This window comes from Thauera sp. SWB20 (assembly GCF_000831325.1).
GTDB lineage: Bacteria > Pseudomonadota > Gammaproteobacteria > Burkholderiales > Rhodocyclaceae > Thauera > Thauera aminoaromatica.
The window spans coordinates 1-57,671 of the sequence record NZ_JTDM01000009.1 but is presented as its reverse complement, the minus strand read 5'-3'; the positions used below and the strand labels follow the sequence as shown (position 1 = coordinate 57,671).

Genomic DNA, 57,671 nt, shown 5'->3' with positions numbered 1-57,671 from the left:
GGCTCGGGCATCAACAACTTCGGCGTGCAGGAGATCCTGCAGTCGCTGATCGACTGGGCGCCGCCGCCGCAGGCGCGCGATGGCGGCAGCCGCATGGTGCAGCCGGCCGAGCCCGCGTTCACCGGCTTCGTGTTCAAGATCCAGGCCAACATGGACCCGAAGCACCGCGACCGCATCGCCTTCTTCCGCATCTGCTCCGGCCGCTACAGCGCCGGCATGAAGGTGCGCCACGTGCGCGCCGGGCGCGAGATGAAGCTGGCCAACGTGCTCACCTTCATGGCCAACGAGCGCGTGATCATGGAGGACGGCGTCGCCGGCGACATCGTCGGCATCCACAACCATGGCCAGCTGCAGATCGGCGACACCCTGACCGAAGGCGAGAACCTCGGCTTCAAGGGCATTCCCTACTTCTCGCCCGAAATGTTCCGCGCCGCCCGCCTGCGCGATCCGCTCAAGTCCAAGCAGCTGCAGAAGGGCCTGCAGGAGCTCGGCGAGGAAGGCGCGATCCAGGTCTTCGAGCTCGAGGGCGGCCAGATGCTGCTCGGCGCGGTCGGCGTGCTGCAGTTCGAGATCGTCGCCCAGCGCCTGAAGGACGAGTACAAGGTCGATGCGATCTTCGAACCGGCCGACATCCACACCGCACGCTGGCTCACCTTCCCCGATGACGTCACCCGGCGCAACTTCGAGCGCGAACAGGCGCTGCGCCTGGGCAAGGACATCGACGGCAACCCGGTGTATCTGGCCACCAGTCGCTACAACCTGGCAGTGACCGCGGAGAAGTGGCCCAAGGTGACCTTCCACGCCACGCGCGAGCATGGGGAAGTGCTGGGCTGAGCGAGGCAACCGAGCATCGCTGCCATTCATCGCGCAGCCCAGGCCGGGCTGCGTCCCCGCTCAGGTGCTCAGATAACGCGAAAACAGGGTCGCCATCGGTTTGGCTGCAGTCGACAGCGGCAAGGCGCGCAGGCGCAGCAGGCCGAAACACATCGGCGGCGGCATGGGCGTCACGTCGATGCGCTGCAGGCCATAGCCGACGAACTTGTCGTCGAACAGACGGCCCGGACCGATGCCGATGCAGTCCGTGCGCTGCATGAGCTCGAGCATGAGCAGGGTCGATGAACAGTGGATCACGTGCCTGGGCGTCGGCAGGCCCTGCTGCTCCATCCAGCTCATCAAGGCACGTCCGAGACTGCCGGGGCTCAGGTTCATCACGAACTTGGCGTCGCGGAGTTCCGCCCAGGTCGTGGCTGCGGCCAGTGGGTGGCCTTCCCGTCCTTCCAGCACGGCATTGGCGGGTCCGAGCGGCTCGAAGATGACTTCGTAGGGCAGCTCGGCGGGATCGGCGACCGCGATCGCAAAGTCGAGGCGCCCCTCGATCAGGTCGGGCAGAACCTGGCTCAGCAAGCCTTCGGTCAGGTGCACCTCGGCGTCCGGACACAATTTTTCGTACTCGCGCAACACGCGCGGCAGGGCTACGGCCCCCGCCATGGGCGTGACGGCGAGGACCACGCGTGCGCCTGCACCGCCCCGCAGCAGGCGGATTTCCCTCGCCGCCTTGTCGAGAATCGACAGCGCCAGCCGTGCATGGCTGAGCAGCATGCTGCCCGCCGGGGTGAACTCGATGCCCTTGTAGCTGCGGGTCATGAGTTCCTCACCCACGTCTTCTTCCAGTTCGCGCAGCGACTTGGTCAGGGCGCTCTGGCTCAGGTGCATCGAACGGGCCGCTGCACGAATCGAACTGCATTCCGCGACCTGCACCAGCGCTCGAAGTTGATGCTCTTTCATCGGTTTCGTTCGGAATGCTTTGGATTCCGTCCAAACAATCGACTGAGTCTTATTGCCGGAATCATAAGCCGATAAACCGTCCGGGGTGATTCCAAACGGTCTTCACGACAGTCAATGAAATGCCTTTTGCCGCTCGAGCGAATGACTAACATGGCCGCGTGAATTCCATCCAGAGCCCTTCATTCAGGAGATCGACATGACAGCCGTCGTGGGTACACCAAGCACTGCCTACCAAGGCAATGACAAGCTGCTGTATGGCATCATCTTAGGCGTCATCACATTCTGGCTTTTTGCACAGACGGTCCTCAACATTGCGCCGGACATGCAAAAGGACCTCGGTCTCGATGCCAGCATGATGAACAATGCGGTGGCCATCACCGCACTCTTTTCCGGCATCTTCATCGTCGTCATCGGCGGGCTTGCAGACCGTATCGGCCGCGTGAAGACCGTTCAGATCGGCTTCCTGCTCAGCATCGTCGGTTCCCTGCTGATCGCCCTCGCCCCCACCGGCAGCCTGGCGACCACCTTCCTGCTGGTAGGTCGTGCCCTGCAGGGGGTTTCGGCAGCCTGCATCATGCCAGCCAGTCTCGCGCTGGTGAAGACGTACTGGGACGGTCCGGCCCGTCAGCGCGCGGTGAGCCTGTGGTCCATCGGCTCCTGGGGGGGTCGGGTGTCTGTTCGCTGTTCGGCGGCCTGGTCGCGGAGAACCTCGGCTGGCGTTACATCTTCTTCGCCTCGATCGTCGTCGCCGTGATCGGCATGCTGATGGTCAAGGGCACACCGGAAAGCAAGGCCGAAACCAAAGGCGCCTACAAGTTCGACCTGCCGGGCGTGCTGACCTTCATGATCAGCATGGTGGCCCTGCAGATCGTCGTCACTCAAGGCAACAAGATGGGCTGGACCAGCCCACTGATCATGGGTCTGATCGCCGTCGTGGTGATCTTCGGCACCCTGTTCTTCCGTATCGAAAACACCAGCGGCCAGCCCTTCGTCGATTTCAAGCTGTTCCAGAACCCGACCTATACCGGCGCCACCCTGTCCAACTTCCTGCTCAACGGTGTGGCCGGCACCCTGCTGGTTTCGCTGCAACTGGTTCAACTGGGCGGCAACATGACGGCGCAGCAAGCCGGTGGCCTGACCCTGGGTTATGCGATCGCAATCATCGCCTTCATCCGTGTCGGTGAAAAGCTGCTGCAACGCTTCGGCGCCCGCAAGCCGATGATCTGGGGTTGCCTGATCGTGGGCGTGTCGATCGTGATGCTGTCCCCGGCCAACCTGCTGCTCGAGGACTACAACACCCTCGCCATCATCGGCTACACCCTGTTCGGGGTCGGTCTGGCCTTCTACGCCACGCCTTCGACCGACGCCGCGCTGTCCGCGCTACCGGCCGCCCAGGCCGGTTCGGGCGCGGGCATCTACAAGATGGCTTCCTCGCTGGGCGCCGCCTTCGGTGTGGCGATCTCCGCTGCGATCTTCACCGCGCTCAGTGCCAACCCCGAGAGCATCGCCTGGCTCGAAGGCGTGATCACCTTCGCCGGACGCCAGGACAACCTGGCCGTGCGCGAGGCAGCGATCATCGCGCTGATGTTCAACGTCTTCATGGTGGTGGTGGCGATCATGTCGATCATGCTCACCGTGCCGAAGTTCGTCGGCAAGAAGAACTGACCCGCTTCCAGGGCAAACCCTCTCCGCGCCGTGCGCAGTGGATTCCAGCATGGCGCGTGCGCACAGTCAGCCCGGGCCGATCGCATCGGTCCGCACGGCCCGGGCGTTTCATCAACAGGTTTCAGATTTCGATCGGGAGTCATCATGAGCACGCTTTTGCAAGAGTTGTCGGCGAATCAGGAAGCGATGAAGACCTGGCGTCACCACATGCACCGCCACCCCGAGGTCGCGTTCGACGAGCACAAGACGGCCAGCTACATCGCCGGCCTGCTGCGGGAGTGGGGATACGAGGTCACCGAAGGCGTCGGCAAGACGGGTGTGGTGGCCAGGATGCGCTGCGGCGACAGCAAGAAGTCGATCGGCCTGCGTGCCGATACCGACGCCCTCGCCGTGCAGGAAGCGAATGACAGCGACCACAAGAGCACCATCGAAGGCAAGTCGCATACATGCGGTCATGACGGTCATAGCGCCATGCTGCTGGGGGCTGCGCAGCACCTGGCGCGCACTCGTGCGTTCAACGGCACGGTCAACCTGATCTTCCAGCCCGCCGAAGAAATCATGGGCGGCGCGGTCGCCATGATCCAGGACAGTCTGTTCGAGCGCTTCCCGATGGATGCGGTCTTCGGCATGCACAACATGCCCGCGCTGGAGCAGGGCAAGATGTACTTCACCTCCGGCCCGCTGTTCGCCGCGGTGGACAACTGGGAAATCGTGCTGACCGGTGTCGGCAGCCACGGCTCGATGCCCGAGAAAAGCATCGACCCGGTGGTGGCGGGAGCTTCCCTGGTCATGGCGCTGCAGACCATCGTCTCGCGCAACGTCGCGGCCAAGGATTCGGCCGTGGTGAGCGTCGGCGCCTTCCTGGCGGGCGATGCCGGCAACGTCATTCCGCAGACCGCGACCCTGCGCCTGAGCACCCGCACCAGCAAACCGGAAACGCGTCAGCTGGTGCTCGCCAAGATCAAGTCCATCACCGCGGCACAGGCCGAGGCCTTCGGGGTCCGCTACGAAATCCGCGAAGGTTCGCCGGGTGCCGTGCTGGTCAATGATCCCGCGCTGACCGAGGAGTGTGCCGACGTCGCCCGCAAGCTGCTCGGCGAGGATCAGGTGGTGATGCCCGGACCGACCTACATGGGCAGCGAGGATTTCGCCTTTTTCGCCCAGCTCAAGCCGAGCACCTACTGCATCATCGGCAACGGCGACACCGCCATGGTTCACCATCCCAAGTACGACTTCGACGACGACAACCTGCCCGTGGGCGCCGCCTACTGGGTGGCGCTGACCCAGCACCACCTGAAGTAAGCGCGGCAACCAGGCGCTGGAAACGTCTGCAGCCTCGACGAGCCGGTCGCCGAGGCCTTGCAGGCCCGTGGCGCGCGGAAGTTTCCGCAAATCGCGGCGATTCGTCCACCGCGGCCTCCGCAAGCAATGGGCTGTCCACCTGGCCGCGGCCGCAGTGCCCCCCGGACCATCCACACCACCGCTCGCCATCGCCGGTCGCGATGGTCTGGATGCGCTGCTGCGAGCATCTCGAGCACACCCTCGCCGCCATCCCGGCGCCGGTGTAGGAAGTCCCGTCAAACGGGTGGGCAACCGCGATCGCCGGCCGCCTCCACCCAGTAGGTCTGCTTGTGTCCGTGCGCCTCGAAGGCGCGCACGGCCGCCTCCGCCTCGTCCCGGCAGGCGAACACCGCCACCAGGAAGCGGTTGCCGTTGTCGTCGAGCCGCCACAGTGCCCAGCCCGCGATCGGCTCCGCGGCGCGCGCGTTTTCCGTCACCAGTCAGGCGAGAAGCTGGTGCGCGAAGGCCTCGACCTGCGTCCAGTCGGTGAAATCCGTGACCGAGCGCGGGTCGGTGGGGCCGCCGGTGATCCACATGATCAGGCGGATCATGTTGCGGTCGAAGAAGCCGTAGCGCGGGTATTCGATCTTGCCGCCGAAGACCTCCACCTGCTGCGGCTTCCAGCGCAGCTGGCCGAGGAACTTGCGCACGTAGGGGTTGGTGTCGGCCTGGCGCTTGTGCGGCTTGCGGCCGACCGCGTTGACCGAGAAGAAGGCGTTCGGGCGCACCTCGAGCGCCGCCTGGTGGCGGTCGATGAAGGCCTTCACCGCGGGACGATGGTGACCGTAGCGGATGCTGGCGCCGATCACGATGCGGTCGCAGGCCTCGAGCTGTTCAGCGCTGGCCGACTCCACCTCGGCCAGCTCGACCTCGTGACCGGTCGCACGCGCGATCGCGGCGATGCGCTCGCAGATCTCGAGCGTATGGCCGTCGATGGTGGAATAGACGATCAGCAGTCGCATGCCCGCTCCGGTCGCGCCGGTCATTTTCGGGTGACGATGCCCTCGACCACCTTCTTGCCTTCGGAGTAGAGCGCTACCTGGCCTTCCTCGAGCTCGAGGTTCATGCAGCCGGTGTTGCCCTTGAGCTTGCCGTCGAGCCATTCGCGGCAATAGCGCGCCTGCTCGTCCACCCACCAGCGCGCCTTGGCGCCGGTGGTGTCGGTGAGCGTACCGTCGGTGCCGAACTGGAGCGTGTAGGCCGATTCGGTGCGCAGATACACACCGATGAAGGTGGCGCCGGTGAGCAGCTTCTCGACCTCGGCCTTGTCCTTCATAAAGTTCTGCGCCAGCGCGCCAGTGGAGACCGTGACCAGTGCGACGGCGGCAATCAGGCTACGGACGGGTTTCGAGTATTTGCGCATCGTTGTCTTCCTTTGTTGCGGGTACGGATCCGGGGAAAGCGATCGGAGACGCCGGGCTGGAGCGGATTCAGCCGCGCGCGCCCAGCCGGCCGACGAGGCCGCGCAAGGTCTCCTGGAGGTCGGCGGGCATCACCACGATCTTGGCGCTGCCGGAGTCGCCCAGCTTCTCGAGCGCGGCGATGTACTTCTCGCCGAGCAGGTACATCATCGGGCCCGCCTGGTCGCCGATTCCGGCGGTGACGCGGCGGATCGACTCGGCCGAGGCCTCGGCGAGCATGACCTGGGCGTTGGCGTCGCGCTTGGCGGATTCGAGCCGCGCCTCGGCCTCGAGGATGGCGGCCTGCTTGGCGCCCTCGGCCTTGGTCACCGCGGCCTTGCGCTCGCGCTCGGCGGCGGCCTGCAGCTCCATCGCCCGCTGCATGGATTCGGAAGGCTTGATGTCCTGGATCTCGACCGACTTCACCGTGAGGCCCCAGTCGACCGCCTCGTCGGCGATGCTCTCGCGCAGGCGCGCCTTGATCTTGTCGCGCGAGGACAGCGCCTCGTCGAGCTCCATCTCGCCGACGATCGAGCGCAGCGTGGTCATGATCAGGTTGCGGATCGCCTCGGAGAAGTCGGTCACGCCATACACCGCCTTGACCGGGTCGGTGACCTTCACGAAGGCGATCGCGTTGGTGAGGATCACCGCATTGTCGCGGGTGATGACCTCCTGCTCCTGCACGTCGAGGATGATGTCCTTGGTCACCAGCTTGTAGGCGACGCGGTCGAGGTAGGGGATGAGGATGTTGAGCCCGGGGCGCAGCGTGGCGTGGTACTTGCCCAGGCGCTCGACCACCCATTCCTCGCCCTGCGCCACCAGACGCACCCCCTTGGCGATCGTGATCACCACGAACACCAGCACCGCGATCGCGATCGCGAGTCCTTCCGACATGATCATTTCCTTGCTTTCCTTGTTGCTCAGGCCTTCGTCACCTTGACGTAGCTGCCCTCCACGCTCACCACCTTCACGCGCTCGCCGGCCGCGATCGCGCTCTCGGCCACACAGGCCCATTCGTCGGCGCCGAGCACCGGGCGCTGGAAGCGCACCTTGCCGCGCTCGAAGGGCGCGACCGCGCTCACCAGCAGGCCCACTTCCCCGATCACCTCGCCGGCGGCGGTGCCGATCAGGGTCCTGACGCGCGCGCGCTTCGCGAAGCTGAACCACAGCACGGTCATCGCCATCGAGGCGATGATCCAGACCGCGATCTGCTGCGACAGCGCCAGGTCCGGCATCGCGAGCAGCACGAATCCGGTGAGCATCGCACCGAGCCCGAACCAGATGATGAAGAAGGAGGGCAGGGCAAGCTCGAGCAGCACCAGCGCGATGCCGGCGATCTCCCAGTGCCACCATTCGAGGAACATCGTGTCGTTCATGGGCAGACTTTAGCGCAGCTCGCCGGGGAACGGGTTCGCGGGTGAGGATCGGTTCCCGTGTGGCGTTTTTCGGGCAGTGGGAAAGCTGTGACCGAAGGGGATCGGAAATTGTGGATAAGTCGTGAAGGCGGCGACGGCGGGTTTTTCATCCACAAACCGTACTCGTTTCCCGCGGCCATCGTGCACCGGGTTTTGCTTGATGCAAGACGCTGATTCAGCCATGAAAAACCGGGTTGTCCACAGAATCGGGCGGTACATGATCTTTATGATCTTTTAAATCTTTAAATTCTGTGTACACCAAGAAGCGGACCCCTGCTTGCGGCTCGAACCCCCCATCGGTGCAGCATTTCCATCTCGACGGCCTGTATCGCGACTTACGTCGCTCCTACAGAATCCACCGCTCTTCTGGAGCCGTACCGTGGGAGCGACGCAAGTCGCGATGCAGCAGCCCGGCCCGTGCGCCCGTGCCAAACCTGCCAGGCGCTGCGAGGCTCAGAACGGCGGATCGTCCGCGGCGACGGTCTGCGCGGACACCGGCCGCGCGGCGGCCATTTCCTTCTGCACACGCGGCAGCTCGGCGCTCACGCCGGTTTCCACCGCGGCGCCTGCAAGCTCGCCGCCGAGCGCGGCCACGACCGCCGGCAGCAGGTGGGCGAGTTCGCCGGTCATGAGCGCGAATTCGGCGTTGAACAGCGCCTCGGCGTCGTCCTTGTCGGCTTCGCCCACCTGATCGCGCACGATGTCGAGGAAATCGAGACGCTTGATCTCGAGCTTCTCGGTCAGCACGAAGCTGATGCGGTCGTCGAAGGTCAGCGCCAGCCGGGTCGGCAGCTTGCCGGCTTCCAGGTGGCCCTTGACGTCGTCGCCTTCGAGCGGGTGACGCGCATAGCGCACCGCGGCCTTGTCCTCGGCCACCGAGCGCAGCTCGCAGTCCTGGTCGATGGTGAAGCCGTCCGGGGCCTCGCCACCGGCCAGCCAGTCGGCCATCGCCGACATCGGCGAGCGCTCGGTGCGCAGCAAGGTCAGCGGGAAGCTGTCGAGGGTGTGGCGCAGCTGCTCGAGCATGTCCTCGGCCTTGCTCTGGCTGGCGGCATCCACCACCAGCCAGCCATTGATCGGGTCGATCCAGGCGAACATGCGGCGGCGGCGGGTGAAGGCGCGCGGCATCAGTTCCTGCGTCACCTGCTCGCGCAGCTCCTTCAACTGCTTGCGACCGAGCTTGTAGCCCTGTTGCTCGGCCAGCTCCTCGGCGCGCTCGTCGGCCTCCTGCTTGACCACCGCGGAGGGCAGCAGGCGGTGCTCGAAGCCGAGGCAGACCAGCCACTGGCCGCCCACGGCGTGCACCAGCACCTCGTTGCCCAGCGGCGACAGCCAGCCGCGACTCTCCATGTCCTGGCTGCCGCAGGGGTGGAAGGGCTTCTTCGCGAGCTGTTCCTCGAGGCGCTCGGCGCTCATGTCCCAGTTGGCGGGAAGGCGATAGACCTGCAGATTCTTGAACCACATGACGAAGGGGTTTCCTGTTGGTGAGAGGGAAGATGAGACGACGCTCGGGAGCGAAAAACGGCTGTGCGAGCCGTCCGGCCCGCACATGCAACGCCACCGCACGGGAAGTTCGCTGGCCAGGCCACTCGCGCACGGCAGCACGCTGCCATGGCAAGCCGGCCGCCGCAGCGCCGTCGGGAGTCCTTGGGGCCCTACTGTTCGAGCCCGCCGGACGCGGCGATCATGCGGATGATGCGCACGGTGTCGAGGTCGGACTGGTGGTAGGCCGAGCGCACGAATTCCGCGTAGCGCGCGTCCTCGCCCTGGTCGGGCAGCGAGGTGTGGTAGGCGAAACGCAGGAAGAGGGCGCCGGGCTCGGGTTCCTCGATGGTGATCGTGAGGCTGCCGCCGGCATGCTGTGCGTTGGCCTCGGTTTCGAAGCGGATCCAGCGCAAGGTGTCGAAGTTCACCCGGTCGCGGATCACGGCGTGGCCGAAGTGCAGATCGCGGACCAGGCTGCCCTCGCCGCGCTCGACGATGCGGCAGGCCTCCAGGCCGGGCAGGAAGGCGCGCGCGTCCTCGGCGCGGCAGAGCAGGCCGAACCACAGCTCTTCGCGGGTGAGCGGGGTCAGCAGCGGGTTGGCGAGATCATTGACCTCGATCAGGTGTTCGAATTTCAAGTGCTTCTCCCGAGCGGGCAGGGCGGCAGTTTACCCGCTCGGCCCGCGCACGGCACGACCTCGGTCGCTCCCCATCCTGCACGGTGAGCCGGGGCGTCGATCTTGCCGCGGCGCTCGCCCTGCTAACATGCGTCCCATGCAACTCGAACGCCTCCTCCACGCCCAGGGCTTCGGCAGCCGCAAGGATTGCCGTGCCCTCATCCGTGCCGGCTACGTCAGCGTCGCCGGCGAAGTCTGCGACGACCCCACCGAGGAATTCGACCCCGGCAGCCGCGATGGTTCGCCCGGGCTCGAATTCACCGTCGATGATCAACCCTGGCGCTTCCGCGCCCAGGCCTACGTGGTCCTGCACAAGCCTGCAGGCTACGAATGCTCGCAGAAGCCGACCTTCCATCCCTCGGTGTTCACCCTGCTGCCACCGCAGCTGCTCGCGCGCGGCGTGCAGTGCGTGGGCCGGCTCGACCAGGACACGACCGGCCTGCTGCTGCTCTCCGACGACGGCCAGTTCATCCACCAGTGGAGCTCGGGAAAGAAGCGTACGCCCAAGGTCTATGAGGTGACGCTCAAGCATGCGGTGGAACAGGACTTCGCCGACCGGCTGGTCGCCGGCGTCGAACTGAACGACGAGCCCGCGCCGATCGCGGCTGCGGCGTGCGAGCTGCTCAGTCCGACCACGCTGCGGCTGACGATCTGCGAGGGCAAGTATCATCAGGTCAAGCGCATGGTCGGCGCCGCCGGCAACCGTGTCGAGGTGCTGCACCGCAGCCGCGTGGGCGGGCTCGACCTGCCGGCCGGGCTGGCGCCCGGGCAGTGGCGCTGGCTCGAGGCCGAGGACCTGGCCCGCCTGGCCGACTACGCCGACGCGACTTCCTGAGCCTGCCTGCCATCGCGCTCCGCCGCATGCGCCGGCCTCCGCACCGGATTCCGTAGGAGCGACGCAAGTCGCGATTGGACGCTCGCCCTCGAGCGGACGGTGCTATCGAGGCCCGATCGCGACTTGCGTCGCTCCTACGGCGCCGATACGCCGCGCTGTCTCCCGTGGGAGCGACGCAAGTCGCGATTGCGGTGGCGAGACGAGTGCCGCACGAACCGGCGCGCCGATCGCGACTTGTGTCGCTCCTACGAGGCCTCGGAAGCTCAGAAGCGCATCTCGAGGTTCACCCCGACCCCCCAGGCGCGCTCGCGCTCGCGGTCCTCGCGCTGCGGCCAGTAGTGGCCGACGATGAACTCGCCGATCAACCAGTCGCGATAGACCGGCTGGGTCCATTTCATCCGCACGCCGTATTCATCCACGTTTTCTTCGGCACCGGTTTCTCCGGTCACCAGCATCTCGCCCGACAGGATCCGATCGTCACCGAAGCGCTTGAACAGCCCCAGGCTGCTACCCCAGGCGAAATCGTCGGTCTTTTCCGAAATCGTCGTCGCATTCTGCCAATTCAGCGAGAGCGAGGGCGTGAAGGCGTGCTCGTAGTCCAGCGCGGTGGTCGAGCCGAACTTGTCCTTGTTGTTCCAGAACACCGTTTCGCGGAATTCGATCCGGTCCAGTTCGGTCAGCGCCCACTGCTTGCGATAACGCGCCTGGGTGTAGAACTTCATTCCGCCGCGCACACCGACACGGAAATCGAGGTTCTTGCGCAAGGCCACCCCCACGCCGGCAAAACCGGTCTGGTCTTCCTTGCGGCGTTCTTCGAGCAGGAGCTGTTCGCGCGTAAAGGCTTCGGATTGGTCGGTCACGAGTTCGCGCTCGTTCTGCCGGCCGATGAAAACGTAGGCCTTGTCGCGCAGGTTGGGGAGATCGAAACGCGCACGGAAACGCACGTTGGTATTCCAGCCTTCGTCCTGACGCCACAGGTTGCGTAGCCCCAGACGCCCATTGGTCACCTTGCCGCCCTCCTCGAAGGGACGATCGCCGAACCAGTCATTCACCGTTTCCCCCAGCCATACCGAGAAACCGCGCACCTGCGTGCGGCTCTGCTCCAGCAGAGCCTGTTCCTGCGCCGCCTCGGGGGAGGGAAGTCCTTGCTGTTGCGCCGATTGGGCGATTGCGAGCGCGGGAAAGGCGAGGATCAGGGCGAGCGGAAGAAGTTTGCGGCCATGCATGGGGAAAGATCCTGATTCATGGGCCTGGCGGCCTCTCGGGTGGTTCGTGGTCGGGGAAGCGACCACCCATGGCCGGCATCATGCCGGCACTCTCGTGCGCTGGGCAAGCTTGGTGGCCCGGCCGTGGCGGCTGCGGGTTTGTTCTTCTGTTTTTCTATTGATTTAAATAACAAAGAAGTTAACAGTGGCGCGTTTCTTGTGGATAAGTACCCGGAGACCTTGCCGGCAAAGCGTTCGTGTTCTTCAAAAGGCGGTTGAGAAGCCCCTTGGTCGGCTGTGCGCGTTTTGTTGAGCCTTTTCCGGCCGATCGCGTGAAGTCGGCTTGTTCACAAGCTGTCCCCATTGTTTATCCAGGATTGTCCCCACCATGCATCGATTCCGGTCGCCCGCCCGTCCCCGCTGGGAGATCTTCTGTCAGGTTGTGGATAATTTTGGGGATATCGGCGTGTGCTGGCGGCTGGCGACCGATCTGGCACGCCGTGGAGGTGGAGCGGTGCGGCTCTGGGTGGATGAATGGGAGGCCTTGCGGCGCATCTGTCCGGCCGCCGCCGCGGTGGATGAGCGGGCGGGCGGAAGCGTGCAAGGGGTGGAGTTGCGGCGCTGGACGAGGGCGTTCGTTCCGCTCGTGCCGGGCGAGATCGTCGTCGAGGCCTTCGCCTGCGAGCTGCCGACCGCCCAGCTCGAGGCCATGGCGGCGCTGCGGCAGGCGCCGTTGTGGATCAACCTCGAGTACCTGTCGGCCGAGGCCTGGGTGGCGGGCTGTCACGGCATGGCCTCGCCGCATCCGCGCCTGCCGCTGGTGAAGCATTTCTTTTTTCCGGGCTTCGATGCGGGCACTGGCGGATTGCCGCGCGAGGCCGACCTGCTCGCGCGCCGCGACGCCTGGCGAGCCCGTCCCGAGGGACGCGCCGCCTGGCTGGCCGCGCGCGGCATCGCGAGCAGCCCGGATGCGCTGCGGGTGTCGCTGTTCGCCTACGAGCAGCCGAAGCTCCCCGCCCTGTTCGACGCCTGGACCGGCAGCGGTCGCGAGATGCTGGTGCTGGTGCCCGAGTCGCGCGTGCTCGGCGACGTGCAACGTGCGCTCGGTCGCGAGCGCCTGCAGGCGGGCGATCGGGTGGTGCGCGGCGCGCTCACCGCCTGCGTGCTGCCCTTCACCGACCAGGCGGGCTACGACGAGCTGCTGTGGGCCTGCGAGCTGAATTTCGTGCGCGGCGAGGACTCCTTCGTGCGCGCGCAGTGGGCGGCGCGGCCCTTCGTGTGGCAGATCTATCCGCAGGCGGATGCCGCCCACCACGACAAGCTCGAGGCTTTCCTGGCGCGCTACCTGCAGGGGCTGCCGGCGGCCGAGGCGGATGCGCTCGCCCGCTTCTGGCGCGCCTGGAACGGCTGCGCGCCGGATCGCGCGACGCCGGCCGAGGCCTGGCCGGCCCTCGCCGCGGCGCTGCCCGCGCTCGATGTCCATGCTCGCCGCTGGTGCGATGTGCAGGCGGCCTTGCCTGACCTCGCGACCGCACTCGATACATTCTGTTCCCACATCGCGCACGCCGCGCGGTAGAATCGCGCGCTAATTTTTTCAAGGACATGCGACCACGAGTCGCGTCGAACCATTCAGGAAACAGCATGAAAACCGCTCAGGAACTCCGCTCGGGCAACGTCATCATGGTCGGCAGCGACCCGTTGGTGGTGCAGAAGGCCGAATACAACAAGTCCGGCCGCAACTCCGCGGTCGTGAAGATGAAGTTCAAGAACCTGCTCACCGGTGCGCCGTCGGAGTCGGTCTACAAGGCCGACGACAAGTTCGAGGTCGTCGTCCTCGACCACAAGGAAGTCACCTACTCCTACTTCGCGGACCCGATGTACGTGTTCATGGATGCCGACTACGAGCAGTACGAAGTCGAAGCGGACAACATGACCGACGCGCTCAAGTACCTCGAGGACGGCCTGCAGTGCGAGGTGGTGTTCTACAACGGCAAGGCGATCTCGGTCGAGTTGCCCAACAGCGTGGTGCGCGAGGTCGTCTACACCGAGCCCGCCGTCAAGGGCGACACCTCGGGCAAGGTCATGAAGCCGGCCAAGATCAGCACCGGCTTCGAGCTGCCCGTGCCGGCCTTCGTCGAGATCGGCGACAAGATCGAGATCGACACCCGCACCGACGAGTACAAGAACCGCGTCAAGTAAGCGGTTCCGGTGTGACGGATACGATGGGGCCCATGTGGGCCCCATCGTTTTTCCGCTTGTTGCGGCGTGCATCTTGCAGTTCTTCTTCGCGACGGGATTGCGTACCCTGCAGGCTGTCGCCGTCGAATCCGCTCTCGTCCTTCATGAACGCGTCCCGCCTGCTCCTCGCCCTCGCCGCCTCCGTGCTCGTCGTCGCCTGCGCACCCGAGCCCGCGCCGGCGCCCAAGGTCGAACAAGCCGCTCCGGCGCCCGAGGCGCCGCGTGGCGAGGCTGCCGAGGCCCGGCGCGAAGCCGCCGAGGCGGCACGCGAGGCGATGCAGAAGGCCGGCGAGGCCGCGCGCAAGATCGGCGAGGCGGGCAGCGCCGCGGTGGAAGCGGCGGTGCGCACGGCGGCGGAGAAGGCCGCGAGCGAATTCGCCAAGGACGCTTCGCGCGCATCATCCGACGCGGGAGCGCTGAATCAGGCGCCCGACGAAGACCGTGGCGGTGATGGCCGCTCGCCCGAGACCGCGCGCGACGCCAAGGAAGCCGCCGAGCAGGCGGCGCACCGCATCGCCGAGGCCACCCGCGACGTCGCGGAGCGCCTGCGCGAGGTCGGCAAGGGGGCGCTCGAGAGCATGCGCGCACGCACCGAGCCGACGACGCAGGAGGCCGCGCCGGTCGAGGAGCGCGCCGCCGTTCCGCCCGGAGGCGGCAAGGAGCCCGCCGGCCGCTGAGCGGCACGGCGCCGGCGAGGGGCGCATCCATGGCGATCGCGGCGGTTCTTCGTACCCTGTTGCTGCTGGCATGCCTGCTGTTCGCCCATGCGAGCCCGGGCGCCGATGCCGGCACCGCCGCGCCGGCGCTCGATCTCCCCGCGCCGGGCCAGCTCCACGTCTATGTGCGCGAAGGCTGCCCGCATTGCGCGGAGGCCAAGCGCTTTCTCGCCGGTCTCGCCGACGCCCGCCCCGGGCTGCAGGTCGTGCTGCGCGAGGTCGATCGCGACCCCGCCGCGCGCGACGCCCTGGTGGCGATCAGCGAGGCAGTCGGGGCGTGGCCGCCGGGCGTGCCCACTTTCGTCTATGGCGGCCGGGTGCTGGTCGGCTTCGACGACGCCGAGCACGTCGGCGCCGAGCTGCTGCGCCTGCTCGACGAGGCCCCGCCGCCGCCGCGCGACCGGGTGGAGTCGGGCCTGTTCGGCACCCTGAGCGCGAGCGAGCTCGGCCTGCCGATGTTCACCCTGGCGCTCGGCCTGCTCGACGGCTTCAACCCCTGCGCGATGTGGGTGCTGCTATTCCTGCTGTCGCTGCTGGTGAGGCTGCAGGACCGCCGTCGCATGGCGATGGTCGCCGGCACCTTCGTGCTCGCCAGCGGCGCGGTGTACTACGCCTTCATGGCGGCCTGGCTCAACGTCTTCCTGCTCGTCGGCATGACGGCCGCGCTGCGCGTCGGCCTCGCCGTGCTGGCCATGCTCATCGGCCTGATCAACGTGAAGGACTTCTTCGCCTTCCGCCGCGGCGTCTCGCTGTCCATCCCGGAGTCCGCCAAGCCGGGCATCTATGCGCGTGCCCGCGCCATCCTGAAGGCCGAATCCCTGCCCGCCTCGCTCGCCGCGGTCGCGGTGCTGGCGGTGGTGGTGAACTTCGTCGAGCTGCTATGCACCGCCGGCCTGCCGGCGATCTACACCGCGGTGCTCACCGGCCAGGACCTCTCGCCGCTCGCCCACTACGGCTACCTCGGCCTCTACATCCTCGCCTACATCGCCGACGACGCGCTGATGGTCGGCACCGCGGTGCTCGCCCTCGGCAGCGGCAAGCTCGGCGAGCGCGGCGGCCGCATGCTCAAGCTGCTTGCGGGCGTGGTGATGCTGGCGCTCGGTGCGGTGATGCTGCTGCGGCCGGAGTGGCTGATGTAGCGGGGCCGCTCAGTCCGCGCCGCGACGCCACACGGCGGCGAGCGCGCGGAGCTTGTTCCAGGTCGACAGGCGCTCGTCCGACACCGCGTCGAGGAAGTCCGACAGGCGCTTGGACTTGACCATCGTGTACAGCGTGAGCGCCGTCGACACGCCGAACACCAGCGCGAAGTAGGCCAGGCGCTCGGCGAGCGGCGATTCCGCCTCGGCGAGCAGGTTCATGCCCAGGAAGCCGGTGGTGATGGTGCCGATGAGGCCGAAGATCGTCACCACGGTCAGGCGCACCACGGTGTTGGCCTGGCGGCGCAGGCTGTCGGCCTCGAGGTAGCCGTTCATGTCCGCGGTGCGCTCCTTGATCTCGGCGTACAGCGCGTCGGTGCCCAGATGCGCGCTGGTCATGCGGAACAGCGCGCGTGTCTGCGCCTGCTCGGCGATATCGTGGAACCAGTAGCGATGCGTGAAACGCAGGAAGCCCTCGAAGCTGGCGCGGATCGCGCGCTTGAAGCGCCGCACGCTTTCCGGGTCGGTGACGTGCAGGCGCTTGAGCGCCTCGACCAGGCGCTCGGAGAACATCAGCAGCGCCGACTTCTGGAAGTGCGCGATCAGGAACAGCAGGAAGTGCTGGTGGCGGAACTGCGCCAGCACGCCGCGCTCGCGGTCGGTGAAATAGGCCGATTTCGCATCGCCCACCACCACCAGCGCGTGGCCGCTGCACAGGTAGCGGGTCCAGGGCGCCGCGCCGCTCGCGGACCAGAAGCGGTCGTAGCAGTGGCGGCGCTCGAAGTCGTCCAGATGCGGTTCGGCGTAGGGCAGGGCGTTGCCGCCGCCCTCGCGTTCGGCTTGTGCCGTGTGCGGTCCCGCGCCGGTCACCAGGCCGAGGCGGACGAAATCCCTGCGCGTCAGCGCCTGCGGGTCGTCGAGGGCGAGATAGGCCGTCAGCGGCATGCGGTGATACTCGATCTGGCGATAGCGCAGCGTGCCGGGCTGGGCCGAGTAGGCGCTCGCCAGCGGCTGCATCAGCCAGGCCCAGTGCGCGGCGATGCGCGGTGCGCGATGGCGGCTGACGTGGGTCAGGAAGGCCTCGCGCTCGTGCGCGTCGGTGCGCGCCAGCACCGACCCGTCGCGCCCGATCAGCTCGGCGACGGCGAGGCTGTGCAGGGCGCGGCCGTGCTCGTCCCAGCCCGACGGGTAGGCGCGGCCGATGCGATACATCAGCTCCTGCACCGCGGACAAGGGCAGGTCGCCGCCGGCGACCTCGACGTTGAGGATCACCACATCGACGTCGAAGAAGAAATACAGATGCACATGGACGACGTCGAGCGTCACCGGCGCGTCGCCGTCGCGTGCGGCCACGCGCAGTTTCGCGATATCGCGGCGACGGAACACGCGCATCGCCGGCCCCGCGTCCGCCGAGTCGCCGCGCTGCGCACGGCCCTCGCCGTAGAGGAACTGCTGCACGTAGGGCAGGAAGGTCACGAACTCGTTGTAGTGCCGCTCCTGGAAGACGCTGCCTTCGACCTCCAGGTCGTGCTCGACCTCGCGCCACGGCGAGGCTTCGCCCAGGTCGCGCAGCACCTGCCACGGCCGCTGCTGCGGCCCCAGCGCGCCCGTCGCGGTCAGCAGCCGCAGCGGCCACAGCAGGGCGAGGCGGAAATGCTTCACCGTCGGCTCGGCAGCGTGCTCGGCCATGACCTGTCTCCCTTCGCTTCGCGGGTTCTCGTGCGGGCAGTGTAGCGACAGGCGAGGGCAGGCGGGCTGCGAGCGTGCCAGGGGGCGGTGGCGGGCAGCGCCGGATGGGTCTCGACTGGGCACATGCTTACGCAGTCCGTGTATTTGCAGCGGATGCAGGCTTCGGTAAGGACGTGGGCCATGGCCGTTCCTCCTTGAAGAGTCAACCTGTATGAATCTATTGTTGCTAGCATGGAGCCGACAACGACTCCTCTGCACGCCCTGCCGATGAACATCACGCAACACACCGATTACGCGCTCCGGGTACTCATGTAGCTCGGGGCCATCCCCGAGCGGCGCATCACCATCAAGGAGGTCGCCGAGCGTTTCGACATCTCGCGCAGCCACCTCATGAAGATCGTCACCGAACTGGTGGCGAAGGGCTTCGTCGACGGCGCACGCGGCAAGGGAGGGGGTTTGAGGCTCGCGCGTGCAAGCAGCGAGATCGGTCTCGGCAACGTGGTCCGCCAGCTCGAACCGAGCCTCGCGCTCGTCGAGTGCTTCGGAACGCAGTCGCACTGCCTGCTGGATCCGGCGTGCCGGCTCAAGGGCGCGCTGGACGGTGCCCTGCAGGCCTTCCTGGCTGCACTCGACCGCGTTTCGCTTGCCGACCTCGTCGGCAGCGACGCACGGCTGCACGAGGCACTCGGCCTGCAAGCGGCGGCGCGCGCCATCGCGCCGATCACGATCGTGCGCCCGCCCGCCGGCCGGGAGCGGCGATAGTCGGGGCGCGCTGCGCCACCGGATGACGGTCTGCCTGTGCTTCGTGGCCGCGCAAAGCTGCGGGCGGGTTCTCCGCGCGCTGGTCGCAACGTATTCGCTGCCGGGGGGCGGGCCATGCTAGTTTATATCATGTTGTGATATAAATTCCTCGAGCCGCCCAAACACGCCAGCAGAGATCGATCATGTCTTCCCTCCATCTGCCGCCCATGCTGTGGTCCTCGGACGCCGCCTGGACCGAACTCTCCCGCCGCCCGCCCTCGCTGGCCACCCTGGTCTTCGGGGTCGCCCTGCCGGCCGCCATGTTGCCCCCCGCGATGTTGTCCCATGCGACCGATGTCGGATCGGCCCACTATCTGCCCGCCCTCTCCGCTTCCGCCTGGCAGTTCGTGGAGTTCGCGCTGTTCGCCGCGCAGCTCGTCGGCTTCCTGATGATCCGCTGGCTGATCGGCGCCGTCGCGGCGACCCATGGGGTGCGGGCGAGCGCACGCGACGCTTGTCTGCTCGCGACGGTATCCCTGCTCCCGCTCTGGCTATCGTCGTTCGCGCTCCTGCAGGACGGGACGCTCGCCGTCCTGGTACTGCCGGTGCTGGCGATCGGCGCTTCGGTCGCGCTGCTGAAGCGGGGTGTCCGCTGCATGCTCGGGGTTCGTGAAGAGATCGTGGCCCTGGAGATCGGCATCGTCGCGATCCACTGCGGTGTGCTGGCCTGGGCCGCAACGATGGCGGTGTTCCTCGTCCCGGGCCTCCCGGCGCTTTGACGCGGAAAGAACGCGGTCCGGCCCCCGGGGCGAATGGCGCGCTCCCGCCCTGCCTTTTCAGGATGAACGCTGCAGCAAGGCCAGGCGGATCCGTTCGATGGCGTGCGAGGGGCTCAGTCCCTTCGGGCAGACCTCGGTGCAGTTCATGATCGTGCGGCAGCGGTAGAGGCGATAGACGTCGTCGAGGAAGTCCAGCCGCTCGGCGGAGGCGGTGTCGCGGCTGTCGGCGATGAAGCGATAGGCCTGCAGCAGGCCCGACGGCCCGATGAACTTGTCCGGATTCCACCAGTAGGACGGGCAGAACGCGCTGCAGCAGGCGCACAGGATGCATTCGTACAGGCCGTCCAGGCGCTCGCGCTCGGGCGGGGTCTGCAGCCGCTCGCGCTCGGGCAGGGGCTCGTCGTTGATCAGCCAGGGCCGGATCGAGTGGTAGTGGGCGAAGAACTGCGTCATGTCTACGACGAGGTCGCGGATTACCGGAAAGCCGGGTAGCGGGCGCAGCACGATCGGCTCCTTCAGCCCGTCGAGCGCGGTCAGGCAGGCGAGGCCGTTGCGGCCGTTGATGTTCATCGCGTCCGAGCCGCACACTCCCTCGCGGCACGAGCGCCGGAACGACAGGCTGTCGTCCTGCACGCGCAGCCTCATCAGCAGGTCGAGCAGCTTCTTGTCGCCCGCCTCCGGCTGCACATCGTAGGCCTGCATCCGCGGCGGATCGCCGCGCTCCGGGTCGTAGCGATAGATGTTCAGTCTCATGTCCGCCCCTGCGCCGCTCAGGCGGCGAGCGCCACCATGGCCAGGCTCAGCAGCACGCGTGCCAGCACGCCGAGCAGCACGACCGTGATCAGGCCCAGCACCGCCAGCCGCAGTCCGCGCGGCTGGAGGTAGTCGAGCACGATGTCGCGCATGCCTACCCAGGCGTGCGCGCACAAGGCGCCGAACAGCAGCGCGATCAGCGGCCCCCCCAGCGCGCCGCCGGCCAAGGCGCGCCACGCGGAGAAATCGAGCGGCGACGCGAAAGGCAGCGCGAGCATGGCGAGCAGGATCAGCACCAGCAACAGCAAGGCGCTGAGGCGTTGCACCACCCATGCCCGTTGCCCTGTGAACAACCTCATGACAGCCCCCACACGAGAAGGAGCAGGGCCAGCGCGGGCGCGGCGACCAGGATGAGGCGTGCGCTGGCGCGCGCACGCTCGAGCTCGCTGCCGATGCCGACGTCCATCAACAGGTGGCGGATCCCGGTCAGCACGTGATGCGCGAGCGCCCACGCCAGCACACCGGCCACCACGAGCGAGAGCGGCGACGAGAGCAGACCGCGCACCGAGGCGAAATCCGCTTCGCTGCGCAGCGAGGCGTGGAGCAGCGCCGCGAGGACGGGCAGGGCGATGAACAGCAAGACCCCCGACACCCGGTGCGCAATCGAGGCGATCGCACCGATCGGAAAGCGGATCTGTGCCAGATTCAGGAATACCGGCAAGCGATGAGGCGGCTTGTCCATGCGGGCTCTTGGGCAGTACGAGCCCGCCGGCGGCGCCGGAGCGGCTCGTACCGGAACCATAGACCAAAGCCCGGCGCAGCGCAGGCGTGATGCGTGCTGAAGCAAGGGGTGCCGGGCCCGGCGGAATCCGACGCCGCGATCGTGCTCGGGCGTTCGTCCGCGTCTCAAGCGGATCGCGGCTTCGTTGCGGCCGCGATGTCGTCGCGCCAGAGCCAGATGGCGGTCATCGCCAGCAGGAGGCCGGCGGTCGCGCTCGCCAGGCCCAGCGCGTCGAGGCCGGCAATGCGCGTATCGCCGACCAGGCGCACGAGCAGCGGACCGGCGATCTGTCCGGCAGCGAAGCCGGTGGTCATGCGGGCCAGCAGCGCCGTCGGGTTCGCGGGCGCGCGTTCGCGCGCCAGCTGAAGGCCTGCCATGGTGGTCACCATGAAGGTGCCGCCGACCAGCACCGCCGAGGCGGCCAGTACCCACAATGCCGGCTGCAGCAACGGCAGCAGGGTGCCTGCCGCCATCACCCCCTGGGCGATCGCCCACACCTTCCTGCGCGGCCAGCCGTGCAGACGGTGCGCGGCGAAGGCCACGGACAGCGCCGCCGCCGCGCCGAAGATCGGCCAGGTGAGCCCGAACACGAGCGGGTCGGACACCAGCTGCCGCGCCATGGTGGGCAGGAAGGTCGCGGGAATGATGTAGCCGAAGCCGAACGCGCTGTAGCACAGCACGATGCCCAGGTTCCCGCTCGCGACCGCCGGCGGTGGGGGCTTCGGCGCGTCGGGCGTGCCGGCAGGGCTCGCTGCGGCGGATTGCCCGCGCAGACGCCAAATGACATGGACGGCGCCGACGACGGCGAGCAGCCCGAGCTCCACCCACAGCACCGCGGCCGCCTGTGCGCCGCCCAGCCAGGTCAGTACACCCGTGGCCGCGATGCCCACGCCCACCCCGGTGTAGATCCATCCGCCCAGCGAGGTCGAACTCCGCCGCGCCAGTTCGGGCAGGCACCAACTGCTGGCGCACACGAGCACCCAGGCGCTGAAGACGCCCGCGCTCGCCCGCAGGGCCAAGCCGAGCCACGGCAAGGCGGCGTTACCCCAAGCCATCGCCAGGGTGGTCGCGGCGACGCCGAGCAACCCGACCTGCAAGCCCAGCCGGGGACTGCGCGCGAACCACGAGGCGCTGATCGCACCGAGCAGGTAGCCGACGTAGTTCGCCGTCGCCCATTCCGTCCCGGTGACGGTATTCAGGCTGCCATCGCGCACCATGAGCGGCATCAGCGGCGTAAATGCGAAGCGACCGATGCCCATCGCGATGGCCAGCGCAAGGAGGCCGATGAAGACGATGGCGCCCGGCGACAGAGACGACGGAGGATTTTTTTCCATGGCGGGATTAGACGCTCGTCGGATAGAATCGAATAGTGAATTTTTAAGAAATAACGTTCTCGATATGAGAAGGATCAGCCTGGAAGACCTGCACATCTTCCGATGTGTGGCGGTGGAAGGCGGTGTGCTGCGTGCGGCGGACCGGCTCAATCGGGTGCCTTCCAACGTCACGACCCGCATCAAGCAGTTCGAGTCCCGACTGGGTACGCAACTCTTTCGGCGGCAAGGACGGAACGTGGTGCTCACCGATGCGGGTCATCGCCTGCTCGGGCACGCCGAGCGCCTGTTGCGGCTGGCCGACGAAGCCGAGGAGGACCTCTGCAGCGGGGTAGTCGCGGGCTCGCTGCGCCTGGGCTCGCTGGAGAGTGCGGCCAGCGTGCGCCTGCCGCCCATCCTCTCGCGGTACCACGCCGCGCATCCCCGAACGCACGTGGAGTTGCAGACCGGAACGACCGCGGCGCTGCTGCGGCGACTCGACAATCACCGGATCGACGCCGCCTTCGTCTCCGAACCCTTCGACAAGGGAAGCCTCTCGGCCGTGGCCGTCTTCGCGGAAGAGCTGGTCCTCATCACCGCGCGAGGCGGCCCCCGCATCGGCGGTGCGCAGGATCTCGCCGACCAGACGGTCGTCGCCTTTCCGCATGGCTGCTCATACCGGCGCCTGCTGGTCGACTGGTTCGCCGCGGCCGGCGTCACCCCGCGCCGGTTCCTCGACCTCGGCTCCTACCATGCTATCGTGGCCTGCGTCGCGGCCGGAACCGGCGTCGCCATCATGCCGGCGAGCGTCCTCGACAATGCCGTCATGGGCGATTCGATCCAACGCCACGAACTGCCGGAGGCGATGCGGACGAACCGGACGAACCTGGTCTGGGCGGGCGAGCCCGGCGGGCCACTGAGCGCGCTGCTGGAGCTGCTGCGGGTCGGCGCCCAGGCTGGTGCCTGCGGGCGCCATGGTCGAACAAGCAAGTCGATGCCTTGAGGCCCGCCCGGCATCCCCGCCGACGTCGACCTCCGCGAGAGGCCGCGCCAGGGCCTCGGCCGCAACGAGCTCGCCATCGGCGACCGGGTTGGCTTCGTCGGCCGCGACCATCAGGAGCGCAGCGGCTGCGTCATCCGCCTTAACGACAAGACCGTCACCCTCGATTGCGCGGGGCAGCAATGGCGCGTGGCGTACAGCCTGCCCTACCGCGTGGTCGATGCCGACCCGGTGATGATGGACGGGGTCGAGATCCTCGGGCCGGCAAGGTAGCGGCGGGGGTGTCGACGAGGGAAGTGATCGCGCCGCCGGTGCCCTCGACGGCGAATGCGGGCGGATAGGAACACGGATACGGGAGGATGAATCGACGATGAAGCTGATCGAAACATTGCAGGACGAACACGTGCTGATCGATCAGGTGCTCGGATCGTTTCGCGCGTTCGTAGACGGATTCATCGATGGCACCGCGGACCCGGACGACGGCGGACGCTTCGCCGCGTTTTTCACCGAGTTCGCCGGCCATTTCCATCACGATCGCGAGGAGCGGGTGTTCCTCAATGCGCTCGTCACCGACGCGGAACTCCCGGGCGACCGCGGACCGGTGTACGCCGTGCTGCACGAGCACGCCGAGATGGCGGCGTGGCTGTGCGAGATGCTGCCGATTCTCGAACAGCGGCCGCCGTCCGAGGACGACCGTGTTCGGCTGCGCGCGCTGGCAACTCGCTACTCGCACGCGCTCTGGCGTCATATCGACGCGGAGAATTCCGTCCTCTACCCGGAGGGCGTCAAGCGGCTTCGTCGCAGCGGCGTTGCCGAATTGCCGGATCGGCCGATGAGCGAGGCAGAGGCGGCCGCGCGTGAGGGCGCCGCGGCCCTGCTCGTCCGTTACCCGCCGGTCGAGGACTTCGCGCTCACGCGCGGTGACGGTTGCTTCATGTGCCGGGCCCATGGCGAGACCTGCGACGGACTGGAGGCCGAGTGGTGGACCGAGATCGAGTGGGAGGAGTTTTACCTCGGCTGACGCCAGTACTGAAACGCCTCGTCCGCAATGACCCGAGCTGCTGCGCGGGCAAGCCCTCGAGTACTTCGACACCCGGGCCAACACCGCGCGCAGCGGCCAGCTTCTGGAGCTGAGGCGCAAACAGGCCCTGGTGCTCGACACCGCCACCGGCCAGCGCTGGCTGATCCCCTACGCTGCGATCAATCCCGACGGCGCCGACGTCGACATCCGCGAGAAGCCGCGCCAGGGCCTGGGGCGCAATGAAGTCGCCATCGGCGATCGCGTCGGCTTCGTTGGCCGCGACCAGCAGGTGCGCAGCGGCTGCGTCATCCGCCTCGACGACAAGACCGTCACGCTCGACGTTGAGGACGATGGGATCACTGTTGCGTGCGTCCTGCACCACGCCCGGGATGTTCCCGCGATCTGGAACTGGCCAAGGCACTGAAGACACGCGCTAAGTGCCATGCGTTGCAAAGCGCAGATGTAAAGCAGGCGCTCACCACCGAAGCGCGGGGATCATCACCCCCACACTTGTAGAGAATATCGTCATTTTTCGACACGACCCGATATCATGTCGATTCCGTCGACACGTCCCATCGACGTGCCGATGAATCATCCAGATATCGACACATGCTCTTCGACCCGCGCAAGCCATACAACGACCTCCCTGCCCTTCCCCCTCAGGCGGAAGTCGAGTCGCGGGCCATCCTGAAGGCTTGCAGCTCGACATCCCGATGCTCTACCTGTCCAAAGCCATCATCGAAGCCAGGCAGGACTACTACCGCCTCCTGCTGAATGTCAGCCGGGATGCCGCCTGGGAGCCGTGGATACTGTTCATGCTCGACGCGGTCCGCAGTACCGCGCAATGGACGACGTCCCGGATCAAGGCCATCAGAGCGCTCATCGACGACACAGCCGAACGGATGAAGCGCGACGCGCCCGGCATCTACTCGCGCGAGCTGACCGAGCTGATCTTCGTACAACCCTATTGCCGCATCGCCAACGTCGTCGACGCCGACATTGCCCAACGCCAGACGGCATCGGTCTATCTGAAGCAACTCGTCGACATCGGCCTCCTGCGCGAGATGAAGGCAGGACGCGAGAAACTCTTCATCAACCCGCACCTGATTCAAGCACTTTCCGTAGCCTGACATGGCCGCCTGGACAGATCAGTGACCGGGAGCGCATTGCAGGCGACACCGACAACCCCGCACGCTGGCAGGACACGGACCCATGGACAAACTCAAGCTTACCTATTTCGACGTTTCCGGCGGACGGGCAGAGCCCGCACGCCTGGCCCTGCACATCGGCGGCATTCCATTTGAGGACCACCGTTTTGCGTTCGGTGATTTTGCCGAGGTTCGCAAGACCACACCGCTGGACCAGGTGCCGACGCTTCACGTCAATGACGTGCAGGTCACCCAGAGCGACGCAATCACGCGCTATGCCGGAAAGCTGGCCGGGCTCTACCCCGAAGACGACCTTCAGGCCTTGTTCTGCGACGAAGTGATGGGCGCGCTGGAAGACATCAACACGAAGATCGTGGCGACTTTCGGAATGACCGGCGATGCGCTCAAGCACGCCCGCGGGGCGCTGGCGGCGGACGTATTGCCGCGGTATCTGCGCTGGCTGCAGAACCAACTCGAAGCCCACGGCGGCGAATTCCTTGCGGACCATCGCCTCACCATCGCCGACCTCAAGACCTTCGTCATCCTGCGGTGGCTTGGCTCCGGCAAGCTGGACCACATTCCCGCCGACCTGGTCGAGACCGTGGCGCCAAAGCTCGCGGCCTTCGTCGACCGGATCGCGGGGATTCCTGCCATCGCCGCGTATTACAAGTTGCGCGGCGGGTCGTGATCCCGGGTCGTTGTCGATCCCGCCGCCGATGCGTGGGCGGGCATTGGGGGCGGATCGTGAGAACCCAATAGCCCGGTGATCGCCCAATTGAGCCGGCGCGTCACGGTTGGCGCTCGGGCACCGGGGAGGCCTTTCGATTGGAATGCGTTCGGCAGGGGGCTGTTCGTTTCGGTCGCTTCCTGCCTTTTCAGCCATTGAGGGCGACCGCCACCTGATCGCCACCGGCCGCTACGGGGCACTCAGCCCGAACTCACACATTCGGCCACGACCCGCCGTTCAGCTCGCAGGCAGAACGGCCGTTCGGGTGGCCGCTCTGCCCAGAAACCGGCCATCCGATCGACGCGATCAACTCAGAATCCACGCACGGAAGCACTTGGGTGAACCGTAGTCAAATCAGTAAGGGTGGCGGCATCGAGTTCAGACCGCGCGCGGCCCGGGCAGTGCGCTCGGCGTCGGCGGGCCTCAAGGGTCGATGGCGGCAAACAGGATCGAGTCATGCAGGTCCGAACGGTTCTCCTTCACGCACAGCACGTAATGCGCGCCGCGCTCACGGGTCGTGCGCGCAATCACAATTGAGTGCAATGACCCTCTCCCGATCCGCGCCAAAGCACCCGCAACGCTTCCATCGGCGCCGTGCCCAGCGGGTGCTGCGGGCGAACGATGGCGAGTTCTAACGCGACCGGCCACCTGCAAGGCATGGATCGGCCCCTTGGTGACCTGCTGGCGAACCTCACTTGGGGCGATAGGCGCCTGGCGTGCTGCCGGTCCATTTCCGGAACGCGCGATGAAAGGCGTTGGGGTCCTCGAAGCCCATTTCCTCGCCAATGACGGCGATCGGGATCTTGGTTTTCGTCAACAACTGAATCGTCGCGTCCCTGCGGAGTTCATCCTTGATCGCCTGGAAGGTGGTGCCTTCCGCAGCCAGCCGGCGGGTCAGCGTGCGCACGGACAGGTGCAGCGCGCTCGCGGTCTGCCCGGCGGTGGTCGGGAGGCTGAGGCGCGGACGCAAATGCTCGCGGACCTTCTGCCTGGTCGGGTGCTGCTCGAAGGCGACGAACAGCCAGTCGCCGGGGGCTCGGGCGAGGAAACGGGCGAGCGAGCGCCGATCCTGGCGGATCGGCGTGGCCAACTGGGCGGCCTCGAAGTAGAGGGCTGAAACCGCTTGCTCGAAAAACACCGGGCCGGGATAGAGAAAACCATATTCCGACGCGTGGCTCGGGCGCCGATAACTGCAATCGACGCGCGCCAGGGTCATGCGGTGCCCGGTGAGCCAGGAGGCCACGCCGTGGATCAGCTTGAGCAAGATCTCCTGTCCGAAGGTATTCGCCGCGGCCTGCGGCATCCGCGGAATCAGGGCCATCCGGACGAGACTGCCTTCGCGGGAAAGTTCGATGCGGAAGTCATCCAGTAGCAGATGAAAGAAGCGACTGAGTCGGAACAGGGCGGTCTGCAGCGTCGCCGAGTCCAGCAGGCTGAGGCAGAGAAACTTCAACGAGCCCGAATGCACGGGCCGCGAAAACATTCCCGGCAGTTCGTCATCCAGTTGGTTGGCCAGTTGCCGGTAGAGCGTGGCGAACTGTTCGGTGGTCACCCTGGCCGTTTCCGCGTCAAGGAGGACCGGAGCGATACCCGCCTTCGCCAGCGCTTCCGCTTGCCCCGCCGGATCGAGCGGCGTGCCGTTCAACAGATTCAGCACGAAGGACATCGGGATCGTGCCGGCAGTGATTTCGGTCGGGGCCATGGTGCGGCGCTTTGCATCGCAATAATGGCCGATTATGCAAGTGTTTCGGCGCAAGTCGCAATCGGCATCGGAAGCGCTCGTTCTTAGAATCGCTCCTGAAATCCACGCATAAGTGGATTGGATTGCCAGATCGTCCGGCAGCCCCTGCAGTCTTGTGTCGATGGGGGAAGCCGGGTTCAGGCGCAAGGCGCATGGCGGAAGGTGTTGGTTGGCCCAAGCCGGCGCGCAAGAAGAGAGAAAATTTTCCGGAGACTTCGCTCGTGCCCACCGAATCCATCCAAGCCGCAGCTTCGGCTTACGCCTACCCGCTGCTGATCAAGCAACTTCTGCACACACCGCTGGCGACCGCCGCCGATCAGGAGATCGTCTACCGCGACAGTCACCGCCAGACCTACCGCGACCTGGCCGCCCGGATCCGTCGCCTGGCCAATGCACTGCGCGATGCCGGGATCGGCCCGGGCGATACCGTCGCGGTGATGGATTGGGACAGCCACCGCTATCTCGAATGCTTCTTCGCCGTGCCGATGATGGGTGCGGTGCTGCAGACGGTGAATGTCCGCCTGTCGCCAGAGCAGATCCTGTACACGCTGAATCACGCCGGTGCCGACATCGTCCTGGTCAACGCCGATTTCATCCCGGTGCTGGCGGGCATCAAGGGCCAGCTGGAGACGGTGAAGCGCTTCGTGCTGATCTCCGATACCGGCAACGACATGGCCATGTGGCAGATTCCCTTTGTCGGCGAGTACGAGGCCTTGCTGGCGAAGGCGTCGAGCGAGTACGACTTCCCCGACTTCGACGAGAACACGCGGGCGACGACCTTCTACACGACCGGTACGACCGGGCTGCCGAAGGGCGTCTATTTCAGCCACCGCCAACTGGTGCTGCACACGCTGGCGGTCGCTACGCATCTGGGCACCGCAGAGGGCCACGGCCGTCTGCACCGCGGCGACGTGTACATGCCGATCACCCCGATGTTCCACGTCCACGCGTGGGGCGTACCCTACATCGCGACGCTGCTCGGCCTCAAACAGGTCTATCCCGGCCGCTATGCGCCCGAGACCCTGGCCCGCTACGTACGCGACGAGAAGGTCACCTTCTCGCACTGCGTGCCGACCATCCTGCAGATGCTGCTGACCAACGCCGAGGCGAAGGCGGTCGATCTCAAGGGCTGGAAGGTGATCATCGGTGGTTCGGCGCTGCCCAAAGGGCTCGCCACCGCGGCGCTGGAGCGCGGTATCGACGTCTTCACCGGTTACGGTATGTCGGAAACCTGCCCGATCCTGACCATCGCCCGGGCGCCCGGCGACGTCCCGGCCGAGGATCTCGACGGCCAGGCCGAACAGCGCATCCGCACCGGCTATCCGGTGCCGCTGGTCGATCTCCACACCGTCGACGGCGACCTCCTCGACACGCCCCGTGACGGCAAGAGCTCCGGCGAGATCGTCGTCCGCGCGCCGTGGCTGACCATGGGCTACCTGCACAACCCGTCCGCATCGGACGAGCTGTGGGCGGGTGGCTACCTCCATACCGGCGACATCGGGGTCATCGACCCGGCCGGCTGCCTGCAGGTGACCGACCGCCTGAAGGACGTGATCAAGACCGGCGGCGAGTGGGTGTCCTCGCTCGAACTCGAGAACATCATCTCCCAGCACCCGGCGGTCAGCGAGGTCGCCGTGGTCGGGGTGAAGGACGACAAGTGGGGCGAGCGTCCGCTGGCGATGGTTGTCCTCAAGCCGGGGCAGACGGCCACGGCCGACGAGATCAAGGCCACCGTCGCGAAATCCGCCGAAGCCGGCCACATCTCGCGCTACGCGGTGCCCGACGAGATCCGTTTCGTGGAGGAGCTGGCGCGCACCAGCGTCGGCAAGATCAACAAGAAAGCCATTCGCGAACATCTGGCCTGACGGCCATCGCAAACCAGGAGTCAATCGCGTGAAAAGACTGCAAATCAAGAAAGCCGCCGTACTCGGCGCCGGGGTCATGGGCGCGCAGATCGCGGCGCATCTCGCCAATGCCGGCGTGCCGGTCGTCCTCTTCGACCTGCCCGCGAAGGAAGGCGACAAGAACGGCATCGTCAAGAAGGCCATCGACGGCCTGAAGAAGCTCGAACCGGCGCCGCTGGCGAACAAGGCGGCGCTGAAGCTGATCTCGGCCGCCAACTACGACGAACATCTGGCCCAGTTGGCCGGCTGCGAGCTGATCATCGAGGCGATCGCCGAGCGCATGGACTGGAAGAACGACCTGTACGGCAAGATCGTGCCGCACATTGCGGCCAATGCCATCATCGCTTCCAACACCTCCGGACTGTCGATCGACGCGCTGTCGCAGGCGCTCCCGGCCGATGTGCGTCCGCGCTTCTGCGGCATCCACTTCTTCAACCCGCCGCGCTACATGCGCCTGGTCGAGATCATCGCCACCCGCACGACCGATGCGGGCACGCTCGATGGGCTTGAGACCTGGCTGACCTCGCGCCTCGGCAAGGGTGTGATCCGCGCCCTCGACACGCCCAACTTCGTCGCCAACCGTATCGGCGTTCTCTCGATCCTGGCGGTGATGCATCACACCCGGCGCTTCGAGCTTGGCTTCGATGTGGTCGACGCCCTGACCGGGCCGAAGATCGGCCGCCCGAAGAGCGCCACCTACCGCACGGCGGACGTCGTCGGCCTGGATACGCTGGCCCACGTCGTGCGCAACATGCACGGCACGCTGCCCGACGATCCATGGCATGCGCATTTCAATGTGCCGGCCTGGCTGGAACAGTTGATCGCGCAGGGGGCCCTGGGCCAGAAGACCAAGGGCGGCATCTTCCGCAGGGTCGGCAAGGAAGTCCACGTGCTGGACCTCGGCCTGCAGGATTTCCGCCCCTCGACCGGCGAACTCAGCGCCGAGGTGGCGGGCATCCTCAAGGACAGGAACCCGGCCAGCCGCTTCGCCGCACTGCGTGCCTCGAAGGACCCGCAGGCGAAGTTCCTGTGGGCGATCTTCCGCGACGTCTTCCACTATGCCGCCGTGCAGCTCGAATCCATCGCCGACAATGCTCGCGATGTGGATCTCGCGATGCGCTGGGGTTTTGGCTGGGCGCAGGGGCCGTTCGAGATCTGGCAGTCCGCCGGCTGGGCGGACATCGCCCGGGCGATCGCCGCCGACATCGCCGCCGGCGAGACGATGAGCGATACGCCGCTGCCGGCCTGGGTGCTGGAAGATCGCAAGGGTGTGCACACGCCGCAGGGCTCGTGGTCGCCGCGCCGCAAGGCCTATGTGCCGCGCTCCGCGCTGCCGGTGTACCAGCGCCAGCTTTTCCAGGAAGCCGTCCTCGGCGACGGTTCGCTGTCGCCCGAGCAGTCCGGCGAGACGCTGTTTGAGAACGACGGTGTCCGTCTGTGGCGTCTGCCGGCGGTCGACGCCGGCATCGGCATCCTCTCCTTCAAGTCCAAGATGCACGCCATCGGCAGCGAAGTGGTGGAGGGTGTGGTGGCAGCGGTGCGCCAGGCCGAGCAGAGCCTGTCCGGCCTGGTCATCTGGCACCAGCCGCCGTTCGCCGTCGGCGCCAACCTGGCCCAGGTGGCCGAGGGGTGTGCGGCCGGCGATTTTGCCAAGCTCGACAGCTATGTCGCCGCCTTCCAGCAGGCCGGTCAGGCGCTGAAGTATGCGGCGGTGCCGGTGGTGGCGGCGGTACAGGGCATGGCGCTGGGCGGCGGCTGCGAGTTCGCCATGCAGGCAACGCGCCGCGTGCTGGCGCTGGAGAGCTACATGGGCCTGGTCGAAGCGGGCGTCGGCCTGATCCCGGCCGGCGGCGGCTGCAAGGAGTTTGCGCTGCAGGCGGCGGAATGGGCGGGGCGGACCTCGACCCCGGCCGAGCTGATGGCCTTCCTGCAACCGGTGTTCATGAACATCGCCACGGCCAAGGTCTCGAAGAGCGCCGCGGAGGCGGTGGGCTACGGCTTCGCCCGAGCGACCGATACCGTGCTGTTCCATCCCGACGAGCTGCTCTACGTGGCGATCCGCGAAGCCCGTGCGCTGGCCGAATCCGGCTATGCGCCCCCCGCCACGGCGCGTGCCGTGCCGGTGGCCGGGCGCGGCGGCATCGCGACCCTGGAGATGACGCTGGTCAACATGCGTGACGGCGGCATGATCTCCGCGTACGACTACCAGGTCGCCCGTGCCGCGGCGGTTGCGCTGTGCGGTGGTGAAGTCGACAGCGGCAGTCTGGTCGATGAGGCCTGGCTGCTCACGGTCGAGCGCCGCCTGTTCGTCGAACTGCTGAAGAACCCCCAAACCCAGGCCCGGATCCAGCACATGCTCGAGACCGGCAAGCCGCTCCGCAACTGATCCGGCCCAGGAGAACACCATAATGAGCAAACAGATTCAGGAAGCCTACATCGTCGCCGCGACCCGCCTGCCGGTGGGCAAGCGCAACGGCATGTTCAGGAATGCGCGGCCGGACGACATGCTGGCCCACGCCATCCGCGCCGTGGTCGCGCAGGCACCGGGCGTCGACCCGGCCCGCATCGGCGACGTCATCGTCGGCTGCGCCATCCCCGAAGCCGAGCAGGGCATGAACGTGGCCCGCATCGGCGCGCTGCTGGCCGGTCTGCCCAATACCGTCCCGGGCATCACCATCAACCGCTTCTGCTCCTCCGGCCTGCAGGCCGTGGCCGACGCCGCCAATCAGATCCGTCTGGGCCTGGCCGACGTGATGATCGCCGCCGGTACGGAGTCGATGACCGCGATGTCCAACATCATGGGCAACAAGGTGGCGGCCAACCCCGCCTGGTTCTCCGATGAAAACATCGGCATTGCCTACGGCATGGGCCTGACCGCCGAGAAGGTGGCGCAGCAGTGGGGCATCGGTCGCGAGGCGCAGGATGTCTTTGCCGAAGCATCCCACCGCAAGGCCTGCGCCGCGATCGCTGCCGGCCATTTCAGGGCCGAGACCTCGCCCTTCACCGTGCGCGACTACAAGCCCGATCTGGCAAGCGGCGAAATCCGCCAGCGCGAGCGCACGCCGACCGACGACGAGGGCGCACGCCCGGACATCTCCGTCGAGAAGCTCGCCAGGCTGCGCCCGGTCTTCCATGCCAAGGGCTCGGTCACCGCGGGCAACGCCTCGCAGATGTCCGATGGCGCCGGCGCTGTGATGCTGGTCTCGGAGAAGGTCCTGAAGGAACACAACCTGACCCCGCTCGCCCGCTTTGCCGGCTTTGCCGTCGGCGGGGTGGCGCCGGAGATCATGGGCGTCGGTCCGATCGTCGCGATCCCCAAGGTGCTGCAGCAAGCCGGCATCCGCAAGGAAGACCTGGACTGGATCGAGCTGAACGAAGCCTTCGCAGCGCAGGCGCTGGCCGTGATCAAGGAGCTCGACCTCGACCCGTCGAAGATCAACCCGCTGGGCGGCGCTATCGCGCTCGGCCACCCGCTCGGTGCCACCGGCGCCATCCGCACGGCGACGCTGCTGCACGGCATGCGCCGCACCGGCGGCAAGTACGGGATGGTCAGCATGTGCATTGGCACGGGCATGGGTGCCGCCGGCATCTTCGAAAGCATCTGAACGAACAGATCGAAAGAGAGAACACCATGAGTGATTACATCGCCCCCGTGAAGGACATGCGCTTCGTGATGGACGAGATCGTCGGTCTCGACGCCATCGCCGCGCTTCCCGGCTACGAAGAAGCCACGCCCGACATGGCGGACGCCATCCTCGAGGAGGCGGCCAAGTTCGCCAGCGGCGTGCTGGCCCCGCTCAACTGGATCGGCGACACGCAGGGCTGCAAGCTCGGGCCTGACGGCGTCGTCACCGCCGACGGCTGGAAGGAGGCCTACAAGGCCTTCTGCGACGCCGGCTGGAACGGCCTCGCCTCGCCGACGGCGCACGGCGGGCAGGGCCTGCCGGAAACCATCGGCATCGCGGTCAAGGAGATGGCCTCGGCCGCCAACCTGTCCTTCTCGCTCGGGCCGCTGCTGACCGCCGGCGCCGTGGCTGCGCTGCTGACCTGCGCCAGCGACGAACTCAAGGCCATCTACCTGGAGAAGATGATCTCCGGCGAATGGACCGGCACGATGAACCTGACGGAGCCGAATGCGGGTTCCGACCTGGCCCTGATCCGCAGCCGCGCCGAGCCGCAGGCAGACGGCAGCTACCGCGTCTTCGGCCAGAAGATCTTCATCACCTATGGCGACCACGACATGACGGACAACATCGTCCATCTCGTCCTCGCCCGCCTGCCGGACGCCCCGGCGGGCGTGAGGGGCATCTCGCTCTTCCTGGTGCCGAAGTTCCTGGTCAATGCCGATGGTTCGCTCGGCGAGCGCAACGACGCCTACTGCGTGTCGATCGAGCACAAGCTCGGCATCCACGCCAGCCCGACCTGCGTCATGGCCTTCGGTGACAAAGGCGGCGCCGTCGGCTATCTGCTGGGTGAGGCGAATCGCGGCCTCGAGTACATGTTCATCATGATGAACGAGGCGCGCATGGGCGTCGGTCTGCAGGGGGTCGCCCTCGGCGAGCGCGCCTACCAGCAGGCGCTCGGCTATGCCCGCGAACGCAAGCAGGGGCGGGACGCCGTGACCGGCGAAGCGCTGGTCACGATCGACAAGCATCCGGACGTGCGCCGCATGCTGATGCTGATGAAGTCGCGCGTCGAAGCCTGCCGCGCGGTCACCTACTTCACCGCCGGGCTGCTCGACCGTGCGCACGCCGGCACCGATCCCGAGCAGAAGAAGCGCGACCTGTTCCTGGCCGAACTGCTGATTCCCGTGGTCAAGGGTGGCGGCACGGAGATGGCGGTCGAGGTGACTTCGCTCGGCATCCAGGTGCACGGCGGCATGGGCTTCATCGAGGAGACCGGCGCCGCGCAGCACTGGCGCGATTCGCGCATCACGACGATCTACGAAGGCACCACCGGCATCCAGGCCAACGACCTGATCTTCCGCAAGCTGATGCGCGACCAGGGCGCCACCGCCCAGGCCGTCCTCTCCGAGGTGCAGGGCACGGCCGACGCGCTGCTGGCTTCCGACCGGCCCGAACTGCGTGCCATCGGCGCGCAACTGCTGGGCGCGAAACAGGCCTGGTCCGACGCCACGGAGTGGGTACTGGGCACTGTCAGGTCGGACGTTGCGGCCGTGCTGACCGCGGCCCTGCCGTACCTCAACCTAGCCGTCCTCGTCTGCGGCGGCTGGATGATGGGCAGGGCGGCCTTGGCCGCCGCCGGCTACCTGGACAGCGAAGCCGGCGACCAGCGGTTCTATCGCAGCAAGATCGCCACCGCCGGCTTCTACGCTGACCAACTGCTGGCGCAGGCCGAGGCCTGGAGCAAGGTGGCGATGGCCGGCGACGCGGCGATCCGGGGCTTTGGCGACGTGCTGTTCGAATGAGACAGAGCCCGTCCGCGAGGTAACAGGCCGGTTTCGACCAGCGGAGCTCCCTCTCTCCCTCTGTTGGCGATTTGCCCATCCGGCACATGTGCCGGATGGGGTCTTTTCCTGCGCGGCTGATCCCGGAAAACCCATCCCCATCCCTATTCCCATTCCCATGCCCCTGCACGGGGGCGCTCGAGCGGTCGAATCGACGCTCGCATTGCAAGAAAACCTCAAAACAACACCGCCCATTCAGGCGATATCGACCAAAGGAGCAAGACGTGAAGGAAACGTTCATCGACAAGGCCCCCGATCGAGCCAGGTGCCATGGCTGTACCCCTGCTGATCGAGACCCTGCAGCGCAGGCAATCCGTGCCGTTGCGCAAGGGGCGGCGCGGGCGAGCACGACGACTGCAAGCGGCGTTCGCGGCCAGTGGCGCGCGTCGTCGATTCGCATCCTGGGGACTGCCGTGCTTGCACATACGTGCCTCATGGGCGCGGTACAGGCGGCTGAGCTGACCGCCGGAGGGCCCGGCGTCGCGAAGCCGAAGGAATTCCAGTTCGGCGAGGTGACGGTCCGCACCAAGGGGACGATGACCTACGGCACCATCATCCGCGCGGATGACCGTAATCCCGAGCTGGTTCCGTACGGCAACGGCGTAGCAGTGGGCGTCAACGGTACGGCGAGGGGCGGCACCAACAATGACGACGGCGAACTGAATTACGGGCGTGGCGACCATACCTCGACCGTGCTCAAGGCCGTGCTCGATGCCGACCTGAAGTACCGGAACCTGGGGATGTTCGTGCGCGTCAAGGCCTGGCACGACTTCGACCTTGAAGATGACAGCGTCCCGCACGGCAATGCGGCCAACGGCTACGCGCCCGACAAGAACCTTAGCGACAAGGGCTTTAGTCGCCTCGGACGTTTCTCGGGGGCCGACCTGAGGGCCAACGTCTACGGCAACTTCGACCTGGACGGCAAATCCCTGCTCACCCGCATCGGCTATCAGACCATCGACTGGGGCTCCCCAGGTACGATTCTGGGCGGTCTGGAGCAGATCAACCCGATCGACAATCCCGCGCGCCTGCGCGCCGGCGCGGTTCCCGAGGAGACCCGGATTCCGATTCCGGCGGTCTTCGCCAGGCTGGGCCTGAACAAGAACACCAATGTCGAGGCGTTCTACCAGTTCGGCTTCCGCCCCAGCGAACTGGCGGGCTGCGGCACCTTCGGTGCATTCGTCGACTACGCGACTGCGGGCTGCAACCAGGTCTTCGTCGCGCCTGTGACGGTCAGCGATGCACAAGCCGAGGAGCTTGGGCTGGTCGTCAAGCGCGGGGCGGACGGGGATCCTTCGGACGGCGGCCAATATGGCGTCGGCGTGACTTATCTTGCCGAGAACCTGGGGCAGTTCGGCGCCTATTTCGCCAACTATCACAGCCGCCGGCTCGCGGTCAGCGTGCTCAAGTCGTCAGGGACCGCCCCGCTCATTCCGGGCGACCCCAACGGCGAGAATGTGCAGTACTTCGTTGAATATCCGGAAGACGTGAAGGTCTGGGGGCTGAACTTCAAGACGCGCCTGCCTGACCAGACCCGGGTCTTCGCTGAATATACCTACCGCCCCAACCAGACCATCCAGTTGGCGACCGCAGATTTGCTCTCGGCATTCGTGTCGAACACCGCCCCGAGCCTGCTCCGGGCCGATGCGACGGCGACGCCGGCGGGCGGTGTCTACCACGGCTACGACCGCCTCAAGATGAGCCAATTCAGCGCCGGTGCGTCCAGGCCGTTCGGCAAGGTGCTGGGCGGCGACTTCACCCTGGCGGGCGAAGTCGGCGTGAAGTACATCCACGACCTGCCGGACGTGAGCGAGCGGCGCTACGTTCGCTCCGATCTCTACGGGCAAGGTCCGGTCAACGGCGTGTGCTTGCCTGGAGCGTCGGCTGCGCAGTGCAGCAACGACGGCTACGCCTCGGCGCTGTCCTGGGGCTACCGCCTGAGGGCGTCTTCCGTATATGGCAATGTCTTCGATGGCGTGGATCTCAAGCCGTCCATCACCTTTGGCCATGACGTGAAGGGCTGGTCCTACGACTCGCTCTTCATCGAGGGACGGCGTCTGGCGATCGTTGCGTTGCAGGCGGACGTGAAGAAACGGTTCTTCGTCGAGGCCTCCTGGACGCCGATCTGGGGCGGTCGATACAACTTCGCGAAGGACCGGGATTTCTTCGCCCTCGCCGTCGGCGCGACCTTCTGAAGACAGGGACAGCCGGCAGCTCGCTCAACCCCTTCCGATTGCAAGCCGCACAGCTTGGGAAGGGGGCGGCTGCCGGGTCCGATACAGCCGGTGCCGGCAGATCTGGAAATGACAAACGCGGGCCCCGGATCGAGCAACTCGACTCAGTGGGCATCGCATGCATGGCGAAACAACACGCCATAGACGCGCCAGTCGGCGCCAATAACAAGGAGGATGACTCATGAAGATTCTCGTACCCGTCAAACGCGTTGTCGATTACAACGTGAAGGTTCGCGTCAAGGCCGATGGCAGCGGCGTGGATCTGGCCAACGTCAAGATGAGCATGAACCCCTTCGACGAGATCGCGGTGGAAGAAGCGGTGCGTCTGAAGGAAGCCGGGGTGGTGACCGAAGTCGTGGCGGTGAGCTGCGGCGTGGGTGCCTGCCAGGAGACGCTGCGTGCGGCGCTGGCGATCGGTGCCGACCGCGCCGTCCTGGTCGAGACCGACGTCGAGCTGCAGCCGCTGGCCGTGGCCAAGCTGCTCAAGGCCGTGTGCGACAAGGAACAGCCGAATCTGGTGATCTGCGGCAAGCAGGCCATCGACGACGATGCCAACCAGACCGGCCAGATGCTGGCTGCGCTGGCGGGCTGGGCGCAGGCGACCTTTGCTTCGAAGATCACCCTTGCCGATGGCAAGGCCGCGGTGGCGCGTGAAATCGACGGTGGCGTCGAGACCGTGTCGATCAAGCTGCCGGCGGTGGTCACCACCGACCTGCGCCTGAACGAGCCGCGCTACGCCACGCTGCCCAACATCATGAAGGCCAAGAAGAAGCCGCTCGACACCGTCAAGCCGGCCGACCTCGGCGTCGATGTCACGCCCCGCCTGACCACGCTGAAAGTGTCCGAGCCGCCCAAGCGCAGCGCCGGTGAGCGCGTGGCCGACGTGGCCCAACTGGTCGACAAACTCAAGAACGTTGCGAAGGTGATCTGAACATGGCCATTCTCGTTATTGCTGAACACGACAACCAATCGCTCAAGGCCTCGACGCTCAACACCGTGGCCGCCGCTGGCAAGCTCGGTGGCGACGTCCACGTGCTGGTGGCCGGTGCCGGCTGCGCTGGCGTGGCCGAAGCGGCCGCCAAGGTGGCCGGTGTGGCCAAGGTGCTGGTGTGCGATGCTGCCCACTACGAAGCCCAGACCGCCGAGAACGTTGCCGAACTGGTGAAGGGCCTGGCCGCCGGTTACAGCCATGTGCTCGCCCCGGCGACCCCGGCCGGCAAGAACATGCTGCCGCGCGTGGCCGCGCTGCTCGACGTGGCGCAGATCAGCGAGATCGTCGCGATCGAAAACCCCGACACCTTCGTGCGCCCGATCTACGCCGGCAACGCGCTGGCCACGGTCAAGAGCGCCGATGCGATCAAGGTCATCACCGTGCGCACCACGGCGTTCGACGCCGCTGCTGCCGAGGGCAACGCCGCCCCGGTGGAAGCCGTCGCTGCGGGCGCCGATCTCGGTGTCACCGCGCTGACCGGCCGCGAGATCGTCAAGAGCGCGCGCCCCGAGCTCGGTGCCGCCAAGGTCATCGTCGCCGGCGGTCGCGGCCTGGGCAGCGGCGACGCCTACCACCAGTTGCTCGAGCCGCTCGCCGACAAGCTCGGCGCTGCGCTCGGTGCCAGCCGCGCCGCGGTCGATGCGGGCTACTGCCCCAACGACTACCAGGTCGGCCAGACCGGCAAGATCGTCGCCCCGCAGCTCTACATCGCGGTCGGCATCTCGGGCGCGATCCAGCATCTGGCGGGTATGAAGGATTCCAAGGTGATCGTGGCGATCAACAAGGATCCGGAAGCCCCGATCTTCCAGGTCGCCGACTACGGCCTCGTGGGCGATCTGTTCCAGGCGGTGCCGGAACTGACTTCCATCCTTGCCTGATCGGAGCTCGCGTTCTCGTTTCCATCGGGTTCGTTAGATCTCATCTCCCTCCCCTCTGAGACTCTCGAACCGTTCCGGCTCGGCAAAGCAGTGCTTTCCGAGCCGTTTTTTTGACTTCGCATCAGGGGTCATGATCGCCCAGGTCAGGATCCCGCCAAAGGAGTATCGAACCATGCGCGAATCAATGGAGTTCGACGTGCTGATCGTCGGCGGCGGCCCGGCCGGGCTGTCGGCTGCGATCAAGCTCAAGCAACTGGCGGCGGCAAAGGGTCAGGAGATCTCGGTGTGCCTGATCGAGAAGGCCGCCGAGATCGGCGCCCACATCCTCTCGGGCGCGGTGATGGACCCGGAGGCGCTCACCGAGCTCTTCCCCGACTGGAAGGAACAGGGCGCCCCGCTCAACACCGCGGTCACCGAGGACAAGGTGCTGTTCCTCTCCGAGACCGGCGCCCGCCAGGCCCCCAACCGCCTGCTGCCCGACTGCTTTGTGAACCACGGCAATTACATCGTGCGCCTGGGCAATCTGGTGAAGTGGCTCGGCGAACAGGCCGAGGCGCTCGGTGTGGAGGTTTACCCGGGCTTTGCCGGCGCCGAGATCCTGTTCGACGAGGCGGGCGCGGTGAAGGGCGTCGCCACCGGCGACATGGGGCTCAATCGTGATGGCACGCCGGGTCCGCACCACCAGCCCGGCATGGAGCTGCACGCCAAGTACACCCTGTTCGCCGAAGGCTGTCGCGGCCACCTCGGCAAGCAGCTCGAGGCGAAGTTCAAGCTGCGCGACGGCGCCGACCCCCAGACCTACGGCATCGGCATCAAGGAGCTGTGGGAAGTGAAAACCGAGCACCATCGCCCGGGCTTGGTGGTGCACACCGCCGGCTGGCCGATGGACAACGCCACCTACGGCGGCGGCTTCCTCTATCACCTCGAGGACAACCTGGTCGCGCTCGGCTTCGTGGTCGGGCTCAACTACGAGAACCCGCACCTGTCGCCGTTCGAGGAGATGCAGCGCTGGAAGACCCACCCCGAGATCCGCAAGTACCTCGAGGGCGGCAAGCGCCTGCAGTACGGTGCGCGCGCGATCGCCGCGGGCGGCCTGCAGAGCCTGCCCAAGCTGGTGTTCCCGGGCGGCGGGCTGATCGGCGACGACGCGGGCTTTCTCAACGCCGCGCGCATCAAGGGCAGCCACGCCGCGATCAAGTCCGGCATGCTCGCCGCCGAGGCGGCGTTCGAGGCGCTGGCTGCGGCGCGTGAGCGCGATGCGCTCGAGGCCTATCCGGCCGCCTTCCAGGCTTCCTGGCTGCATGCCGAGCTGCACAAGACGCGCAACTTCAAGCCCTACATGAAGAAGGGGCTGTATCTGGGTTCGCTGCTGTTCGGCATCGACCAGGTGCTGTTCAAGGGCAAGGTGCCGTGGACGCTGCACAACACGTCCGACCACGACCAGCTCAAGCCCGCGGCCGAGTGCGCCAAGATTGCCTATCCCAAGCCCGATGGCGTGCTCACCTTCGATCGCCTGTCCTCGGTGTTCCTGTCCAACACCAACCACGAGGAAGAGCAGCCCTGCCATCTGCAGCTCAAAGACGCTTCGGTGCCGATCGCGATCAACCTGGCGAAATACGACGCCCCCGAGCAGCGCTACTGCCCGGCCGGGGTGTACGAGATCGTGCAAGAGGCGGCCGGACCGCGCCTGCAGATCAACGCCCAGAACTGCGTGCACTGCAAGACCTGCGACATCAAGGATCCGACCCAGAACATCAACTGGGTGGTGCCGCAGGGCGGCGAGGGGCCGATCTATCAGGGCATGTGAGCGCCGGGGCACCGCACAGCCAGCGCCCCCTCACTGCGCCTGCTCCCGACCACAGGATGATGAACCGATGAATCAGAGCAAGACCAGCGCCCCTCACCGCATCGTCATCGTCGGCGGTGGCGCCGGCGGTCTCGAGCTTGCCACCCGCCTGGGCGATACGCTCGGGCGCCAGGGCAAGGCCGAGATCACGCTGATCGAGCGCAAGCAAAGCTACGTCTGGAAGCCCAAGCTGCACGAGATCGCAGCCGGCAGCATGGATATCGGCGACCACGAGGTCGGCTATCTCGCCCATGCTCATCGGCACGGTTTCCGCTTCCGCATCGGCGAGATGACCGGCATCGACCGCATCCGGCGCGAGGTCCAGGTAGCGCCGTTCGCCGACCGCAAGGGGCGCGAAGTCACCCCGGCACGCTCGTTCCCATACGACACCCTGGTCATCGCGGTGGGCAGCCAGAGCAACGACTTCGGCACCCCCGGGGTGCGCGAATATGCGCTCAAGCTCGAGACCGCGGCCGACGCGCGCCGCTTCCACACGCGCATGGTGCATGCCTGTGCGCGCGCACAGGCGCAGCAGGCGCCGCTGCGCCCGGAACAGCTCAAGGTCGCGATCATCGGCGCCGGCGCGACCGGCGTCGAGCTGTCGGCCGAGCTGCACCACACCATGCGCCAGGTCATGGCCTACGGACTCGACCGGGTCGACGCGAAGCGTGACATCAAGGTGGTGCTGATCGAAGCCGGGCCGCGCGTGCTGCCCGCCCTGCCCGAGCGCCTGTCGCGCGCCACCGGGCGCCTGCTGCGCAAGCTCGGCGTCGACGTGCATACCGGCGCCAAGGTCGCGGAGGTGCTCGCCGACGGCGTGCGCCTGGCCGACGGCTCGATGCTGCCGGCAGAGCTGACCGTGTGGGCAGCCGGCGTCAAGGCCGCCGAATTCCTCACCCGCCTCGACGGCCTGGAAACCAATCGCCTCAACCAGTTGCTGGTACGCCAGACCCTGCAGACCACGCTCGATGCCGACATCTTCGCCATGGGCGACTGCGCCGCCTGCCCGTGGCCGGAGAAGAACGGCTTCGTCCCGCCGCGCGCCCAGGCCGCGCACCAGCAGGCCTCGCACCTGTTCAAGCAGATCCGCAGCCGCCTCGACGGCAAGCCGCTGCAGGACTACCACTACCGCGACCTCGGCTCGCTCGTCTCGCTCGGCAAGTTCAGCACCGTCGGCAACATGATGGGCGGCCTGGTGCGCGGCGACCTGTTCATCGAGGGCTGGTACGCCAAGCTGATGTACACCTCGCTCTACAAGATGCACGAGTTGGCGCTACACGGCTGGGCCAAGGTCATCCTGGACACCCTGGCGCGCACGCTGACGCGGCGCACCGAGCCGCAGGTGAAGCTGCACTGAGGGGCATCCGAACCAGGCGATCCATCCACCTGGCGCTAGGTGCCGGAACTCCCTTTTGCCCGCGCTCGTTTCCGAGTGTTGCCGAATTGCCGTATTGAATCCGACTCCCGTATAAACCGGCCACGGATCGCGAAAGGCTCCCCGCCTGCCCGAACCCGACCCGACATGACCTTTCTTCTGGCCACCTCTATCTTCTCGAAAAGGATCGCCCGCGCGCTGGCGAGAGTGTTGGTTGGGCTGCTGATGCTCTCGCATGCCCTGTTCGCGTTCTCGAGCGCAACATCCCTGTCGCACGCACCCTTGCGTGCGACTACACACGCGCATACTGGGGCGGCCACGGATCAAAACGATCATGGTCATAGCCATGATGACTTCGAGGACGAGGGCAGCCCACACCAACACGGTCACAACCCGGCTGATCACAGCCACGACAAGCCGAACGTGCCACCCACGCACGCGATGGGCGTTCCGCCGCTGTCCAATCAGCCTAAATCCGGCAGTTACCCCACCCCGTTTGCATGATCAGGCAGCAAACGAAGTGGGGTAACTGCCGGATTTAGGTTCACAGCTCCGCAACGCTGCCTTTCGGGGTGACAGCTTGACTCGGAAAACTGTCTTCGGGCCATTCAGGTGCTGGACGTCTCTTCTGGGTCGGTTCGAGACCCCCACGAACAGTTCGCGGACCCGCGCACGGAGGTCTCAGTCCGGCCCGTTGCGGACCGCCGCCATTCCTGCTGAACAGCCACTCGGAGGGCCGGAGCACTCAGAGCGCTGTCGGGTTGAGCAATTCATGCTCGTTGAACCAGGAGTGGGTGCCATCATTCAACGCGAATCCCCCGAGGATAGGCGGATGCATTCTGCAACTTGACCAGACTTCCCCCCAAGTCAGCACTGGCTCCTGCCGAGAGCGTGTGCATCGAAAGCAGCAAGTGCGATCATCGCCAGTCGTCCCCCGGCATGATCCGCTTCATGAACTCATTGAACATCGGCACCGTGAAGGCCGTGTCGCCGTGATTGGGGCTCCAGATCATGCCCTTGGTGATCAGGGAGCTGCGTGTCGGAGCCAGTGAAGACACGGGCGCGCTGAAGCAGTTGGCGATGTCGCCCGATCTGTGGGGGCCCTCGCCCAACTCGGCCATTGCGCGGAGATACCGCTTCTCTTTTGGGGTGAGGCGGTCGAAGCGCACGCGGAAGAAGCTCTCGTCGAGCGCCGCCACGGCGGTGACGGACGCTGCATTGACGGCGTCGATATCGATCGGCGATGCGTGCGCTGCCTGCCAGGTGTGACTACCCCACTGCTGCAGGAAGTAAGCGTAGCCCTGAGTGACCTGCAGGATCTGGCTCACGGCTCGTTCGGTGATCGCCACGCCCTCGTTCTCGATGGGCTTCTCGATTGCAAGGCGGGCCGCGGCGGGTGGCAGCGGTCCGATCATGGGGAAATCGAACAGGCGTTCGGCATACGACTTGGCGTTCCCCATCTGCCCGCGCAGTTGTGGCAGACCAGCACCGACCAGCACGACGGGCAACTGCCGCTGCTCGGTCCGATGCATCGCCGTGATGAGGGCTGCCAGTTGCGCCTCCTCCACGTACTGCAGCTCGTCGACGAAGATCGCCAAGGCCGTGCTGGCCGATCTGGCCGCCAGGCCAACTTGCTCGAACAGTGCTTGCAGGTCGTGCTCAAGGTCGCCGTTGTCGGCCAGGCCCGGCTCGGGCTCGTAGTCGATCCCTACCTCGATGTCGCCGAAAGTGACCTTGAGCTTGCCGACGAAGCCCGCCAGCGCGCGCAGACCGCGGACGGCGTAGTCCTTCGCGGCCGCGATCTGGCTCAGGCGCAGCAGGGCCTGACGCAACTGCGGTGCAAGCAGGGCAGGCAGCGAACGCCCCTCGGGCGCCTCGATGCGGACCGTGTGGATTCCGGCCGCCTCGGCATCCATCCTGATGCGGTCCAGCAAGACCGTCTTGCCGACACCGCGCAGGCCAACCAGCATGGCGCTCTTCGCCGGGCGACCGATCCTCGCGCGCTCGAGCGCGATGCGCAAGGACTCGCGCAGGTCGTCGCGGCCGGCAAGTTCGGGGGGCGGAGTGCCCGCACCGGGGGAGAAGGGATTGCGGATAGGGTCCATGCGGTGCAGTTTATATAAAGATTTGAAAAGTTACAACGCACGTATAACTTAACAAAGTTTCCTATAGATGGTCGCTGAATTTGGTCGCATGTGCGCTTTGGAGTGTCTGCTGGCCCGATGGTGCACTGTGCGTGAAGAGGTCCGTAGGGATGGCCGCCGTGACGGACCATATCCTCATTTCCGTCGTTGCAGCGCAGCACCTTGAGCGGGCTGCTGCGGACTGGCTGGCGTCCCGGCGCGCACTTGGCCGAGCACGACGCTGCCGCCTGACTGGTTCGTCCTGGCACCCCGCGCGGGAACCTTTCCCCCCGCGTCATGAGTCCGAGACGCACCCCCGCCCACTAAAATGGCGGCTCACGTCTCCGCCTCCCGCCCCATGTCCGTTTCCGCCACCCGCTACACCCCGATCGACGCCCCCGCCTCGATCGCCGACGCCATCCGCATCCGCGGTGCGCGCCAGAACAACCTGCGCAACCTGTCGCTCGACCTGCCGCTGAACCGCCTGACGGTGGTGACCGGGGTGTCGGGCTCGGGCAAGTCCTCGCTGGTGTTCGACACGCTGTATGCCGAGGGCCAGCGGCGCTATGTCGAGACCTTCTCGCCCTACGCGCGCCAGTTCCTCGACCGCATGGACAAGCCGCAGGTGGATCGCATCGAAGGCGTGCCGCCGGCGATCGCGATCGACCAGACCAACCCGGTGCGCACCTCGCGCTCGACGGTGGGCACGATGACCGAGCTCGCCGACCACTTCAAGCTGCTCTACGCGCGCGCCGCGCATCTGCACTGTCGTTGCTGCGGCAAGCCGGTGCGGCGGGATTCGGCGGTGAGTATCGCCGCCGACCTGCGCGCGCGCGCCGCGGCGGCGGGCGATCCGCGCCTGGTGGTGTGCTTTCCGGTGACCGTGCCGTCGAGCTTCAGCGAGGAGGAAGTGACCGGACTGCTCGCCGCGCAGGGCTACACGCGCATCCAGGAACGCCTCGCGGGCGTTGGCGCGGAGGGGCAGGACGTGCTGCAGGTGGTGCAGGACCGCTTCCGCGCGTCGAATGCCGAGGATTCACGCCTGGCGGAGGCGCTGGAGGCGGCGCTGCAGCGCGGACACGGGCGGCTTGCCGTCTACGCCTCGGGCGAGGGGGTGAGGGCGGAGAAGTCGGCGGGGACGCCGGGCGAGGCGGTGTGGCGCTATTCGTCCGGCCTGCATTGCGCCGACTGCGACATCCACTATTCGGAGGCCACGCCCGGCCTGTTCTCGTTCAACTCGCCGATCGGCGCCTGCGAGACCTGTCGCGGCTTCGGACGGGTGATCGGGGTGGATTTCGGCCTGGTGGTGCCGGACGAATCGAAGACGCTGGCCGAGGGCGCGATCAAGCCCTGGCAGACCGAGAGCTATCGCGAGTGCCAGCAGGACCTCGAGAAGATGGCGAAGAAGTACGGCGTGGCGATGGACATCCCGGTGCGGGATCTGCCGCCGGAGCATCGCCAGTGGCTGTTCGAGGGCGACCCGAAATGGAAGAACTGGGACAGCTCGTGGCCGCGTTACTGGTACGGCGTGCGGCATTTCTTCGACTGGCTGGAGACCAAGGCTTACAAGATGCACATCCGCGTGCTGCTGTCGCGCTACCGCAGCTACACGGAATGCCCGGCGTGCCATGGGGCGCGGTTGAAACCCGACGCCTTGTTGTGGCGCTTGCCGACCCGCGCTCAGGCTTCATGTAGGAGCGGCGCAAGCCGCGATCACCACGTTTCATCGAGCGTTGGCGCCGCCGAACCCCCGATCGCGGCTTGCGCCGCTCCTACGGGGAGTGCGCCGACCGCCGGCGAGTCACCGACCGCCGGGGGGGTGGTCACCGTCGGCGGGGCGAACGCGGCAGCCGGCGTATCGACCGTCGGGACTGCGCCCGCTGTCGGCGAGGCAGCCGCGGCGGCGGGGATTGCGATCGCGGGGGTGCAGGGCCTCGCCATCCACGAGCTGATGGCGCTGCCGGTCGACCGCATCCGCGACGCCATCGCCGCGCTCGCGCTGCCCGGCGTGGCGGACGAGGCCACCGAGCTGGTGCTCGGCGAGATCCGCAGCCGACTCACCTACCTGGCCGACGTCGGCCTCGGCTACCTGACGCTGGACCGCCAGTCGCGCACGCTGTCGGGCGGCGAGGTGCAGCGCATCAACCTGACCACCGCGCTCGGCACCTCGCTGGTGAATACCCTGTTCGTGCTCGACGAGCCCTCGATCGGCCTGCATCCGCGCGACATCGGCCGCATCCTCGGGGTGATGACGCGGCTGCGCGACGCCGGCAACACGCTGGTGGTGGTCGAGCACGACCCGCAGGTGATGGTCGCCGCCGACGAGCTGCTCGAGATCGGCCCCGGCCCGGGCGAGCGCGGCGGCGACATCGTCGCGCGCGGCACGCCGGCCGAGATCGCGGCGAATCCCGATTCTGTGACCGGCCCCTGGCTGGCGGGCACGAAGCGCATCGACGTCGACCGTCCGCCGCGCCCGGTGGACGCCGCCACACCGCGGCTGAAGCTGGTCGGCGCGCGCCAGCACAACCTGCGCGATCTCACGGTCGGTTTCCCGCTGCGGCGCCTGACCTGCCTGACCGGCGTGTCCGGCTCGGGAAAATCGACGCTGATCCAGGACGTGCTGTTCCCGGCGCTGGCCAAGCATTTCGGGGAAGCGGCGGAATCGCCGGGGGTCTTCGATCGTCTCGAGAATGTGGATAACTTGCGCGGCGTGGTCATGGTGGACCAGTCGCCGATCGGCAAGAGCTCGCGCTCCAACCCGGTGAGCTACGTCGGCGCCTGGGACCCGATCCGTGCCCTCTTCGCCGCCCTGCCGGAGGCGAAGCAGCGCGGCTATACCCCCGGCACCTTCAGCTTCAACGCCGGCCACGGCCGCTGCCCGACCTGCACCGGCTCGGGCTTCGAGCACGTCGAGATGCAATTCCTGTCCGACGTGTGGCTGCGCTGCCCGGACTGCGACGGCAAGCGTTATCGGCCAGAAGTGCTTGAATTGCAATGGAACGGGCTGTCGGTGGCCGACGTGCTGGAGCTCACCGTGCATGAGGCGCTGGATGTGTTCCGCGAGCATCCCAAGGTGCTCGCCGCGCTCGCGCCGCTCGCCGACGTCGGCCTGGATTACCTGCGCCTCGGCCAGCCCGTGCCGACGCTGTCGGGTGGCGAGGCGCAGCGCCTCAAGCTCGCCGGCCACCTCGCCGAGGCCGCGCAGAAGAAGCCTGTACGCAAAGCCAGTGTTGTGGATAAGTTTGGGGACAAGGCTGGGGACAAGACCGAACCCGGCCTGCTCTTCCTCTTCGACGAGCCCACCACCGGCCTGCACTTCGAGGACGTCGCCAAGCTGCTCGGCGCCTTCGACAAGCTGCTGCAGGCGGGCCATTCGCTGATCGTGATCGAGCACAACCTCGACGTGATCGCTGCTTCCGACTGGATCATCGACCTCGGCCCCGAGGGCGGCGAAGGCGGCGGCGCGATAGTGGTCGAAGGCCCGCCGGAGGCGGTGCGCGCGCACGCGAGCTCGCACACCGGTGCCGCGCTGCGCGACTACGCTGAGGCGCTTGCTCGCACCCGTGCAGGAAATCGGGGTCTGTCCCCTGTTTCTGCGGATGCGGAGGCCCCGGGTTCCCGTAGGAGCGGCGCAAGCCGCGATCACGGCGGTTCCGGCCGCGCCGTCGCCACGGAAAGCGCAATCGCGGCTTGCGCCGCTCCTCCGGGAGATCGGTCGCTCGTCGCCGCCGAGCCGCGGGTGGAATACCGCCCCGTCGCCGCCCCCGCCATCGAAATCCGCCACGCCCGCGAGCACAATCTCAAGAACGTCAGCCTGCAGATTCCGCGCGACCAGTTCACCGTGATCACCGGCCTGTCCGGCTCGGGCAAGTCCACGCTGGCCTTCGACATCGTCTTCGGCGAGGGCCAGCGCCGCTATCTGGAATCGCTCAACGCCTACGCCCGCCAGTTCGTGCAGCCGGCCAGCCGGCCCGACGTCGACGGCCTCTTCGGCATTCCGCCCACGGTGGCGATCGAGCAGCGCACCAGCCGCGGCGGGCGCAAGAGCACGGTGGCGACGCTGACCGAGATCCACCCCTTCCTGCGCCTGATGTACGTGAAGCTGGGCACGCAGTTCTGCCCCGACTGCAACGTGCCGGTGACGCCGCAGAGCTTCGAGGCCATCGTCGCGCAGCTCCAGCGCGAGCTGCGCGGCGCCTCGGTCGAAGTGCTGGCGCCGCTGGTGGTCAACCGCAAGGGCCTGTACACCGATCTCGCCAAGTGGGCGCGCGGCAAGGGCCATGCGCAGCTGCGCGTCGATGGCGAATACCTGCCCACCGCCAAGTGGCCGCGATTGGACCGCTACAAGGAGCACAACATCGAGCTGCCCACCGGCATGGTGGTGGTGCAGCCCGAGAGCGAAGCCACGCTGCGCGAGTTCGTGCGCCAGGCGCTGGAGATCGGCAAGGGCGTGATCAAGGTGCTGGAGATCGGCAAGCTCGGTGCGGTGCCGATCACCTTCTCCACGCTGCGCGCCTGCCCGAGCTGCGGCACCGGCTTCCCCGAGCCGGATCCGCGCCTGTTCTCGTACAACGCCAAGCACGGCTGGTGCCCCAAGTGCTACGGCACCGGGCTGAAGACCGCGGCGCGCATCGAGGACCCGGACGCGCTCGACCTCGGCGACGCGGAAGAAGTCATCGTCAGCGACGAACCCTGCCCGGCCTGCGACGGCGCGCGCCTCAACCCGGTGGCGCGCGCGGTGCGCTTCCGCGACCTCGGCCTGCACCAGCTCGCGGCACAGCCGGTGGACCGGGCGGCCGGCTTCTTCGCCGACCTGGCATTGAACGAGCGCGAGACCGACATCGCCCGCGACCTGGTGAGCGAGATCCGCGGTCGCCTCGCCTTCCTGCAGCACGTGGGCCTCGGCTACCTGGCGCTGGACCGCGCCGCGCCCACGCTGTCGGGCGGCGAGGCGCAGCGCATCCGCCTGGCGGCGCAGCTCGGCTCCAACCTGCGCGGCGTGTGCTACATCCTCGACGAACCCACGATCGGCCTGCACCCGCGCGACAACCGCCTGCTGCTCGACACCCTCGAGGCCCTGCGCGACCGCGGCAACACCTTGCTGGTGGTGGAGCACGACGAGGACACCATCCGCCGCGCCGACCACGTCATCGACCTCGGCCCCGGCGCCGGCGTGCGCGGCGGCCGGGTGGTGGCCGAGGGCACGATCGCCGACCTGCTGGCGGCGCCCGAATCGGCCACCGGCGAATGCTTCCGCCACCCGTTGCAGCACCCGCTGCGCCCGCGCCGCGCGGTGGCGCTGGAGAACCCGGCGATCCGCATCGAGGGCGCCAACCTGCACAACCTGCGTGACATCGACGTGCGCATCCCGCTCGCCCGCCTCACGGTGGTGACCGGCGTGTCCGGCTCGGGCAAGTCCAGCCTGGCGCGCGACGTCATCCACGCCAACCTGCGCGCCCGCCTCGGCGACCCTGAGGCGACCCGCGCCCGCCGCCGCGGCCAGGCGCAGCCGGAGGCGGTCGACCAGCCCCTGGTCGGCTGCGCGGCGATGCCCGGCTGGCACCAGGTCGGCCGCGTGCTGGAGGTCGACCAGACGCCGATCGGCAAGACGCCGCGCTCCTGCCCGGCGACCTACGTCGGCTTCTGGGACGCGATCCGCAAGCTCTTCGCCGACACCTTCGACGCCCGCACGCGCGGCTGGAACGCCTCGCGCTTCTCCTTCAACACCGGCGCCGGGCGCTGCCCGGTGTGCGACGGCGCGGGCCAGACCACCGTCGAGATGAGCTTCCTGCCCGACGTCAAGACGCCGTGTGAGGCCTGCGGCGGCGCGCGCTTCAACCCCGAGACGCTGTCGGTGCGCTGGAAGGACAGGACGGTGGCCGAGGTGCTGGCGATGCCGGTGGACGAGGCGGTGGATTTCTTCTCCGCGCATCCCGCGATCGCCCACCCGCTGCAGCTGCTGCAGGACGTCGGCCTCGGCTACCTGACCCTGGGCCAGCCCAGCCCGACGCTGTCGGGCGGCGAGGCGCAGCGCATCAAGCTGGTGACCGAGCTCGCCAAGGTGCGCCGCCGCCCGGGCGATGCGGAAGACACCGGCGGCGTGCCGCTGCCCGCCGACAAGCACAGCCTGTACGTGCTCGACGAGCCCACCGTGGGCCTGCACATGGCCGACGTGGACAAGCTGATCCGGGTGCTGCACCGCCTGACGGATGCCGGCCACACCGTGCTGGTGATCGAGCACGACCTCGACGTGATGGCCGAGGCCGACTGGCTGATCGACCTCGGCCCGGAGGGCGGCGAGGGCGGTGGCCGGGTGGTGGCAGAAGGCCCGCCCGAGGTCGCGATGGCGACGCCGGAATCGCACACCGGCCGCCATCTGCGCGAGTTCCTGGCGCAGCGCAAGACGGAATGATGCAGTGCAGCGGAACCTGTGCCGGATGGCGCAGTCAGTCAGGCTGAATCTCAGGGAAGGAATACAGCATGCGCAAGGTCAGAGTCTGGGATCTGCCCACTCGTCTTTTTCACTGGCTGCTCGCCATCCTGGCGGTGGCCGCCTACGTCACCGCCCAGATCGGCGGCAGCCTCATCGAATGGCACGGCCGCGTCGGCATCGCCATCACCGGGCTGCTCGCCTTCCGCCTGGTGTGGGGGGTGATCGGCTCGACCTACGCCCGCTTCGCCGACTTCGTCCCCGGCCCGGCCCACCTGTGGGCGCACCTGCGCGGGCACTGGAGCGGGCTGGGGCACAACCCGCTCGGCGCCTTGTCGGTGCTTGCCCTGCTCGGGGTCATGCTCTATCAGGCCGTCACCGGGCTGTTTTCCAATGACGAGATCGCCTTCTCCGGTCCGCTGCGCGCGCTGGTGAGCAGCGAGACCAGCGACTGGCTGTCCGGGCTGCACCGGCAGAACTACTGGGCGATCATCGTGCTGGTGGGCCTGCACGTGTCGGCCGTGCTGTTCTACGCGCTGTTCAAGAAGGACAACCTGCTGCGGCCGATGGTCACCGGCATGAAGGAAGTCGACGAAGCCGACGCCCAGCCCGCGCAGGGCGGCGGCGCGCTGGCCTTCGCGATCGCGCTGGCGATCACCGCTGCGGTGCTCTACTTCGCCACCGGCAGCTTCATCGAGCCGCCTCCGCCTCCGCCGCCCGCCGCCTGGTGAGGGGCGACAGCGCGCACCGATGGACGGTGGTCGGTGCGCGCCAGACATGCCTCACAGCAACTTTCGCAAGGCGTCGGCCAGGGTGTTCAGGCGACCGACCAGCTCCCTCGCGCGGGCGAAATGAGCGCCTTTTCGCTGCGCTGGCAGGCGTTCCAGGAAGGTCTTGAGCGCGTCCAGCGTACCGACGACCGACTCCCGTTCGCGGCGTGAGCTGTAGGCGAGCAAGGCCTGGTACTCCTCCTGTGCCTTGCTGAAGCTCGCATCATTCGCCTGGCGATCCGCATTTTCTTCGCAGGCGGTGTCGAACAAGGCTTCGCTCAGGGCGAGGTCGAGGGGTGCGACACGATCCCAGAAGTCGCGCGCCTGGAATGCCGGGTCCTCGATCTCCTTGCGCACGGCGGCGATGCGTTGCCGTGCCGCCTTGCCCTCGTCCGGGGTGAGGGTGCCGAGCAGCTGGCGCAGCAGGTCCGCATGGAGGACGCTGAGCGCCGGGTAGTAGAGCCGCCCGCCCGCCTCGAGGGCACAGTTTTCGGCGTTGCGGTAGGCCTGTGCCATGCTCTTCAGCGCTGCATCCAGCTGGTTGTCGGCGGTGAGTTTCAGCTTGCGCTTCCAGATGCTGCCGAGCAGGCAGTGACGTTCGGCATTCGGAGCGACGGCGAGCACTCCGGTGATGAGCTGCTCGGCCTCGCCGAGCAGGGCCTTGCCCTTTGCCATGGCCTCGGGCCCGCCCGCCGCGAGCAGGCCGCTGCCCCGTCGCGCGAGCATGTTTATGAGTTGCTCGGTGGCCTTCATCGAGGCGCTGCCGTCCCCGGCCCCCTGGGCTGCCCGGTAGCAGGCGATGGCGCGATCATGGTCGCCGAATTCCGCCCACAGCTGCCCGAAGGCCTCCTGGATGTCGCCATGCCCCGACCATCCGCGCCGCTCGCACAGCCTCGCGAGCGCGTCGATGCGCTCCTCGCGACGCTTGCGGTCGTCGGCGGATTCCATGGCCTGGTAGCGACTCTGCTGGGTCAGGCGCTCCAGTTCGGCGATCACCTCCCGCGGTGCGACGAAGTCGTAGCGTGCGGCATGGCGGCGGCGCTCGTGGCTGCTTGGCGGCCGCCGCAGCAGCAGGCTGGGGTCGCCGTAGCATTGGTAGGCGCCCCAGGTGTTGGTGGTGGGGAAGCGGTCGAAAGTGGCCCGGCGGGCGGCGAGCACCGCCTCGCCGAAGGTCTCGCCGGCAAGGAAGGCTTCGTAGAAGGTGCTGGCGAACAGCTTCGCCGCGTCGTCCAGTACCCGCCATCCGGCGGCGATGACGCCACGGACGCCCATCTCGATCAACTGGGTCGCGAGGTTGGCGGCGAGCATCGGATTGCCGGGCCGGTTCTCGCCGAGCATCGCGCGCTCGGCCTCGATGCGACCGAGGGAGCAGCAGTTGATGAACACGAAATCGGGTACCACCCGCATCTGCTCGATGTGCGCGGTGGTGAGCACGCTGTTCTCGCCGATCAGCATGCCGGTCGCAGTGACGGCCTCGTCGGCCGGCTTGGCGCTGTGGTCGGCATCGATCGTCGGCAGGGTTTCACGATAGATGCCATGGCCCGACAGGTGAAGGATGCGCCAGTCGCGCTGGTAGAGCGCGATCTGGATCTGCTCGGCACTGCCACCGAGCAGCGCGGGCGGCGTGTCGAAGCCGCCGTCCTTGAGCAGCTGGGCCACCTCGGCGGCTTCTTCGCGCGCACCGGCCAGCTGCGGAAAGTAGTCGCCCAGACGCCCGAGGTCCGGATCGCCCACGACCAGCGCGTGAAAGCCGTCCGCGCGCTGGATGCGCTGGCGGAAGCGGCCCGTCGAGAGTTGGCGTACGAGGCCGCTGCGCACCGACAGCGGGGCGCCGCCGCGATCGCTGCGGTCGTCTTCCATGCGATCGCGCAGCAACTCCCAGGGAATGCCGGCGACGGCCGAATCGATGATGAGCTGGGCGCGGCGGCGGTCCGGTGCCTGGTCCTTCAGCCAGTTGGGCAGAAGCAGTTCGAACAGGGTGCGGCCGACTTCCTCGTTGTCGCTTTCCGTGTCGATCAGCTGGCGGGTGAAGCGCTCGATGCTGCCGAGCGCAATGCCGTTGTAGAGCTGCTCGGTCCGCGCAAGGTCGCCATGGACATTGAACAGCAGCTGGGTGCCGCTGCCGTCGGCGATCCTGACGGCGCTGATCGCGATCCGGGTCCATGCATCTTCGCCGAGCTCGGCGTAGGCACGCTGGCGCCCGCCCTCGTTCTTCGCCAGCGTGTCCTCGATGCAGAAATGCCTGCGCAGCTCGCCGTCGAGCGTCACCGCGTCGCGTGCCGCGTTGAGCGCCTGGATCGCACGGTCCTCCAGCAGCTCGACGAAATCCAGCTGCGTCAACTCGATGCGGTCGTCGAGCTTCGCGTCGGCGAGGCGTTCGCGCGCCTTGCGATGGCCGCGCAGGATGGCGGTGACCGAATCGCGCAGGCTCAGCTCGCCGATCGCCGCACCGATCAACAGCGCACACACCGGCAACTGCAGCGGTTTGCCGGCGGTGGCGGCCTGCCGGTCGTGTGTGCGCTTGCGCTCCTCGTGCCGCGTGATCGCATAGGCGACCAGCGCGCGCGCCACGCCGTCGCACAGGCTTCCCGGCGAGAGCTCGCCGACGCGGCCGATGCCGATGACGATGGCGCCGGCGGCGAAGCGCTCCTCGGGCTGGGGTGGGAAGAGGGCATAGCTGCCCAGCGGGCCCGCATAGATGCCGGCATCCAGGCGGTTCTGCATGCGACCGTTGAGGGCGCGGTCGAGGATGTATTCCGCCTGCTCGAGATTGTTGGTGCCCTGTATGTGGCCGACCAGAACCGGTGCGTCGACGAAGATCAGGTCGCCGTGAATGACCCGGACCCGCGTCCGCATCTCCTCCTCGCGCTCGGTGCGGGGGGCGCGGAGCGTGGCGCCGGTCGCCGCGGCCAGCAGGTCGGAGCGCGTCGGGTAGTGTGAAAGCATGGCCGGGCTGACGGGGGCATATTCCCCGGGGGCTTCGACGGCGCCGCGGGCCTGGATGGGGACGGGCTTGCGCGTCAGCGCGGAGCGCCCGGTCTCGCCCTTCTCCAGCAGCTCCTGCAATGCCGGGAAGGCCGGCGTGTGCGCCGGCATGTCGCCATGCACCGCGTTCATGTAGTAGAGCCGTCCGCCTTCCCGGCACTTCGCGGGGATTCCGCTTGCCCAGGTGACGCGGCCATCGCCGTCGGCCGTCTTGAGCAGGCGGAACCGTCCGTCCTCGGCGATCTCGGCGAGGCGGGGCGTTTCCTTCGCCGTGCCGGCGACATAGATCAGGCGCTCGTCGTCGATCAGGGGATCGCCTGCGAGCAGCGTCCGCCACAGTTCTCCGGACTGGGTGAGCGCAGCCTCCGGCGGAACGGGCCAGCGTTGGCCGTCGGCGGTGCAGTAGCGCTGCCAGGTCGCGGGCAGGCGGATCTCCTCGCCGTTTTCATCGGCGGCGTTCGGCAGCAGCTCGAGCACACCGGGGAAGTGCTGGGCGATCTCGAGAAGCTCGCGCTCGGAGTTGTGCAGGTCGAGCATCGCCAGCTTGGCGAAGAACTCGTCGCGCTTGGTCAGCAGCAGCGTCACCGCGTGCGAGCCCTGGTTGGGCGTGCCGAGCATGATGACGCGCGCCTCGGGGCGCGGCTGTTCCTTCCAGCGCTTCCAGAGCCCGCGGTCCTGGGCGAAGGCGGCGCGGATCAGCACGCCGCCCATCGAATGGACGATCGCGTGCACCGGCAGCTTGCCCGCCGTGGCATCGCCCAGCGCGGTGGACAGGGTGTCGCCGAGCCCCTTGATCGAGTCGACGACGGACTTGCGCCAGTCGTAGCCATGCATGCGTACGACATAGCCGCTGCTGCGCAGCGCATTGGCCAGCGCGAGGTAGCTGCCGGCCAGCGGATCGCCCGGCTCGACCGCCGGATTGTCGATGCGCAGCGTCTTGCGGAAGCCGCCGCAGGCCAGGGCCGGCACGCTCGCCCACACTTCGCGGCCGGCGACCTGGAGTTCGGAGCCGCACAGGCCGGGTACGAGCACCACGATGCCTCGCGCGCCCTGGAGCGGGGGGTCGGCGAGCGCACGCGGTGCGAAGAGGCCGCGCGCGGTCTCGGCGGGCAGGGGCCATTCCCCTGCGTAGTCGTGGAACAGCGTGGCGGTGTCGACGGCGTCGGTCAGCGCGGCGGCGACCGCGGCTGCGCTGTCCTCGTTACCGAAGTAGCTGAAGTGATTGACGGTCGGGCCGGCGCGGAAGAACACCTTGCGTACCGGGCGGTCGGGGCCGTCCAGCATGGCGCGCGTGTCGACCACGAGGTCGTGGTCCTGCTCGAAGTAGCGGTCGATCAGGCAGAAGCGCAGCTCGGCCAGCCAGTCCTGTTCCCGGGGGGCGGCGTCGCCCGCGACGACGAACAGTTCTCCGCGTCCCGGGTTTCCGTTGAGGATGCGGACCAGCGCGGAGCCGGGCATCTGCGCCTCGAGGCCGGGCAACTGGTCGGCCCGCTTGCGGCTGCCGATGATGGCCGCCGCGGTTTCCGCCAGCATGTCCAGCCCATGGCTGGCGAGGGAGGCGAGCCCGCTCGTGATCATGCCGCGGCTGTTGCTGCGGCGCATCTCGTCGGCGATCGCGGCCAGCACCAGCAGCGAGAACCACTGGTCGAGCTTCTCCCCGGCGAGGGAGGTGCCGATGACCGGGCAGGCCACGCGCACGAAACGCTCGATCTGCAGCGCCGGGCGCGCCTCGAGTTCGCGCAGCAGCGCGAAGAGCTGTGCCTCCTGCTGCATCAGCGCCTCCGCCGCAGGCGGATTCTCCCGCTGCGCTGCAGCCAGCACCGCGGTGATGCCGGCGCGATCGACGCGAGCCGGATCCAGCGCGAGCAGTTCGCCGACCAGGCCACCACGGGAATGCGACAGGAGGCGCAGCGAACCGCTGCGTGGCAGCAGGCGCGCGAGCTTGAGCGCGTTCTCGATCGGGCTGCGGGTCAGGGTGCAGTGCTCGAGCGCGAAGATGCGCTCGCCGTAGCATGCGCGCAGGCGCGCCCACTGTTTGGGCTGGCGCAGCCACAGCTTGGAGAAGCTGCCGCGCGTGTTCGATGCCGTGCCGTGAAGCAGGATGAGGGTGCGCTCGCCATCGGGAATCGGCGTTTTCAGGGGTTCGCCCCGGATGCCGTCGTCGCCCACGAGAAACACCCCTTCGCGCGGCACCGAGCGTGTCTCGGCCAGGTCGACGATCTTGTCCAGACCCGCCTTCACCGGATCGAAGCCCATCCAGCGCAGGGCCCGGATGGTCAGTTTCCCGGCGAGCCCGCGCGTACCCGTGACCGGCGCGGCGATGCTGGACGGCAGATCCCAGGCGCCATCGTCCGCACCGCTTCCACCCCGTGCGCTGGCGCCGCCCGCCTCCTGCAGGCGCTTGCGCAGATCCGCGCCCACGGTCCAGAAACATGCGCCGCCTTCGAACTCGATCTCGACCAGGGCGTCCTCGGGAATCGCCTCGGCGACCGTGTCTTCGGCCGTGCCGCGACTGCCGGTCGCGCCGAGGCGAAAGGAACGCGCCGGCGCCACACCGGCGAACAAGGGCGAATCACCCCCGATCCAGCTCGCAAGCCGAAGCGGTTCGTCGGGCCGCACCCGACCCGGTATGCGGACGATGGTGACTTTGGGCTGATTGCTCATGGAATGGGCTCCCGCTCCGATCTTCAAGCGTTGAACAGATGCTCGTCGTCGGCCGCTGCCACGGCAGCCCGCGCGCGCAGGCCGCGGGTCGAGGCAGATTCCCGGGTGCGGCGTGTGCAGTCCCTGAAGAGAAGCACCCGCCTCGACCCATGGCGACGAATCCTGATTCACATATAGACGATGCGGGTAGCGTTGTCCGCTGTGAATCCGCGGCGTATTTGCAGCCGGCATTCGAGGATGTTCGATGGCGGGGAGCGTGGCGATGCCGCCGGCCTGCCGGCGGCGGCTCGATGCCTGCCTAGGAGTCTGCGCGGCAGAAGCCAAGCGTCGGTGAGTTAAGTCCTCGCGGGCGTTTCGGGGCCGGTAGACTGTCGAGATGACGAGCTATCTGCCCTATTGCCCGCAGCAGCAGATGC

At 67.4% G+C, this 57,671-nt stretch carries 44 protein-coding genes and 1 pseudogene (1 of these 45 running past the window's edge); 27 read left to right on the top strand and 18 right to left on the bottom strand.

What is annotated here, in order from left to right:
* Positions 1 to 834 carry the 3' portion of a peptide chain release factor 3 gene (locus tag PO78_RS01345; RefSeq protein WP_004311843.1) on the top strand. The gene continues 774 nt to the left of window position 1, outside the view, so 834 of the gene's 1,608 nt are visible here — the last part of the coding sequence; its start codon lies off the left edge, out of view; its stop codon occupies positions 832 to 834.
* 60 nt (positions 835 to 894) lie between these two features.
* Here the strand turns inward: PO78_RS01345 and PO78_RS01340 are convergent, their stop codons facing one another.
* Positions 895 to 1,785: a LysR substrate-binding domain-containing protein gene (locus tag PO78_RS01340; protein ID WP_012584269.1), complete on the bottom strand. Its 891-nt coding sequence runs from the start codon at positions 1,783 to 1,785 to the stop codon at positions 895 to 897.
* Positions 1,786 to 1,981: 196 nt separating this feature from the next.
* Between PO78_RS01340 and PO78_RS01335 the strand changes: the two are divergent.
* Together PO78_RS01335 and PO78_RS01330 are read left to right on the top strand one after the other, a co-directional pair.
* Positions 1,982 to 3,450, top strand: a pseudogene (locus PO78_RS01335) (MFS transporter).
* 144 nt (positions 3,451 to 3,594) lie between these two features.
* Complete coding sequence (locus PO78_RS01330; RefSeq protein WP_043741608.1) at positions 3,595 to 4,752, top strand: M20 aminoacylase family protein; 1,158 nt, start codon at positions 3,595 to 3,597, stop codon at positions 4,750 to 4,752.
* 275 nt (positions 4,753 to 5,027) lie between these two features.
* Here PO78_RS01330 and PO78_RS01325 read toward each other — a convergent pair whose 3' ends face one another.
* From PO78_RS01325 to PO78_RS01295, 7 genes are all read right to left on the bottom strand, one after another.
* The gene (locus PO78_RS01325; protein ID WP_043741604.1) at positions 5,028 to 5,228 is read right to left on the bottom strand and encodes a hypothetical protein; all 201 of its coding nucleotides are present in this window, start codon (positions 5,226 to 5,228) and stop codon (positions 5,028 to 5,030) included.
* A gap of 3 nt (positions 5,229 to 5,231) precedes the next feature.
* A complete protein-coding gene (gene hemG, locus PO78_RS01320) occupies positions 5,232 to 5,753 on the bottom strand; it encodes a menaquinone-dependent protoporphyrinogen IX dehydrogenase (RefSeq protein ID WP_004311851.1) in 522 nt (173 codons plus the stop codon).
* Between the two features lie 20 nt (positions 5,754 to 5,773).
* Complete coding sequence (locus PO78_RS01315) at positions 5,774 to 6,154, bottom strand: hypothetical protein (RefSeq protein WP_043741601.1); 381 nt, start codon at positions 6,152 to 6,154, stop codon at positions 5,774 to 5,776.
* Between the two features lie 67 nt (positions 6,155 to 6,221).
* Positions 6,222 to 7,091, bottom strand: a complete 870-nt coding sequence (locus PO78_RS01310) for an SPFH domain-containing protein (RefSeq protein ID WP_004311854.1) — start codon at positions 7,089 to 7,091, stop codon at positions 6,222 to 6,224.
* Positions 7,092 to 7,111: 20 nt separating this feature from the next.
* Entirely contained in the window at positions 7,112 to 7,567 is a 456-nt protein-coding gene (locus PO78_RS01305) for an NfeD family protein (RefSeq protein WP_004311856.1), read from the bottom strand.
* A gap of 492 nt (positions 7,568 to 8,059) precedes the next feature.
* Entirely contained in the window at positions 8,060 to 9,070 is a 1,011-nt protein-coding gene (locus PO78_RS01300; RefSeq protein ID WP_043741597.1) for a recombination-associated protein RdgC, read from the bottom strand.
* 191 nt (positions 9,071 to 9,261) lie between these two features.
* A complete protein-coding gene (locus PO78_RS01295; protein WP_043741594.1) occupies positions 9,262 to 9,729 on the bottom strand; it encodes an SRPBCC family protein in 468 nt (155 codons plus the stop codon).
* A gap of 127 nt (positions 9,730 to 9,856) precedes the next feature.
* On the opposite strand from PO78_RS01295, the gene PO78_RS01290 reads away from it, so the two are divergent.
* Positions 9,857 to 10,603 carry a 16S rRNA pseudouridine(516) synthase gene (locus tag PO78_RS01290; protein ID WP_043741591.1) on the top strand — a complete coding sequence of 249 codons (747 nt, stop codon included), beginning with the start codon at positions 9,857 to 9,859 and terminating at the stop codon, positions 10,601 to 10,603.
* A 263-nt stretch (positions 10,604 to 10,866) separates the two neighbouring features.
* Here PO78_RS01290 and PO78_RS01285 read toward each other — a convergent pair whose 3' ends face one another.
* Positions 10,867 to 11,829: a hypothetical protein gene (locus PO78_RS01285; protein WP_004311863.1), complete on the bottom strand. Its 963-nt coding sequence runs from the start codon at positions 11,827 to 11,829 to the stop codon at positions 10,867 to 10,869.
* 367 nt (positions 11,830 to 12,196) lie between these two features.
* Here PO78_RS01285 and earP point away from each other — a divergent pair, with 367 nt between their 5' ends.
* Positions 12,197 to 13,384 carry an elongation factor P maturation arginine rhamnosyltransferase EarP gene (gene earP / locus PO78_RS01280; RefSeq protein WP_043741588.1) on the top strand — a complete coding sequence of 396 codons (1,188 nt, stop codon included), beginning with the start codon at positions 12,197 to 12,199 and terminating at the stop codon, positions 13,382 to 13,384.
* A 65-nt stretch (positions 13,385 to 13,449) separates the two neighbouring features.
* The gene (gene efp, locus PO78_RS01275) at positions 13,450 to 14,007 is read left to right on the top strand and encodes an elongation factor P (protein ID WP_004311867.1); all 558 of its coding nucleotides are present in this window, start codon (positions 13,450 to 13,452) and stop codon (positions 14,005 to 14,007) included.
* Here efp and PO78_RS22715 read toward each other — a convergent pair.
* Entirely contained in the window at positions 14,000 to 14,152 is a 153-nt protein-coding gene (locus PO78_RS22715) for a hypothetical protein (protein ID WP_156147754.1), read from the bottom strand. The two genes, efp and PO78_RS22715, sit on opposite strands and share 8 nt — an antisense overlap.
* Here PO78_RS22715 and PO78_RS01270 point away from each other — a divergent pair.
* A complete protein-coding gene (locus tag PO78_RS01270) occupies positions 14,151 to 14,723 on the top strand; it encodes a hypothetical protein (protein WP_012584261.1) in 573 nt (190 codons plus the stop codon). The genes PO78_RS22715 and PO78_RS01270 overlap by 2 nt on opposite strands.
* Before the next feature lie 29 nt (positions 14,724 to 14,752).
* A complete protein-coding gene (locus PO78_RS01265) occupies positions 14,753 to 15,901 on the top strand; it encodes a glutaredoxin family protein (protein WP_043741583.1) in 1,149 nt (382 codons plus the stop codon).
* 9 nt (positions 15,902 to 15,910) lie between these two features.
* Here the strand turns inward: PO78_RS01265 and PO78_RS01260 are convergent, their stop codons facing one another.
* A complete protein-coding gene (locus tag PO78_RS01260; RefSeq protein ID WP_004304702.1) occupies positions 15,911 to 17,587 on the bottom strand; it encodes a hypothetical protein in 1,677 nt (558 codons plus the stop codon).
* A 324-nt stretch (positions 17,588 to 17,911) separates the two neighbouring features.
* On the opposite strand from PO78_RS01260, the gene PO78_RS01255 reads away from it, so the two are divergent.
* The gene (locus PO78_RS01255) at positions 17,912 to 18,349 is read left to right on the top strand and encodes an Rrf2 family transcriptional regulator (RefSeq protein ID WP_231570591.1); all 438 of its coding nucleotides are present in this window, start codon (positions 17,912 to 17,914) and stop codon (positions 18,347 to 18,349) included.
* A 182-nt stretch (positions 18,350 to 18,531) separates the two neighbouring features.
* Positions 18,532 to 19,107 (top strand): DUF1282 family protein, encoded by a 576-nt coding sequence (locus PO78_RS01250; protein ID WP_004304698.1) that lies wholly within the window; start codon positions 18,532 to 18,534, stop codon positions 19,105 to 19,107.
* Between the two features lie 57 nt (positions 19,108 to 19,164).
* Here the strand turns inward: PO78_RS01250 and PO78_RS01245 are convergent, their stop codons facing one another.
* From PO78_RS01245 to PO78_RS01230, 4 genes are all read right to left on the bottom strand, one after another.
* A complete protein-coding gene (locus PO78_RS01245; protein ID WP_012584259.1) occupies positions 19,165 to 19,860 on the bottom strand; it encodes a succinate dehydrogenase iron-sulfur subunit in 696 nt (231 codons plus the stop codon).
* Positions 19,861 to 19,877: 17 nt separating this feature from the next.
* On the bottom strand, positions 19,878 to 20,219 hold the full coding sequence (gene sdhD, locus PO78_RS01240; RefSeq protein ID WP_012584258.1) for a succinate dehydrogenase, hydrophobic membrane anchor protein: 342 nt from the start codon (positions 20,217 to 20,219) through the stop codon (positions 19,878 to 19,880).
* Positions 20,216 to 20,602, bottom strand: coding sequence for a succinate dehydrogenase, cytochrome b556 subunit (sdhC, locus tag PO78_RS01235; RefSeq protein WP_043741579.1), 387 nt, complete (start codon positions 20,600 to 20,602; stop codon positions 20,216 to 20,218). Before sdhC ends, sdhD begins: the two co-directional genes overlap by 4 nt.
* Before the next feature lie 164 nt (positions 20,603 to 20,766).
* Positions 20,767 to 21,975, bottom strand: coding sequence for a YbfB/YjiJ family MFS transporter (locus PO78_RS01230; protein ID WP_043741576.1), 1,209 nt, complete (start codon positions 21,973 to 21,975; stop codon positions 20,767 to 20,769).
* A 64-nt stretch (positions 21,976 to 22,039) separates the two neighbouring features.
* On the opposite strand from PO78_RS01230, the gene PO78_RS01225 reads away from it, so the two are divergent.
* The 5 genes from PO78_RS01225 to PO78_RS01205 all read left to right on the top strand — a co-directional run bounded on the left by PO78_RS01225 (position 22,040) and on the right by PO78_RS01205 (position 25,808).
* Positions 22,040 to 22,954 (top strand): LysR family transcriptional regulator, encoded by a 915-nt coding sequence (locus PO78_RS01225; RefSeq protein WP_004304688.1) that lies wholly within the window; start codon positions 22,040 to 22,042, stop codon positions 22,952 to 22,954.
* Positions 22,955 to 23,321: 367 nt separating this feature from the next.
* Positions 23,322 to 23,972, top strand: a complete 651-nt coding sequence (locus PO78_RS01220) for a hemerythrin domain-containing protein (RefSeq protein WP_012584255.1) — start codon at positions 23,322 to 23,324, stop codon at positions 23,970 to 23,972.
* A gap of 130 nt (positions 23,973 to 24,102) precedes the next feature.
* A complete protein-coding gene (locus PO78_RS01215) occupies positions 24,103 to 24,396 on the top strand; it encodes a hypothetical protein (protein WP_231570585.1) in 294 nt (97 codons plus the stop codon).
* A 289-nt stretch (positions 24,397 to 24,685) separates the two neighbouring features.
* The gene (locus tag PO78_RS01210) at positions 24,686 to 25,102 is read left to right on the top strand and encodes a Fic family protein (RefSeq protein WP_231570584.1); all 417 of its coding nucleotides are present in this window, start codon (positions 24,686 to 24,688) and stop codon (positions 25,100 to 25,102) included.
* 82 nt (positions 25,103 to 25,184) lie between these two features.
* Positions 25,185 to 25,808, top strand: coding sequence for a glutathione S-transferase (locus PO78_RS01205; RefSeq protein ID WP_004304680.1), 624 nt, complete (start codon positions 25,185 to 25,187; stop codon positions 25,806 to 25,808).
* Between the two features lie 730 nt (positions 25,809 to 26,538).
* On the opposite strand, the gene PO78_RS01200 is transcribed toward PO78_RS01205, so the two are convergent.
* Positions 26,539 to 27,549 carry an AraC family transcriptional regulator gene (locus PO78_RS01200; protein ID WP_043741572.1) on the bottom strand — a complete coding sequence of 337 codons (1,011 nt, stop codon included), beginning with the start codon at positions 27,547 to 27,549 and terminating at the stop codon, positions 26,539 to 26,541.
* A 260-nt stretch (positions 27,550 to 27,809) separates the two neighbouring features.
* Between PO78_RS01200 and PO78_RS01195 the strand changes: the two genes are divergently transcribed.
* From PO78_RS01195 to PO78_RS22060, 10 genes are all read left to right on the top strand, one after another.
* On the top strand, positions 27,810 to 29,453 hold the full coding sequence (locus PO78_RS01195; protein WP_043741569.1) for a fatty acid--CoA ligase: 1,644 nt from the start codon (positions 27,810 to 27,812) through the stop codon (positions 29,451 to 29,453).
* Between the two features lie 28 nt (positions 29,454 to 29,481).
* Positions 29,482 to 31,878, top strand: a complete 2,397-nt coding sequence (locus PO78_RS01190; RefSeq protein ID WP_043741567.1) for a 3-hydroxyacyl-CoA dehydrogenase/enoyl-CoA hydratase family protein — start codon at positions 29,482 to 29,484, stop codon at positions 31,876 to 31,878.
* A 22-nt stretch (positions 31,879 to 31,900) separates the two neighbouring features.
* Positions 31,901 to 33,097, top strand: coding sequence for an acetyl-CoA C-acyltransferase (locus PO78_RS01185; RefSeq protein ID WP_043741565.1), 1,197 nt, complete (start codon positions 31,901 to 31,903; stop codon positions 33,095 to 33,097).
* Between the two features lie 26 nt (positions 33,098 to 33,123).
* Positions 33,124 to 34,920, top strand: a complete 1,797-nt coding sequence (locus tag PO78_RS01180) for an acyl-CoA dehydrogenase (RefSeq protein ID WP_043741563.1) — start codon at positions 33,124 to 33,126, stop codon at positions 34,918 to 34,920.
* A gap of 263 nt (positions 34,921 to 35,183) precedes the next feature.
* Positions 35,184 to 37,154 carry a DUF1302 domain-containing protein gene (locus PO78_RS01175; protein ID WP_197068716.1) on the top strand — a complete coding sequence of 657 codons (1,971 nt, stop codon included), beginning with the start codon at positions 35,184 to 35,186 and terminating at the stop codon, positions 37,152 to 37,154.
* 220 nt (positions 37,155 to 37,374) lie between these two features.
* A complete protein-coding gene (locus tag PO78_RS01170) occupies positions 37,375 to 38,124 on the top strand; it encodes an electron transfer flavoprotein subunit beta/FixA family protein (RefSeq protein WP_043741560.1) in 750 nt (249 codons plus the stop codon).
* A gap of 2 nt (positions 38,125 to 38,126) precedes the next feature.
* Positions 38,127 to 39,062 (top strand): electron transfer flavoprotein subunit alpha/FixB family protein, encoded by a 936-nt coding sequence (locus PO78_RS01165; RefSeq protein WP_043741557.1) that lies wholly within the window; start codon positions 38,127 to 38,129, stop codon positions 39,060 to 39,062.
* A 172-nt stretch (positions 39,063 to 39,234) separates the two neighbouring features.
* Positions 39,235 to 40,869 carry an electron transfer flavoprotein-ubiquinone oxidoreductase gene (locus PO78_RS01160; protein WP_043741552.1) on the top strand — a complete coding sequence of 545 codons (1,635 nt, stop codon included), beginning with the start codon at positions 39,235 to 39,237 and terminating at the stop codon, positions 40,867 to 40,869.
* A gap of 67 nt (positions 40,870 to 40,936) precedes the next feature.
* Entirely contained in the window at positions 40,937 to 42,265 is a 1,329-nt protein-coding gene (locus tag PO78_RS01155; protein WP_043741549.1) for an NAD(P)/FAD-dependent oxidoreductase, read from the top strand.
* Between the two features lie 165 nt (positions 42,266 to 42,430).
* Positions 42,431 to 42,787, top strand: coding sequence for a hypothetical protein (locus tag PO78_RS22060; protein WP_082047670.1), 357 nt, complete (start codon positions 42,431 to 42,433; stop codon positions 42,785 to 42,787).
* Between the two features lie 413 nt (positions 42,788 to 43,200).
* Here the strand turns inward: PO78_RS22060 and PO78_RS01150 are convergent, their stop codons facing one another.
* A complete protein-coding gene (locus PO78_RS01150) occupies positions 43,201 to 44,388 on the bottom strand; it encodes an ATP-binding protein (protein ID WP_043741546.1) in 1,188 nt (395 codons plus the stop codon).
* A gap of 376 nt (positions 44,389 to 44,764) precedes the next feature.
* On the opposite strand from PO78_RS01150, the gene PO78_RS01145 reads away from it, so the two are divergent.
* The gene (locus PO78_RS01145; protein WP_043741543.1) at positions 44,765 to 50,818 is read left to right on the top strand and encodes an excinuclease ABC subunit UvrA; all 6,054 of its coding nucleotides are present in this window, start codon (positions 44,765 to 44,767) and stop codon (positions 50,816 to 50,818) included.
* 68 nt (positions 50,819 to 50,886) lie between these two features.
* Positions 50,887 to 51,567 carry a cytochrome b/b6 domain-containing protein gene (locus PO78_RS01140; protein ID WP_043741540.1) on the top strand — a complete coding sequence of 227 codons (681 nt, stop codon included), beginning with the start codon at positions 50,887 to 50,889 and terminating at the stop codon, positions 51,565 to 51,567.
* 51 nt (positions 51,568 to 51,618) lie between these two features.
* Here PO78_RS01140 and PO78_RS01135 read toward each other — a convergent pair whose 3' ends face one another.
* Positions 51,619 to 57,255: a CHAT domain-containing protein gene (locus tag PO78_RS01135; RefSeq protein WP_012584245.1), complete on the bottom strand. Its 5,637-nt coding sequence runs from the start codon at positions 57,253 to 57,255 to the stop codon at positions 51,619 to 51,621.
* Positions 57,256 to 57,671 lie beyond the last annotated feature (416 nt).

Coding starts and splice junctions, on each gene's coding strand:
- sdhD (WP_012584258.1), bottom strand. CDS start 20,219: ATGAGGTTGTTCACAGGGCAACGGGCATGGGTGGTGCAACGCCTCAGC.
- PO78_RS01315 (WP_043741601.1), bottom strand. CDS start 6,154: ATGCGCAAATACTCGAAACCCGTCCGTAGCCTGATTGCCGCCGTCGCA.
- PO78_RS01145 (WP_043741543.1), top strand. CDS start 44,765: ATGTCCGTTTCCGCCACCCGCTACACCCCGATCGACGCCCCCGCCTCG.
- PO78_RS01260 (WP_004304702.1), bottom strand. CDS start 17,587: ATGGCCGAGCACGCTGCCGAGCCGACGGTGAAGCATTTCCGCCTCGCC.
- PO78_RS01250 (WP_004304698.1), top strand. CDS start 18,532: ATGTCTTCCCTCCATCTGCCGCCCATGCTGTGGTCCTCGGACGCCGCC.
- PO78_RS01220 (WP_012584255.1), top strand. CDS start 23,322: ATGAAGCTGATCGAAACATTGCAGGACGAACACGTGCTGATCGATCAG.
- PO78_RS01310 (WP_004311854.1), bottom strand. CDS start 7,091: ATGATCATGTCGGAAGGACTCGCGATCGCGATCGCGGTGCTGGTGTTC.
- PO78_RS01140 (WP_043741540.1), top strand. CDS start 50,887: ATGCGCAAGGTCAGAGTCTGGGATCTGCCCACTCGTCTTTTTCACTGG.
- PO78_RS01300 (WP_043741597.1), bottom strand. CDS start 9,070: ATGTGGTTCAAGAATCTGCAGGTCTATCGCCTTCCCGCCAACTGGGAC.
- PO78_RS01265 (WP_043741583.1), top strand. CDS start 14,753: ATGGCGATCGCGGCGGTTCTTCGTACCCTGTTGCTGCTGGCATGCCTG.
- sdhC (WP_043741579.1), bottom strand. CDS start 20,602: ATGGACAAGCCGCCTCATCGCTTGCCGGTATTCCTGAATCTGGCACAG.
- PO78_RS01185 (WP_043741565.1), top strand. CDS start 31,901: ATGAGCAAACAGATTCAGGAAGCCTACATCGTCGCCGCGACCCGCCTG.
- PO78_RS01225 (WP_004304688.1), top strand. CDS start 22,040: ATGAGAAGGATCAGCCTGGAAGACCTGCACATCTTCCGATGTGTGGCG.
- PO78_RS01155 (WP_043741549.1), top strand. CDS start 40,937: ATGAATCAGAGCAAGACCAGCGCCCCTCACCGCATCGTCATCGTCGGC.
- PO78_RS01330 (WP_043741608.1), top strand. CDS start 3,595: ATGAGCACGCTTTTGCAAGAGTTGTCGGCGAATCAGGAAGCGATGAAG.
- PO78_RS01290 (WP_043741591.1), top strand. CDS start 9,857: ATGCGTCCCATGCAACTCGAACGCCTCCTCCACGCCCAGGGCTTCGGC.
- PO78_RS01205 (WP_004304680.1), top strand. CDS start 25,185: ATGGACAAACTCAAGCTTACCTATTTCGACGTTTCCGGCGGACGGGCA.
- PO78_RS01165 (WP_043741557.1), top strand. CDS start 38,127: ATGGCCATTCTCGTTATTGCTGAACACGACAACCAATCGCTCAAGGCC.
- PO78_RS01245 (WP_012584259.1), bottom strand. CDS start 19,860: ATGAGACTGAACATCTATCGCTACGACCCGGAGCGCGGCGATCCGCCG.
- PO78_RS01230 (WP_043741576.1), bottom strand. CDS start 21,975: ATGGAAAAAAATCCTCCGTCGTCTCTGTCGCCGGGCGCCATCGTCTTC.
- PO78_RS01180 (WP_043741563.1), top strand. CDS start 33,124: ATGAGTGATTACATCGCCCCCGTGAAGGACATGCGCTTCGTGATGGAC.
- hemG (WP_004311851.1), bottom strand. CDS start 5,753: ATGCGACTGCTGATCGTCTATTCCACCATCGACGGCCATACGCTCGAG.
- PO78_RS01305 (WP_004311856.1), bottom strand. CDS start 7,567: ATGAACGACACGATGTTCCTCGAATGGTGGCACTGGGAGATCGCCGGC.
- PO78_RS01340 (WP_012584269.1), bottom strand. CDS start 1,785: ATGAAAGAGCATCAACTTCGAGCGCTGGTGCAGGTCGCGGAATGCAGT.
- earP (WP_043741588.1), top strand. CDS start 12,197: ATGCATCGATTCCGGTCGCCCGCCCGTCCCCGCTGGGAGATCTTCTGT.
- PO78_RS22060 (WP_082047670.1), top strand. CDS start 42,431: ATGACCTTTCTTCTGGCCACCTCTATCTTCTCGAAAAGGATCGCCCGC.
- PO78_RS01285 (WP_004311863.1), bottom strand. CDS start 11,829: ATGCATGGCCGCAAACTTCTTCCGCTCGCCCTGATCCTCGCCTTTCCC.
- efp (WP_004311867.1), top strand. CDS start 13,450: ATGAAAACCGCTCAGGAACTCCGCTCGGGCAACGTCATCATGGTCGGC.
- PO78_RS22715 (WP_156147754.1), bottom strand. CDS start 14,152: ATGAAGGACGAGAGCGGATTCGACGGCGACAGCCTGCAGGGTACGCAA.
- PO78_RS01270 (WP_012584261.1), top strand. CDS start 14,151: ATGAACGCGTCCCGCCTGCTCCTCGCCCTCGCCGCCTCCGTGCTCGTC.
- PO78_RS01150 (WP_043741546.1), bottom strand. CDS start 44,388: ATGGACCCTATCCGCAATCCCTTCTCCCCCGGTGCGGGCACTCCGCCC.
- PO78_RS01135 (WP_012584245.1), bottom strand. CDS start 57,255: ATGAGCAATCAGCCCAAAGTCACCATCGTCCGCATACCGGGTCGGGTG.
- PO78_RS01170 (WP_043741560.1), top strand. CDS start 37,375: ATGAAGATTCTCGTACCCGTCAAACGCGTTGTCGATTACAACGTGAAG.
- PO78_RS01200 (WP_043741572.1), bottom strand. CDS start 27,549: ATGGCCCCGACCGAAATCACTGCCGGCACGATCCCGATGTCCTTCGTG.
- PO78_RS01160 (WP_043741552.1), top strand. CDS start 39,235: ATGCGCGAATCAATGGAGTTCGACGTGCTGATCGTCGGCGGCGGCCCG.
- PO78_RS01210 (WP_231570584.1), top strand. CDS start 24,686: ATGCTCTACCTGTCCAAAGCCATCATCGAAGCCAGGCAGGACTACTAC.